General features: G+C 68.4%; 36 protein-coding genes, 1 tRNA gene and 1 pseudogene. 10 read left to right on the top strand and 28 right to left on the bottom strand.

All coding sequences use genetic code 11. The annotated features are described in order from the left end of the window. Positions 1-141 precede the first annotated feature (141 nt). From ASF17_RS09000 to ASF17_RS09010, 3 genes are all read left to right on the top strand, one after another. Positions 142-816 (top strand): GNAT family N-acetyltransferase, encoded by a 675-nt coding sequence (locus ASF17_RS09000; protein ID WP_082475184.1) that lies wholly within the window; start codon positions 142-144, stop codon positions 814-816. Continuing rightward, a complete protein-coding gene (locus ASF17_RS09005) occupies positions 816-1487 on the top strand; it encodes a hypothetical protein (RefSeq protein ID WP_055798035.1) in 672 nt (223 codons plus the stop codon). Before ASF17_RS09000 ends, ASF17_RS09005 begins: the two co-directional genes overlap by 1 nt. Positions 1488-1780: 293 nt before the next feature. After that, positions 1781-2335, top strand: coding sequence for a hypothetical protein (locus ASF17_RS09010; protein ID WP_055798037.1), 555 nt, complete (start codon positions 1781-1783; stop codon positions 2333-2335). 146 nt (positions 2336-2481) lie between these two features. Here the strand turns inward: ASF17_RS09010 and ASF17_RS09015 are convergent, their stop codons facing one another. Next, complete coding sequence (locus tag ASF17_RS09015; RefSeq protein WP_156357348.1) at positions 2482-3249, bottom strand: hypothetical protein; 768 nt, start codon at positions 3247-3249, stop codon at positions 2482-2484. A 159-nt stretch (positions 3250-3408) separates the two neighbouring features. On the opposite strand from ASF17_RS09015, the gene ASF17_RS09020 reads away from it, so the two are divergent. The 4 genes from ASF17_RS09020 (at position 3409) to ASF17_RS09035 (ending at position 10109) form a co-directional block, all read left to right on the top strand. Next, the gene (locus tag ASF17_RS09020; RefSeq protein WP_156357349.1) at positions 3409-5793 is read left to right on the top strand and encodes an AAA family ATPase; all 2385 of its coding nucleotides are present in this window, start codon (positions 3409-3411) and stop codon (positions 5791-5793) included. Next, a complete protein-coding gene (locus tag ASF17_RS09025; RefSeq protein ID WP_055798046.1) occupies positions 5790-6980 on the top strand; it encodes an McrC family protein in 1191 nt (396 codons plus the stop codon). Before ASF17_RS09020 ends, ASF17_RS09025 begins: the two co-directional genes overlap by 4 nt. A gap of 112 nt (positions 6981-7092) precedes the next feature. Next, positions 7093-8187 carry a type I restriction endonuclease gene (locus ASF17_RS09030; RefSeq protein WP_055798051.1) on the top strand — a complete coding sequence of 365 codons (1095 nt, stop codon included), beginning with the start codon at positions 7093-7095 and terminating at the stop codon, positions 8185-8187. A 128-nt stretch (positions 8188-8315) separates the two neighbouring features. Further along, entirely contained in the window at positions 8316-10109 is a 1794-nt protein-coding gene (locus tag ASF17_RS09035) for an alpha/beta hydrolase (RefSeq protein WP_235476466.1), read from the top strand. A gap of 1028 nt (positions 10110-11137) precedes the next feature. Here ASF17_RS09035 and ASF17_RS09040 read toward each other — a convergent pair. The 7 genes from ASF17_RS09040 to ASF17_RS09055 all read right to left on the bottom strand — a co-directional run bounded on the left by ASF17_RS09040 (position 11138) and on the right by ASF17_RS09055 (position 18318). Further along, positions 11138-11551: a very short patch repair endonuclease gene (locus ASF17_RS09040; protein ID WP_082475185.1), complete on the bottom strand. Its 414-nt coding sequence runs from the start codon at positions 11549-11551 to the stop codon at positions 11138-11140. Positions 11552-11717: 166 nt separating this feature from the next. Next, the gene (locus ASF17_RS09045; RefSeq protein WP_055798059.1) at positions 11718-13511 is read right to left on the bottom strand and encodes a DUF2075 domain-containing protein; all 1794 of its coding nucleotides are present in this window, start codon (positions 13509-13511) and stop codon (positions 11718-11720) included. Continuing rightward, positions 13498-13818: a nucleotide pyrophosphohydrolase gene (locus ASF17_RS09050; RefSeq protein WP_055798063.1), complete on the bottom strand. Its 321-nt coding sequence runs from the start codon at positions 13816-13818 to the stop codon at positions 13498-13500. The genes ASF17_RS09045 and ASF17_RS09050 overlap by 14 nt, the downstream gene beginning before the upstream one ends. An 865-nt stretch (positions 13819-14683) precedes the next feature. Continuing rightward, on the bottom strand, positions 14684-15694 hold the full coding sequence (locus tag ASF17_RS15540; RefSeq protein WP_156357350.1) for an HNH endonuclease: 1011 nt from the start codon (positions 15692-15694) through the stop codon (positions 14684-14686). A 54-nt stretch (positions 15695-15748) separates the two neighbouring features. After that, entirely contained in the window at positions 15749-16801 is a 1053-nt protein-coding gene (locus ASF17_RS15270) for a DNA cytosine methyltransferase (RefSeq protein WP_082475187.1), read from the bottom strand. After that, on the bottom strand, positions 16801-17919 hold the full coding sequence (locus tag ASF17_RS15275; protein WP_082475188.1) for a DNA cytosine methyltransferase: 1119 nt from the start codon (positions 17917-17919) through the stop codon (positions 16801-16803). Before ASF17_RS15275 ends, ASF17_RS15270 begins: the two co-directional genes overlap by 1 nt. Positions 17920-18241: 322 nt before the next feature. Beyond that, positions 18242-18318 (bottom strand) — tRNA-Pro (locus ASF17_RS09055). 262 nt (positions 18319-18580) lie between these two features. Between ASF17_RS09055 and ASF17_RS09060 the strand changes: the two genes are divergently transcribed. From ASF17_RS09060 to ASF17_RS09070, 3 genes are read left to right on the top strand one after another with little or no spacing between them, the layout of a single operon-like run. Beyond that, on the top strand, positions 18581-19519 hold the full coding sequence (locus ASF17_RS09060; RefSeq protein ID WP_082475189.1) for an ABC transporter ATP-binding protein: 939 nt from the start codon (positions 18581-18583) through the stop codon (positions 19517-19519). After that, the gene (locus ASF17_RS09065) at positions 19516-20592 is read left to right on the top strand and encodes an aliphatic sulfonate ABC transporter substrate-binding protein (RefSeq protein WP_055798064.1); all 1077 of its coding nucleotides are present in this window, start codon (positions 19516-19518) and stop codon (positions 20590-20592) included. Before ASF17_RS09060 ends, ASF17_RS09065 begins: the two co-directional genes overlap by 4 nt. Beyond that, positions 20589-21467: an ABC transporter permease gene (locus tag ASF17_RS09070; protein WP_055798067.1), complete on the top strand. Its 879-nt coding sequence runs from the start codon at positions 20589-20591 to the stop codon at positions 21465-21467. Before ASF17_RS09065 ends, ASF17_RS09070 begins: the two co-directional genes overlap by 4 nt. 19 nt (positions 21468-21486) lie before the next feature. Here ASF17_RS09070 and ASF17_RS09075 read toward each other — a convergent pair whose 3' ends face one another. The 20 genes and pseudogenes from ASF17_RS09075 to ASF17_RS09170 form a co-directional block, all read right to left on the bottom strand. Then, a complete protein-coding gene (locus ASF17_RS09075; protein ID WP_235476469.1) occupies positions 21487-22053 on the bottom strand; it encodes a hypothetical protein in 567 nt (188 codons plus the stop codon). A 94-nt stretch (positions 22054-22147) separates the two neighbouring features. Then, positions 22148-22597 (bottom strand): hypothetical protein, encoded by a 450-nt coding sequence (locus tag ASF17_RS09080; protein ID WP_156357351.1) that lies wholly within the window; start codon positions 22595-22597, stop codon positions 22148-22150. A gap of 71 nt (positions 22598-22668) precedes the next feature. Then, positions 22669-24414, bottom strand: coding sequence for a hypothetical protein (locus ASF17_RS09085; protein ID WP_055798073.1), 1746 nt, complete (start codon positions 24412-24414; stop codon positions 22669-22671). Further along, positions 24414-24761 (bottom strand): hypothetical protein, encoded by a 348-nt coding sequence (locus ASF17_RS09090; RefSeq protein ID WP_055798077.1) that lies wholly within the window; start codon positions 24759-24761, stop codon positions 24414-24416. The genes ASF17_RS09085 and ASF17_RS09090 overlap by 1 nt, the downstream gene beginning before the upstream one ends. A gap of 434 nt (positions 24762-25195) precedes the next feature. Continuing rightward, the gene (gene der / locus ASF17_RS09095; RefSeq protein ID WP_442855740.1) at positions 25196-26644 is read right to left on the bottom strand and encodes a ribosome biogenesis GTPase Der; all 1449 of its coding nucleotides are present in this window, start codon (positions 26642-26644) and stop codon (positions 25196-25198) included. Between the two features lie 72 nt (positions 26645-26716). Then, a complete protein-coding gene (gene cmk, locus ASF17_RS09100) occupies positions 26717-27520 on the bottom strand; it encodes a (d)CMP kinase (protein WP_082475190.1) in 804 nt (267 codons plus the stop codon). Beyond that, positions 27517-28593, bottom strand: coding sequence for a prephenate dehydrogenase (locus tag ASF17_RS09105; RefSeq protein ID WP_055798627.1), 1077 nt, complete (start codon positions 28591-28593; stop codon positions 27517-27519). The genes cmk and ASF17_RS09105 overlap by 4 nt, the downstream gene beginning before the upstream one ends. Before the next feature lie 1547 nt (positions 28594-30140). Next, a pseudogene (locus tag ASF17_RS15980) lies at positions 30141-30923 on the bottom strand (pseudouridine synthase); the annotation flags it as partial. After that, a complete protein-coding gene (scpB, locus tag ASF17_RS09115) occupies positions 30913-31461 on the bottom strand; it encodes an SMC-Scp complex subunit ScpB (protein ID WP_055798630.1) in 549 nt (182 codons plus the stop codon). The pseudogene ASF17_RS15980 and the gene scpB, both read right to left, overlap by 11 nt. Before the next feature lie 112 nt (positions 31462-31573). After that, positions 31574-32416, bottom strand: a complete 843-nt coding sequence (locus ASF17_RS09120) for a segregation and condensation protein A (protein ID WP_055798083.1) — start codon at positions 32414-32416, stop codon at positions 31574-31576. Next, complete coding sequence (locus ASF17_RS09125; RefSeq protein ID WP_055798087.1) at positions 32400-33311, bottom strand: ParA family protein; 912 nt, start codon at positions 33309-33311, stop codon at positions 32400-32402. Before ASF17_RS09125 ends, ASF17_RS09120 begins: the two co-directional genes overlap by 17 nt. A gap of 95 nt (positions 33312-33406) precedes the next feature. Continuing rightward, a complete protein-coding gene (xerD, locus tag ASF17_RS09130; protein ID WP_055798091.1) occupies positions 33407-34384 on the bottom strand; it encodes a site-specific tyrosine recombinase XerD in 978 nt (325 codons plus the stop codon). Positions 34385-34411: 27 nt separating this feature from the next. After that, positions 34412-35017 carry an NUDIX domain-containing protein gene (locus ASF17_RS09135; RefSeq protein WP_055798094.1) on the bottom strand — a complete coding sequence of 202 codons (606 nt, stop codon included), beginning with the start codon at positions 35015-35017 and terminating at the stop codon, positions 34412-34414. After that, positions 35014-36741: a CTP synthase gene (locus tag ASF17_RS09140; protein WP_156357372.1), complete on the bottom strand. Its 1728-nt coding sequence runs from the start codon at positions 36739-36741 to the stop codon at positions 35014-35016. The genes ASF17_RS09135 and ASF17_RS09140 overlap by 4 nt, the downstream gene beginning before the upstream one ends. Positions 36742-36870: 129 nt before the next feature. Further along, on the bottom strand, positions 36871-38577 hold the full coding sequence (recN, locus tag ASF17_RS09145) for a DNA repair protein RecN (protein ID WP_055798097.1): 1707 nt from the start codon (positions 38575-38577) through the stop codon (positions 36871-36873). After that, positions 38574-39494: an NAD kinase gene (locus ASF17_RS09150; RefSeq protein WP_235476507.1), complete on the bottom strand. Its 921-nt coding sequence runs from the start codon at positions 39492-39494 to the stop codon at positions 38574-38576. The genes recN and ASF17_RS09150 overlap by 4 nt, the downstream gene beginning before the upstream one ends. A gap of 5 nt (positions 39495-39499) precedes the next feature. Then, positions 39500-40327, bottom strand: coding sequence for a TlyA family RNA methyltransferase (locus ASF17_RS09155; RefSeq protein WP_235476473.1), 828 nt, complete (start codon positions 40325-40327; stop codon positions 39500-39502). Continuing rightward, positions 40324-40512: a hypothetical protein gene (locus ASF17_RS09160; protein ID WP_156357352.1), complete on the bottom strand. Its 189-nt coding sequence runs from the start codon at positions 40510-40512 to the stop codon at positions 40324-40326. Before ASF17_RS09160 ends, ASF17_RS09155 begins: the two co-directional genes overlap by 4 nt. Before the next feature lie 13 nt (positions 40513-40525). Beyond that, positions 40526-41530, bottom strand: a complete 1005-nt coding sequence (locus ASF17_RS09165; protein WP_235476475.1) for an HAD-IIA family hydrolase — start codon at positions 41528-41530, stop codon at positions 40526-40528. Further along, a complete protein-coding gene (locus ASF17_RS09170) occupies positions 41523-42527 on the bottom strand; it encodes a hypothetical protein (RefSeq protein ID WP_200913454.1) in 1005 nt (334 codons plus the stop codon). The genes ASF17_RS09165 and ASF17_RS09170 overlap by 8 nt, the downstream gene beginning before the upstream one ends. Between the last annotated feature and the right edge of the window lie 818 nt (positions 42528-43345).

Raw genomic sequence — 43345 nt, forward strand, 5'->3', positions numbered from 1 at the left:
AGGCCCTCGAGCCGACCAGGGGCGGGTCGTCCTGCTTCGAGCTATTACGCATGGGAACGTAAGAGCGATTCCGCGAAGCCGTTCCCCGGCTCAGCCCGACCCGGCCAACGGAACAGCACGGGCCACGGCAGAATCGCTGATGTGCCGCTCCGCCCCGTCTCCCCCGCCGATGTCGACGACCTCCGGGCGTTCCTCGTCGAGGCCGATCTGACGCTCGCCGGGCTCGACGACCCCGCCGTCCGCCTCTGGATCGAGCGGGATGCGGCCGGCACGATCGTCGGCTCGACCGGCTTCGAGCTGAGCGTCGACGGGGCGCACGCCCTCCTCCGCAGCGTCGCCGTCGCCCGGAGCCAGCGAACCGCCGGCGCGGGCACCCGTCTCGCCGGCCACGCCCTGAACGCGGCGACGAGCGCCGGGGCGACGCGGGCCTGGCTCTTCTCCCGCCGCTCCGGACCGTTCTGGCAGAGGCTCGGCTTCTCCCCCGCCGACCGCGACACCCTGGCCGCAGCGCTCGCGGACACGCATCAGCTCCGCCTCTTCGCCGCCACCGGCCAGCTCGCCCGCGAGGTCGCTTGGTCGCGCCCGCTCGACAGCCCTGCCACACCCGCGCCCGCGCCCCCGTCCACGGCCGCGCCCACGCCCCCGTCCACGCCCACGCCCGCGCCTCCGCCCCCGTCCACGCCGACGCCCACGCCCCCGTGCACGCCCGAAGCTCCGGCCACGACCACCAACCCGCCCGACTCTCCGATCAGCACCTCGCCGCCCCTGGCGCCGAACTCGGCCCGGCCCCCGACGCCCGCAGAAGGGCCCCGGTGATGCGCGACGACGCCGCCGCCCGAACCGGCCACACGCCCGACGCGCCCTTCGGAGCGTCACCGCACCCGCGCCTCCCTGTCTTCCAGGCTCCCGACGGCGAGTGGTACGTCGACCGCGACGGTCTGACGGCGACGACCGAGCGACGGTGGCGCCAGGCGTTCGAGCCGCGGACGATCCGGCGACGCGCGCGTCTGGCGTCGGTCGCGGGGCTGCTCCGAGCGGTGCTGCTCCTCGTCGGGTGCGCGGCGCTCGGAGCGGGCGTCGACATCGTCGTCGGCGGGTCGTCCGAGGCAGTGGTCGTCGGTGCCGCGATCGGTGCCCTCGTCGGAGTCTGGGTCGCCCTTCTGACGATGCTGTGGGCGCAGCGCGACTCGGCTCCCGGGCCGGTGGTGAGGGTGCCCGAGGAGGTGCTCCTCACCCAGGTCACCAGCCCCAGCCCGCGACGTGTCTGGCTCTGGAGCACGGCGCTCGACGCCGAGGCCCGAGCACGCGCCACGATCGGCTACGAGGTCGAGGTGGAGCGCCCAGCGCAGCTGGCGAGCGCCACGAAGGCGCGAGCACGCTACGCCGCGACCTATCGTGCCTACGCCGAGGCGGCGACCGATCTCGGGCTGCCGCTGCGAGCGCCGGCCGTCCCGCTCGAACCCCAGCCTTCTGCGGATGACCGGTAAGCGCCCTTCATCCGCTCCGGCCGGGCGACCTCCGACTCTCACGGGCTGGCCCGCTATCGCTCTCCATCCGCCGACGACGGGCACCTAGGGACCAGGGCGACAGCCGAACCCGCGCCGAGCTGCGCGATCCAGCGCGGAGTCGCGCGACGCCCTCACGACGTCCTCCCGTCCTGTTGACCGACACCGCGCCTCCTGCCGTGCCGTTCCGTCGGCACCGTGTTCCGTCCCTGAGGACGACCTCACTGCACCCTGCGGACGACGCCCCCACCGCCGGTTCTGCCTAGCGTCGAACCATGGCCCTGACCCACGCTCCCGCAGCCGCCGCCAGCACGCCCGCCCAGGCCGAGCCGCAGCGCCGTCGGTCGACGCTGCTGTCGCTGCTCCCCTGGACGACAGCCTGGGGAGGCGCGGCGGCCTTCTGCCTCGTGCCCATCGGCTTCGTGCTGGTCTCCGTGGTCGTGGAGCAGACGACGAACGGGATCGCCGCCCTCGCGATGGTCTTCCCGGTGATGCTCGGCGGAGCGGTGGCCCTCTGGCTCTACGGCCTCGTCGCGGGTCTGCTCGCCGGCCTCCCCGACTGGCTGCTGCGCCGGAGTCCCCGCCTGCGGCCGCTCGGGGCGGTACTCGCCGTCCTCATCCTCACCGTGCTGGTGGCGGTGCCGTGGGCGGTCGTGAACGTGCGGTTCCTAGACCTGCCGCTGATGGCGCCCTCGACGTTCGTCTCGACCCTGACGGTGGCGGGCGCGACGGCTGTGGCGACGACGATGGTCGTCTTGCTTCACGGCAGGCGCCAGCGGCGGCTCGAGCGTGGCGTGACTGGCCAGAGGCTGCCCTCGACGCGTACCTGAAGGCGAGTCTCTGCCGCTCGACGCGCGAGGTGCGTCCTGAAGACGAGCGGGCTGGCGTGCAGACGAAGAGCACACCGGCGGCGCTCGACGCGGTCCTGAGCGGGTCAGGCGGCCACGCGCAGCCGGCAGCCTCGTGGCTCGCTAGCTCAGGGGATCGGGACGACGACGTCCCAGCTCGCGGAGTACTCGAGCAGGAACATCGTGACCTCCCGGCCGGGCCGGAAGAGAGTGCTGACCCCGAACCGCAGCCCCTGCGCTGGCGGAAGGGAGGCGCTCACCGCGATCCGTTGAGAGTCGACGTCCGGACTGCCGGTCGGCTCGGCGGCGATCTTCTGCTGCAGTTCGCGCACGCTGTCCGTCGGCAGGCCGATCGCCTCGAGCGCTTCCTGATGCGCGGCGACGGCGGCGTCCGCCCCCTCGACGGCGGGAGCGTCGACGCGCAACCCGAAGGTGCGTCCTTTCGGCACGAGGACCTCGCCGGTCGTCTGGCTAATGACTCCGTCGGGCGAGTCGAGCAGTTCGAAAATCACCTCGTTCGCGCGCGCGTCGACGATCGTGCCTCCCGGCAGGAGGAATCGCACAGGGCGGCCACCGCCGCCCGAGGAGCTGTAGGCGCCCACCTCGATGTCCGAGATCGACTCGTCGCTCGTGTCGATGCCGAAGGCCTCAGCGCTGGGTGAGACGGTGAGGTCCCAGACCTCGACGCCGTCGTCGAGCGTCATGGCGGTGGGTGTCGGGCCGTCGTGGCTCACGGAGAACTGGCTGACATCGGGCTGGTCGGATGTGCCCTTTGGCGACTCGGCCCCGGGTGCGCACCCGGCGAGCAGTCCCACCGTCGTCGCGATGAGCACGGCGGCGACGAGGCCGCGGGTGCGGGTGCGGGTGCTGGTGCTGGTGCTGGTGCTGCGAGTCATCGCCATACGAAGTCCCCCGTGATCGACTGGTCAGAACATGCCCTTAGTCGACGCGCGAAGGACATCTTCTGACCACTCGATCCTCCCGCAAACAGACTCAGCAGACTCAGGCGCTTCATCGACTCGGGCAGAATCACCGAGACGATCAAAGGGGATGCCATGCAGTTCACCATCGACGGCTCGCAGTACGAGCTGACGCAAGAAAGTGTGCGCGCAGCTCTCGCTTCGCGCGAGCCCGGCGCGATCAACACCTACTCGATCGAAGTCGACGGCCGGGCCTTTCCCGTGAAGCAGGCCCTCGCGGCCGCGACGGGGCTCTCCAATCGTGCTTTCGACTCGGGTCGAGCACAAAGGATTATGAACGACCTCGGCTTCACCGTCAGCGGCACGAAGCCGGAGAAGCCACCAACATCCTCCCGCGCCCGTCGTCAGGCAACAGCCGACGCCGCCCGCCTCGTCCTCGAGGCTGGCCTCCACCGACGCCCGTCCATCTTCGACGGCACGACCGTCACCTGGGACGCCGCCACCGCCGCAGCGCTCCGCCGAGCCATTGAGACCTCCGACGTCGAGGGCACCTTCCGCGAGCGCCTCCTCACGCAACTGGCCGGCCAGCCCCGCGCCGTCGTCCTCCTGGCCGCCGAGCTCTGTTTCCTCCAGCGCCTCCCGCTCCTCAACGTCCGGGCCGAGACCAAGCGCAAGCTACTGCAAGACATCCTCGATGTCCTCCCCGACCACCCGCAGCTGCCCGCGGCGATCGTCGACGCCGTCGCGACGCCCGGAACCTTCCATGGTGGCCAGGGCTTTAACCAGCAGGTCCCCCAACACATCCAGTGGCTGGCGCACTTCGTCGAGCTCTGGGCACAGCTGCCCGACGAGACGCGTCTTGAGGCCATCGACGCTCCGTGGGCGTTACGCAGCCGCACTCTCGACGTCGAGCCCGACGCGGCGCCGATGCGCAACTCGCTCCTTGCTCTCCTCTGGCCCTCGACTTTCGAGAGCATCGTGTCCACCTCCGACAAGGAGGCCATCCGCGAGGCCTTCGCCGCGGCCTTGCCTGGCAGACGTGATGGCACCGAGCAACATGACGTCGACCGTGACCTCTTGGCGCTTCGCGACCGATTCGACGCCAACGGTGACCTGGACATCGATTGGTATCAGTCTCCCTGGCGGGACGAGTGGAGGGTGGCCGCGACGAGTCCCCACCGGCGAGGCTGGGTCATGGCGGAAGCGCGTCACGGAGAGGCGCTTTCTCTGCGTCGCCAGACGACCCGTCCCAACTTCTATTCCAGTCGGGGATCGATCCGAGAGGAGGTGCTCCGCACCTGGAACGGACAGCCCCCGATCACCGACCTCCTCGCCCAGATCGACGCCGCCACCGCTTATCTCGTCACGATGCAGCCACGGGACCAGATCTTCGTCCGCACGCCCGACGGCGTCCACGTCGGCGAAGTCGGCGGACTCACTTCTGACCTTGAGCGCCCAGTCACCTGGCGCGACCCCGTCTCCCCCGCCGCACTCCCCCACGCCGTTCTCGACATCCTCGACAGCAGCCCGACGATCGCCGAGGTCGACTTCCTCATGCCCACTCCAGAAACGCACCCGGTCTTGCCGACCCCGGTGCGCCTCCCTCGCGCCACTCCCGAGTTCGCCGAACGCCTGCATTACGAGAAGACTTGGCTCGACGACGCGATCGACCTGCTCGAAGAGCGTCGCCAGGTGATCTTCTTCGGCCCTCCCGGCACGGGCAAGACGTTCCTCGCGAGGGCGCTGGCCGACTTCATCGCCCCCGAGGGGGCGATGAAGATCGTGCAGTTCCACCCCTCCTATTCGTACGAGGACTTCTTCGAGGGCTTCCGTCCGACCGTCGACGAGAACGGCACGGCCACGTTTCGTCTCGCACCGGGCCCCGTGCGCCTGCTCGCGAAGGCCGCCGCCGAGAACCCCACGGTGCCGCACGTGCTCATCCTCGACGAGATCAATCGGGCCAACATCGCAAAGGTCTTCGGCGAGCTCTACCTGCTGCTCGAGTACCGTGATGCTGACGTCGCCTTGCAGTACTCGCCCGAAGAAGACTTCCGCCTCCCCGAGAACCTTTTCGTCATCGGCACGATGAACACCGCGGACCGCTCGATCTCGCTCGTCGACGCGGCCATCCGGCGTCGGTTCGCATTCGTCGAACTCCACCCCGGCGAAGAGCCCGTGCGAGGCCTCCTCGACCGGTGGTCTTCGGCGAACGGCCACGATGTGAGCCGTGGAGCACTCCTCCGTCAACTGAACGACCGCATCGGCGACCTCGACCGCGACTTCCAGATCGGCCCGTCGTACCTCATGGGTCGATCTGCCCGCACCTCGGCCGGCCTCGCACGCATCTGGGAGCACGACATCCTCCCCCTGCTCGACGAGCACTACTACGGCCGATTCACCCGGCAGGAGGTGCGGGTCAGGTTCGGCCTGACCGCTCTCGTCGCCGACACGGCCGGCGACCTCGACCCTCTCGACGACACGGGCCTCCTCCTCGAGCGGGACGACGCGGCCAGCGAGTGACACGACTCGAGCTGCGAGAGAACGGCGGGTGGACGGCTGCGCCGTTCGAACCGCTGACCATCGAGCGGGCCTGCGCGACGGGACTGCTCGAGTCTCGCATCGTGGCCGCAGGCCCTCAGGTCAAACCGCAGCTGAACCGCGTCGGCGCGGTGTCGATCGGCGACCACGAGTTCGTCGTCCAGCCGAAGGCGCCGTTCTCGTCGGTGCTGTTCATGCTCGGCTATGCCGCCGACCCGGGGTTCCGTCCCGACGAGGTGTCGGGAGAGGGCACCGAGATCTTCCCGGCCATCGCCGAGACGTTCGCCCGACTGCTGGAGCGGGCGCTGGGTCGTGGCGTGCTGCAGGGCTACCGTCGGCTCGACGAGACCGCCGTCGCGATCCGGGGGCGGATCCGCTTCTCCGACCAGATGTCGAGGCGCGGGGGTCAACTGCTGCCCGTCGAGCTGACGGTCGACGAGTACACGGTCGACATCACCGAGAACCAGATTCTTCGGGCGGCGCTCAGGATGCTGCTCGCGCTGCCTCGGGTGAGTTCCGACGCACGACGACGACTCGTGCATCTGGAGTCAAAGCTCGTCGGTGTCACGCCTGTGCGGCCCGGGCTGCCCCTGCCGTCGTGGCAACCCTCGAGGCTCAACGCGCGGTTCCACTCGTCGCTCCGATTCGCCGAACTGCTGCTCACCCGCCTGGCCCCCTCGACGACAGGTGACGGAGAGCGCATCGCGTCGTTCGTCGTCAACATGGCCGAGGCCTTCGAGGGTTTCGTGACGGCTGGCCTGACCGAGGCGTTCGCAGAGAGGTCGAGAGGGGTCAGCGTCGGCCAGTACCCGACCCAGCTCGACCAAGAACGGCGTCATCCCATCCGCCCCGATTTCGTCCACGTCGTGGGAGGACGACCGGCCGTGGTCGTCGACGCTAAGTACAAGACGGGTGCGCCGCGGGTCGAGGATCTTTATCAGATGCTCGCCTACTGCACTGTGTTCGGTCTCGGCGAGGGGACGCTCATCTACCTGGCAGGTGAGTCGCGTGCGACGCCGCGCGTCGCTCACATCGCTGGCTCGAGCGTCGCGGTCCAGACTTCTCGACTTGATGTGTCCCGGGCGCCGGCGTCGATGCTTCGAGAACTGCGCGAGATCGCTCACGGCCTATCGCCTCGGGAGCAAGCCGCGCGAGTCCCTTACCGCTGAGCGAAGCCTCTGTCACGTCACCAGAACTGGGACCCTCGATTGTGAGTATGTGTCAGGGCACTCCATGCGCATGAATTAGTGTCATGAGAAACCGTCACAAAAGGGGACAACGATGGAGTTTGCCGAGCGGCTCGCCGCACTCGCGCTGAAGGTCAAGAACCAGCGCGAGGCTATCCAGACAGAAGAGGCCACGAAGAACGCGTTCATCATGCCGTTCATCTCGACGATCCTCGGCTACGACGTCTTCAACCCGCTCGAGGTGGTGCCCGAGTTCACGGCCGATGTCGGCGTGAAGAAGGGCGAGAAGATCGACTACGCGATCATGCGTGACGGCGAGGTGCAGATCCTCATCGAGTGCAAGAAGTCGACTGAAGCACTTCGCATCGAGCACGCCTCGCAGCTGTACCGCTACTTCGCGGTCACCAACGCCCGTATCGCCGTTCTCACGAACGGCGAGAGCTATCACTTCTACACGGACCTCGACGCGCCGAACCGCATGGACGACAAGCCTTTCCTGGTGCTCGACCTGTCGGACATCGACGAGACGCTGCTGCCCGAGCTGAGCAAGCTCACGAAAGACGTCTTCGACCTCGACTCCGTCATCAGCGCCGCCGAGGAGCTCAAGTACGTCGGCCAGCTCAAGCGAGCCATTGCCGCACAGTTCCGCGAGCCGTCGGACGACTGGATCAAGTTCGTGACCACGCGGGTCTACGAGGGGTCGTTCACGCAGAAGGTGCGCGAGCAGTTCACGCCGCTCGTGACGAAGGCGTCGAAGCAGTTTCTGAACGACCAGGTCAACGATCGACTGAAGACGGCGCTCGGCTCGTCGAGCTTCCCGTCGATCCCCGCGGAGGCGCCCACCGGCGCGGTGACGAGCGAGGCTGTCGTCGAGGCGGACCTGGATCGTGACACGGAGACCGAGACCACGCTGGAGGAGCTCGAGGGCTACCAGATCGTCAAGGCGATCGCGTGTAGTGAGGTCAAGCCGCAGCGAGTCGTCCACCGCGATGCGAAGTCGTACTTCGCGGTGCTGCTCGACGACAATAACCGCAAGCCGATCGCTCGCCTGCACTTCAACGGCAAGAAGCAGAAGTACCTCGGCCTCTTCGACGCCGCCAAGGTCGAGACCAAGCACGCGATCGAGTCCCTCGACGAGATCTACTCCCACGCCGAGGCCATCCGCGAGTCCGTCAAGGCCTACGCCTGATCACCTTAACTGGGACAGGGCGAAGGCGCCCGCGGATTAAACGCCGCCCCGACCCGACCTCAGGCTTCCGCGCGCCGACGTGAACCTGCTCTTTCATCACACCCTTCACACCTGCAATGGAGCCCTACGTGACAACCGAAACCACCCTCGTCTTTCTGCACGGCGTCGGCAATGGTGATCAGGACGACAAGTGGAGGACGACGCTCTCGGCATCTTTGATCCGCCTCGGATATCCGGGTCTCGAATCAGCTCGAGTCGTGGCGCCTAAGTACGCCCACGCGCTGAAGGACTGGGATGTGAAGGAGGCGCTTCCCGAGCTGAACGGCAAGGTCCCGAGCCGTGACGCGGCGAGGACCAACCGTCGTGCGTTCGAGGGCCGGATGGGGGCGGTCGAATGGCGTCTGGGTAAGCATTCGCGGGGAGTCGGCAATGCAGGATTCGACGCGGTCGTGAGCGCGGCCGTGGCTTTTCCTTTCTTCGAGCAGGCCCGTAACTACCTGACCGACCCGCAGGTCCGCGCTCAAGTGCTGAACAGGATCCTGAGCGCTCTACCCTCGTCGGGTCGCATCGTCCTCATAGGCCACAGCCTCGGCTCGATCATCGCCGCCGATCTCCTGCGCCGCCTTCCTGCGGGCATCGAGGTGGTGGGGATGGTCACGATCGGCAGCCCTCTCGCCAACAGCGCCTTCAACGTCGACAAGCTGAAAGACGTCCTCAAAGAGCCGCCCGTGAACCTGGCCTGGTGGGTCAACTTCTGGAATGCGGCGGACCCCGTCGCGGCACACCGCGGCTTGTCCTCCATATTCCCGTGGATGGTGGACTTCCGTCTCGCCACGACGCCGTCACCCCTCCGAGGCCACCTCGCCGAGGAGTATCTCGGCTCAAACGCGATGGCGGCGGCGGTCGGCTACGCCCTGTTCGGCTCCTTGTCCACAGAACTCGAAGCAGTCGAGAAGGGTGTGGACATCCCGCTGGACCCGGCCGAGTCGATGGCTCTCATGGCCCTGCGGTACGCGCACCTCATGCGGCGACGGTTGAAGGGTGACGAGCTCGACCGCTTTACCGGCGCGCTCAGACGTGTTCAGACCGACGTCGTGACGGACATCGTCACACGGAACAAGAAAGAGGGCAGACACGTGCCCGCGAGCGTCACGCGGCTCCTCACCGACCCGTCGAGTCCCACGGGCTCCTTCATCGAACCGCAGCCCGGACGCTACCTGAACAAAGACGAGGCGGTCGTCCTGCTCACCGTGCTGGCGGCGGAGAACGTCCTGCGTCCTTTCGAGATCGATCTGCCGCGCGAGAAGTGGCTCGAGGCGATGAAGGAGCTCTCGGCCGAGATGGGACTCGGCACCCAGTACGGCATCGACGTCTTCGAGGCGGCGAAGCGTGCCCGCAGTGTCCTCAGCCCAGGCCGCGGTGCCGGCTGGATCAAGTGGGGCGCCCTCAGTGTCGGCGCGGCTGCGATCGTCGTAGCCACCGGGGGTCTGGCGCTGGCGGCCGCGCCGGGTCTCGCGGGAGCTGCGGCCATCACGAGCGCGTTGTCGACGTTCGGACCGGGCGGAATGATCGGTGGCCTTCTGACGGCCGGGACACTCGTCTCGGCAGGCGGCGGTGGCATCGCGTACGGTCTGGCCGGGCAGGGCACGACGGCCGAGACCCTCGAGGCCATCGTCGAGCGTCGCCTCGCCGCGACCATCCTGAGGCAGCTGCAGGGCCTCGAGCCTGACCCCGCGGCCTGGAGCGTGCTCGTGCAGATCGAGATCGAGGTCCGCCGCCAACACGAACGCATGGACGAGTTCAGCGACGAGTCCGCACCGGGCCTGAAAGACCTGAAGCGGAAGATCCTCACCGTCGAGAGAGCGCTGCGCTATCTGACGGAGAACGGCCTGGAGCCCGGAGGAGTCTCCGCACAGCAGTGACGGTGCCGCATCGATCTAGGAGTTCTGCCAGCTTCCGGGTGTGGGCAGGGATGCGTGCTTGAGACCAAGGGCCTGCTCTACGCCAGCCAGACTTTCTAGTAGACCGTCGCGAAGGGCCGTTAGTTCGTATTGCCAGCGCTCCGGCTCCAGCTCGACGGCCTCTTTGTATGCGACGCACAGGAAGACCATCTTTTGAAGCGGCTGGCGCAGCGACTCGTTGGGGTGGACTTCGTCTCGAATCTGAGAAATTCGGTCCTGTGCAGCTTGGACGCTCGATCGGCACCGCGAGGCCTCATCCTCGTGAGGACTCTCGCGTGGTCTGATTCTGGCCAACGCGCGTCGGGCGGATAGATCGTCAGCCAGGTTGCGAACGAGCTGTCTGTTGCGCCGTCGACGTTCGATGAGGAATGCACCCAGAGCCGCTGAGATTGCAAGGATCGACCCTAGAACAGTGCCGAGTATGTCGCCGAGAGTGATAGTTAGTTCCATGGCAGCATCCTCTCGCGCTCCCAAACGAGTCAGTTACCGAAACGAACAATCAGGCACGGTTCGGCGAATCGACTTGCGTTCTCCCCATCTGCAGAACTGCGTTCCAACTTCGACCCCCTTACAACAGATTCACGCGCGCACCGACTTCTCCATTTCCCTAGCCAGAATCCCTAGCGCCGTCGTCCTTCTGATCGCGACAGCCTGCCCGAGCATGGCCCATTTCTCGGGGCTCCGCTGCCGGCTGAGGGCGCGGCAATGGTCCGAAGGAGGAGCACCAGGTGCTGCACCTCGTACTGCTTGAGTCCGCCATGGAGCCCCTCGTACTCATTGGGCAACCTCGGCTGGCGGTGACAACCGGCAACTTCGCAGTCGCGCCTGCCGGCTCCTCAAGCTCGCAGATGGTTCCGAGACACAGATGGAGTCCTCTCGCTGGCACAAGCTGATGTTCCTGCTTGTGCCCAGCAGAGGCCGTCACCTCCGGGCAGGGTCAAGGCGTGCGCCTAGATCTACCCTGACCTGCTGCCGCCGGATAAGAGCAGCTACCCAGTTCGGGCTCTCCACGCCGCCGCGATCGCCTCCACGACGGCTTCGACCTCCTCGTGTTCCCAGAAGCGGAGCACCAGCCAACCGAGCGCTTCGAGTCTCGAAGTCGTCTCGAGGTCTCGCTCCACATTCCGCTCGAGCTTGGGACCCCAGTACCCGGAGTTCCTCTTCGGCGAGGTCGCGTGCACCGGACACCCGTGCCAGAAGCAGCCGTCGATGAAGACGGCGATCCTCTGTCTCGTGAAGACGATGTCGGCCCGGGTGCGCAGTTCGAGGCTCGGCCTGTGGTCGACGCGGTACCGGAAGCCTGCGGCATGCAGTGCCCGGCGGACCGCCAGCTCAGGCCCGGTGTCCCGGCGCTTGTTCGACAGCATCGCTCGCCGAGTCGCCTCGCTCGATGCCCACGACATCTCGTCAGCCTAGATCGCGTCGAGCGAGGATCGTTCTGGGGCGCAGCCGCGCCCACGATGGGTGGATCAGCAGAGCCTTGGGGAGGCGCCTCGAGATGCCGCTATGGAGGTCAGTGGCTCTCGCGATGACACAGACGGACGGCATGCCGTGACGTGATCGGACGAGTCACGCAGCTGCACCACCGTGTTCGAGAAACGGCTTCAAATAGGCGCGGAGCGCCGGGTCGACGACGTAGACGTAGGTCCCCCGGATCCCCCGAGTGAGCAGGACGCCGTAGATGTTGAGGACGAACTGCCGGACTTCGGCGTCGGTGTACCGCCGTCCGAGCTGCTTGTTGTTCTCGACGCCTTTGACGTCGAAGTACGAGCTCCGGTCGACGAACATCTGGCCCGTCGCCGCGTCGTAACGAAGATCGCCCCCGATGATGACGCCGGCATAGTTCAGGTCGTAGCCCTGAACCGTGTGGATGGAGCCGACCTCCTCGAGTGCGTTCTTCGACGAGATCCAGTCCTTCGTCGTCCCGTTCCAGCGCAGCCTGACGCCATCGATCTCGATGTCTGCAGCCGTGGGGTCCTTCTTCGACACCCACTTCCAGGCGTAACCGGCGACGAGGCGGGCCAGTCCACTCTCCGCGTCTCGCGCTCGGATCTCGCGATGCATCTCCCCCAGATCGTCGAACATGCGGAGGTCGTAGCCGTCGAACTGCTGAGGAGCAGGTGGGCCGACCTTCGGGGTCCGACCGTCGATACGCAGGACTCGTCGGACGTAACCCACGAAGTCGGCGCCCGCCTGCACCCGCATCTGCGTGGAAAGCCCGTAGTGACGTCCTTCAGAGCGAGCCGTGCGCAGGAGAGCTTCTACGGTCTCGTTCGAGAGGTCCGCCGGCCTCACGCTCTGAGCGACGTCCATCAGCAGGATCTGGTGGCGGCTCTTCGCGACGATCCAGTCCAGTTGCGTCTTGGACAGATCGTCGGCACCGAACAGTCGCGTGTTGATCTCGGGGAACTTCTTGTTCAGAACACCCGTGGACTGGTTCGCCCGCTGGTTCAGACGATGCGCCTCGTCGACGATGAGAAGATCCCACTCCTCGTCCGACTGCCCGACGTCGAACGGGGTCATCACCATGCTCGGGCTGAGGCCGGGGGTCTTGCGGAAGACCTTCTTGATCGAGTCCCGAAGCGACTGCTGCGGGATGACCATCCCGACGCGTAGACCGGCGAGCATCTCGGCGTAGTCCCCGAGGAAGAAGTCCGAGAACAGCGAGTCACCTTCGATCTCCTCAGCGGACGGATGCGCGACGATGTCCATGAGCAGCTTCAGCAGGTAGACGGCCACGACGGTCTTGCCGGTCCCAGGCTGACCTTCGATCACGAGGGTGGCCCCAGCCCCCTCGCGGATGTCGTCGAAGAGCCCTTCGAGGATGTCCTCGACGGCCGCCGCCTGATCCTGCGTCAGGGCCTTGAAAGGCGAGAGCTTGAAGAGGTCGCTGTTCTCGATCTCAGGGATGGGTCTCGTGAAGACACCGTCTGCGCGGAGGCGGGTGACGACGTCGTCGAAGACGGAACGGTAGCGAACCCGGTCGTAGTAGTTCGCGGCGGTGATGCCGTCATTGCGATTGAGAACGCTGTACGAGCCGTCGGCGGAGAGCAGCTGGATGAGGCGTGACTCCAGGTCGAGGCAGGCCGACTTGTTGAAGGTCTCATCGACGATGACGCGGATGCTGTCCAGCTGGCTCTTCTCGGGGTTGGCCAGATGCTGTCGGAGCCGTGCTACCGCGTTGCGGGTCTCCCCGACGTAGATGTCACGGAGTCGTTCTTCCGGGTGCCGACCCGACTTCGACGCACTCGCCTGATCGAGCACGTATACGACGGGCCAGTCCCGGTGCCTCGGGTCGAGAAGACCCCAGACATCCACCGACTCCTTGTCGAACGCCAGAGGCACGATCTCAGAGGGCGTCATATTTCTCGCTTCGTCCTCGGGCCTTCTCCACCGGGTACTTCCGCCGCGTCACCTCGAGCTTGTCGAGCACTATCTGATCCGGGTCCACCCCGAGCCGATCGGCCAGGAGGAGGCAGTACGTCAGGACGTCCGCCAGCTCACCCTGGACACGTGCGGGGTCGAAATCAGGCCCCCATTGGAAGCACTCGAGAAGCTCGCCCGCCTCGATGGCGATACTCCTCGAGAGATTGTCCTCCGAATGGAACTGGCCCCACTCACGCTCGCGCACGAATGCGCGGACTGCGTCTTGGGCCTTGGTAGATGCCATGACCGAACGCTAACAGCTGTCGTCGAACAGACGACCGACTCGTATGAAGACCTTTGTGGGCTCCGTCTACCAGCTGATGTGACCGAGCCGCCCCTGCAACATCGAGCCGGAACATGACCCATCCCGCCCCACCCGAGTAACTGAGGTCACGGCGCAAGCCGCGTGGGCCCGGGGCACGGGTCGTCTAAGAACGAGGACGACTTCACGGCTTAGGACTAAACAGGACCAAGACCTGCGTAAGTCATAGCCTGTCGATATATCTCCGCCATGTCCTCGAAAGCCTCGCGCCTCTGCTTCGGCGCAAAAATGAACGCTCTGTTGCTGGTGTGCCGCGTGTCCCAAATGTGGCTCCCCTGTGCCGCACGAAAACGCCCACGTATCGGGTCGATTGGAGCATCCGCACCGATCGATGAGCATCACCACCGTACGAGACGATGGACACCACATTCGGGCAGAGTTCGAGCAGGCGGTGCAGAGCGTGCACTCCCTCGTCGATGTAACCGACCGGAGCCAGTCCGGCATGCGGTCGTGTATGTACCAAGGGAAGGCGTTCCACGGCACGGAGGTCAGCAGGGGGCGCACCAGTAAGGGCATCTCGTACTGCTTGTCCGCGTTACGGAGCCATCCGGGTCCTGCAGAAACCATAGCTGGTGGTGCCAACGCACCGACTTCACAGTGGCGCCGGCCACCTTGCGGGTGCCTCAGGCCACGGTTCGGTTCCTCTCGGTCGCGCCGGCTGCATTGCCCGTGTATCCCGAATAAAGACCGCGACCCAGGGGAAGGTGAAGCAATGCACCATTACGACTAAGAATATACTTCCCAAGACTACGATGTCATAGCTAACGAATCAACGCTTCAGATCAGGCTACCAATTTCTTGCAATACGCCCAAGGGCGACATAACTGGCTAAAGGTCGATCACGAAATGCCTCAGGTAATTTGACGACAGCCAGACCTTCAAGCGCTTCGAGATCATCCGATCCTCCACTTCTCGCTCTTACATCAAATCGGTTTCGAATGGAATCTGCGACAAGAACATTCATATCGTCCGAAAAACTTATCAAGGCAGAATCATAAGCCTTGTGGTGATTGCGACAAAGCGCAATACCATTCGAAGTCTCGTCTGTACTGCCGGGCCAAGCAACAGGAACGATATGCGCAGCCTCAACCAGGCCAAGTTGGAGTCCGCATACGGCGCACATGTCACCGTAAGCCTCCAGAACGCGCACGCGGAAATCCCAAGCCCGGTAATTTGACCTAATAGTTCGGACTATTTGCTGACGATCATCTTGAGCCTCGTCAGCTTCTAGTGGCAGAGGGTTGAGCTCAGGGGCCTCTTGCGGAATCGCATTCAATGCTTCTACGAGCTCTCCCGATCCCTCCTGATGAAGCCTTTCAGCGTTCCAGAAGTAGACCGACAGGAAGTGAGGCGCAATGGCTACAACGATATCACCACTTTTTCTTTCCGCCACGGCAAAACCATGTACTTTCGCTGACTCCAAGGTCGCTTGACGAACTTGCAAAGAAGGCGAAGCCGACCCGCGATCTTTATGAATCGTCGCGTCCCAACCTACGAACACCTGAAACTTTTCGCTCCACCCTAGGACTACAGTCCGCTGTCCCGCGACTATTTCGGGGCGCGCACCAGTGAACTGCACGCGATATTCATCCGCGGCCCGCCGTTCACCGCCCCCGTGCGTCGCATTCCAAGCGTAAATGCGGAAGATTTCCGCCTGACCTTCAAGGGACTGACTCAGTGATATAATGTAAGGCTTTTCGCCAGCGGCCGAGAGTTGCAACACTTCATTACCAGTCCTCCGTAAGTTCTCGAGGACCTTGTCACGAAGGTGAATGGAGGTAAGTCTTTCGTTGGACACACTTCGGAATGTACGTCAGATCCGAGCCATCTAACACCCCCCGTAGTAGGGATATTACCTGTCGCCGACCAACTCCATAATTTGCTGAGCTAGAGACTTAGCTAGAAGCGGCGGAACAGCATTGCCAACCTGGCGCCACTGCCTTTCGACGTTGCCGTGGAGATACCATGTGTCCGGGAACGTCTGCAACCTCTTGACTTCCTCAATTCTAAGGATGCGATTGCGCCAGTGAAGTGGCCCCATATTATTTGATCGCCTGGCCTGGATTGTCCATGACGGCATTTCAGGACTCAATTTAAGAAGGAAAGACCAGTATCGACTTCGCCATTCGAATTTAGGGTCCGAATAGCCACGCTTGGCCGTCAAAAACAAATAGTTGTCCCCCGGTGGAATAAGCTCGAGAAGATCACGGTGCTTGCCCCCAGCGACATGTCCAATGTCGGCGGCATTCTCATCTGTGTCAAGATCACTTATGACCTCACCAGCTGAAACCCAGGGAATGCGGCCTGAATGCTCAAGCTCGGTAGGATTCACATGAGAAGGCTGAGGCCAATCAAACTCGCCTTCAAGTGTTCCAACAATGAAAAACCTTTGCCGCACCTGCGGAACGCCATAGTCCGCTGCGTTTAGGACCTTGAAGTCACAACTGTAGCCGAGGGATTCGGCGGTGGCGAGAATATAGTCAAGGGTCTCACGGTGCACTTTGAACGACATACCTGCAACGTTCTCCAGAAGAAAGACTCGGGGCTTGAGCCACTTTAGCGTTTCTAGGTACCCCCCAATGGTCACCTCACCGACAGGATCCGCCATGGCGCGAGGCATTTCTGTTCTATAGAAACGACTTTTGGAGAAAGGCGGGCACGGAGGACCCCCGATCAGAATGTCTATGTCCTTCACTACCTCATCGCCGATCATGGACACCGCCGATGACTCGGTGAAATCGGCTATACTACCGTGGAAAAAAGCTGCTCCAGGAAAGTTGCGTGCATGACTTGCTGCCGAAGCGGAGTCATTATCCACACCAAGAACGATTTCAAAGCCCGCTTGCTCGAAACCCAGATCCAGACCCCCGCAGCCGGAAAACAGGCTCAACACTTTTGGTCGCATCAAATTTTTCCAACTTCCGTATCGACAGATTTGAGAACTTCTCTCACCATTGCCGCTGCCATCACAGAAGGCACCGCATTGCCGATTTGTCTGACTTGCTCGCGACGCGGTCCAGCAAACTCGTAGCCAGTAGGAAAGGACTGCAAGGCTGCCAACTCTGCAATACGAAGTCTGCGACCATCCCAATGAAACGGCCCAGTCCACGGTCCAGGGCTTGCTGGAATGGTCCATGACGGACGATTCGGATCAAGTTTAAGAAGGAAGTTCCAATACCTAGTTTCGGTCTCAAATGTGGGCTCTGGATGACCAGCCCAGGCGGTGTGGAATTTGTAATTCATTCCCGGAGGCACATCACGCAGATGGTCAGCCCAGCGTCCTTTTATAACTTCATCTTCAGCGACGCTTGATTGATCAGGGAGTGAACTGAGGGCCTGCCCTGCCGTCACCCAGGGAATAAGAGAGTCTGCACCATCACGCGCATGTGTCGCGACTGGCAAACCCGGTTGTTGGCGACGAGAACCCAGGAGAAAAACACGTTGCCGCGCCTGCGGCGCTCCGTAGTCAGTCGCTGTGGCAACGACAGTGCGGGTGAGATAACCGGCGTCCTCAGCATCCTCTCGTAGTGCCTCAAAAATTGCCCTATTTCTTGGATGGAGGATACTTGGCACATTCTCAAATACGAATGCTGAAGCATCTGCCTCAAGAGTGAGTCGCAGGAATTCGCTTACTAGAGTCCGGCGACTATCCGGCCTCGCCTCGAGAGGCTCCGATACACGTTCGACCGCTTCCCCCCGGGCACGGGCACGACGAAACGCGGCCTCATCCCCTTTGTCGACCCAGTACGCCGCTTTACTAAACGGTTGGCACGGAGCACCTCCAACCACAATGAGATCGCTGGTGTCGTCGACCTTGGCGAAGTCCCTCAACTTGTTCCCATGCAGGGTGGTGACGTCGCCCTGTAAGACCAGTCCGCCGTGTAGCTTCGGGTTGGCTCGCATCGTGGCACACGAGTAAGCATCATTGTCAACTGACAGGCGCAGATCGCCACCTGCGGTCTTGGCACCGATCCCAAGACCGCCGGCGCCTGAAAACAAGTCAATTACTGGCACACCTGACATCAAGGGGTCTTCCTCACTGCTAATCCGAACATGCTCATCAACGTAGGGGCTGCCACCGACATTCCGCATTGGTGCGGCCGCGCTACCAGACCCTGATCGGCTTCCGAATGAAGCGCACGCCGTCCCGCACTTGATAGAGTCCGCGGTCAGGTGGCGGAATCTTGGCCTTAACGCTGATTGAACTATCCGTCTCGCACCTCGGGGCTGATTCTAATACGACACAGGGAAGACGATACGTTGCCCAAATGATGGTTCAAATTTGCCCGCGAGAGCATAATGGCCTGTCTAGCTCGGCAAGCCGTCCGGCGTTGTTGGCAATATATGGTCGGGCTGACAGGATTTGAACCTGCGACCCCTTGACCCCCAGTCAAGTGCGCTACCAAGCTGCGCCACAGCCCGAGAAAACTGTTGCTGAGCAACCGATTCCTTGGTGTTGCCCCGACCGAGGCAACCTGACCAGCATAGCGGATCGTCGAGGCGGTTCGCGCCACGCACGACACGAACGAGTCACAGCCGGCCGACCTGAGCCCGACGGACAGGCCCTGACCAAGTCGGCGCACCACAACCCGGCCCACGTCACCACACCGCCACCACACACCCCACGTTGCGCCGAGTTACGCCCACCAAGCGCCGACTCCCCCGTCGCACCTACCGTCAGGGCATGCCCACCACCGCGACCACCGCCTCCCGCGCCCTGCCGATCTCGGTCCGCGGTGTCGGGCGACGGTTCGCGCGCGACGTGCTGCGCGGGGTCGACCTCGAGGTCGCGGCCGGCGAGATCGTCGCCGTGCTCGGGCCGAGCGGCTGCGGCAAGTCGACGCTGCTGCGCCAGATCGGCGGTCTCGACGAACCCGACACCGGCACCGTCGTCATCGACGACTCCCCCAGCCGGCCCGCCGACCAGCGCTGCGCCATCGCCTTCCAGGAGCCGCGCCTCCTCCCCTGGCGCACCCTCCGCGACAACGTCGCCCTCGGCCTCCCGAACCGCACCGCCGACGGCAGCAAGCCCACCAAAGAGCAGAACCGCGCCCGCGTCACCGAGCTGCTCGACCTCGTCCAGCTCGGCGGAGTCGCCGGCCACCGCCCCCGCCAGGTCTCCGGAGGCATGGCCCAGCGCACCTCCCTCGCCCGCGCCCTCGCCCGCGAACCGACCATCCTGCTGCTCGACGAGCCGTTCGGAGCCCTCGACGCCCTCACCCGCCTCCGCATGCAAGACCTGTTGCTCGACGTGCACGACGCCCTGCCCACCACCGTCGTCCTCGTCACGCACGACGTCGACGAGGCCCTTTACCTCGCCGACCGCATCGTCCTCCTCGACGACCTCGCCGCGACCGACGCCCCCGCAGACCCGAGCCGAGGAGGCGCGGTGCCGGCCCCCGACACCGCCTTGCGCAGCAGCATCCGCCGCATCGTCGACGTCCCCGGAGCCGGCCTCGGCCGCCGCGACCGCGACGACCCCGCCCTCGCCGAACTCCGCCACGAGCTGCTCGCCGAGCTCGGCGTCTTCCGCTCCAGCGCGGCCACCACCGTCACCACCACCCTGACCGCCACCAGCACCCCCCACCGCAACGCCCCCGACAGCACGGAGACGACCCGATGACGAACCGCACCTCCCCCACCCGCCGCACCCGCACCTCCTGGGCCGGCGCCCTCGCCCTGACCGCCGCGACCGCGCTCACCCTCACCGGCTGCGTCGCCGGCGAGGACGCCCAGGGCAACGCGGCCGGCGCGGGAACGGGCTCCGACGACGCAGCCGCCGGCAGCAGCAGCGACTGGTCCACCGACACCCTGAACATCGACTTCGCGACCTACAACCCCCTCAGCCTGATCGTCAAAGACCAGGGCTTCATCGAGGAGGCGCTGGGTGACGACGTCGAGGTCACCTGGACCCAGTCGGCGGGCAGCAACAAGGCCAACGAGCTGCTGCGCGCCGGGGCCGTCGACGTCGGCTCCACCGCCGGGTCGGCCGCTCTGCTCGCCCGCTCGAACGGCTCGCCGATCCAGACCATCGACATCTACTCGCAGCCCGAATGGTCGGCGCTCGTCGTGCCCGAGCGCAGCGACATCACCGACGTCGCCGACCTCGAGGGCAAGACCATCGCCGCGACCACGGGCACCGACCCCTACTTCTTCCTGCTGCAGGCGCTCGACGAGGCCGGCCTCAGCCAGTCCGACGTCACCATCGAGAACCTCCAGCACGCCGACGGACGCGCCGCCCTCGAGAACGGCAGCGTCGACGCCTGGTCCGGGCTCGACCCGATCATGGCCGCCAGCGAGGCCGAGTCCGGCACGAAGCTGATCTACCGCAACGTCGACTTCAACTCGTACGGGTTCCTCAACGCGACCGAGTCGTTCATCAACGAGTCGCCCGACGTGGCCCAGGTCGTCGTGAACGCCTACGAGAAGGCCCGCGCCTGGGCGGAGGACAACCCCGACGAGACCGCGAGCATCCTCGCCGAGGTCGCCGCCATCGACTCCTCCGTCGCCACCACCGTGCTCGACCGCACCCACTTCGACGTCGACCCCGTGCCCGGAGCCGACCAGCAGGCCGTGCTCGAGATCGTCGCCCCCGTGCTCGTCGAGACCGGAGCCGTCCCCTCCCAGGATGATGTCGACACCGCCCTCGACTCCCTCTTCGAGCCCACCTTCGCCGAGGAGGCCGACCCGTCGTGACCGACCTCGTCACCGGCAGCACCCGCGAAGCCGACGCCCGTCAGGCCGTTCGCGACGCGTCCGTCCCTCCGACCGCAGCGGGAGCCGAGGAGGCGCGGCGCACCTCCTCGGGCACCCCGCGTCGCCGACGCCTCCCCCTGGCACTGCTCGGGGCGCTGGTCCCGGCGGCCGTGCTCGCCGCCTGGCTCCTCGCCACCGGCGTCGGAGGCGTGCCCAGCTACCGCGTGCCCTCGCCGCTCGACGTCTGGACGGCCGGCGTGCAGCTCGCCGAGACCGGCCAGCTCGGGCAGTACGTCGCGATCTCGGTGCAGCGGGTGCTCATCGGCTTCGCCGTCGGCTCGCTGATCGGGCTGGTGCTCGGCGCCGTCGTCGGGCTGTCGCGGGTGGGCGAGGCCGTGCTGGCGCCGTCGATCGCCGCGGTACGCGCCGTGCCGTCGCTCGCCTGGGTGCCGCTGCTGATCCTGTACCTCGGGATCGGCGAGGACTCCAAGGTGACCCTGATCGCGATCGGGGCGGCGTTCCCCGTCTTCACGACGGTCGCCGGGTCGCTGCGGCACGTCGACCCGCACCTCGTCGAGGCCGGGCGGGCGTACGGGCTGCGGCGCGTGTCGTTGTTCACGCGGGTGCAGCTGCCGGCCGTGATCCCGTCGCTCGTGTCGGGGCTGCGGTTGGCGCTGGCGCAGGCCTGGTTGTTCCTGGTCGCGGCCGAGCTGATCGCATCGTCGATGGGGCTCGGGTTCCTGCTGACCGAGTCGCAGTCGAACGGACGCGTCGACCGCATCTACCTGGCGATCCTGCTGCTGGCGCTGCTCGGGACGCTGAGCGACACCGTGCTCAACGTCGTGCAGCGCGTCGCCCTCCGCCGCTGGCGCTGACCGCGCCGCCCGACCCCGTTCAGCGCGTCGGGTCGGCCTCCGCCGCGCGCACGGGCTTCGGGAACGCGGCCCGCATGTGGTCGCTGGTCAGCAGGTCGCCGATGCCGATCATGAGCAGCGAGAAGACGATCTGCTCGACGACCATCCAGCCGGGGTAGAGCCCGGGGATGGTGGCGACGATGAGGGTGACGATCGGGAAGATGCGGCTGAAGAGCCGCAGCCGCGCGTAGGCCCAGTAGTAGCCGAGCTGTGCACGCCAGGCGAAGACGTAGAGCGACGCGGTGATGAACAGCACGACCGTCGAGCGGAACCACACGGCCCACGGCACGTGCTCGCCGCGGCTGGCCAGCACCGCGGCGATGAAGATGGCGGTGAGCCCGACGACGGTCTCGCCGAACAGCAGCCAGCGGATGCCCCCGAAGCTGCGGACCGTCCGCGGGTGCTCGCGCATGTCCTCGTGGATGACGTATCCGGCGTGCCGCCCGCCCGCGAACCGGTCGAGCTGCAGCCGCTGCCACACCCGATCGGCCGCAGCCGAGACCCCGGTCACCGAGGAGGCGCGGTGCCACAGCCCCGTGCCCGTCACGGTCGCACCTCGTCCACACGTCTCACGAGAGACCATGCTGCCCTACCCGAGCCCGCCCCACCGCCGACGACTCGGATACTCGGGCGGGTCGGGCTCAGTAGTTCGGCCCTCGGACCTCCCCCGGCTGGATGTCCGCGCTGGGCGACAGGGTGGCGATGTGCGCCGACCGACGGTCCAGGGCCATCGACAGGAGATAGACGGAGCCGCCCGGGCCGGTGATGACCAGCTGCGGAGACCCGTCGGACATCTCGTCGCGTTCGGCGCCCCAGCCCGCCCGGCCTCCCCAGTCGTCGACGGCCGTCTCGAAGTACGGCACGGCGTCGATCGGCCCGACGAAGGCGATGTCCAGATGCCCGGCCCAATGATGCGTGCCATCCCTCGAGGTGAGGATGCTGCCCTTCGGGTTCTGGACCACTGACTCGACCAGCGGCTGGGGAATGACCTTGGCCACCTCGAGGGTCGTCTCCTGAGTCTGTTCTTTGGCTTCCGCCAGGGCCATGCCCGAGGCCGGCTCCGTCATCTCCATCTCGTTCTCCGTCTCCATTTCCGCTGAGCATCCGCCGACGGTCAGTGCGACGGTGAGAGCGAGCGAAGCCGACAGCAGGGCTCTCCGCCTCATCGCGTCACCACCCGCTCGATGCGTTCGAGTGCCCGCAGATTGTCGACGTTGCTCTGCGCGATGAGCGAGTGATTCTCGGCGAGGATCTCCGCCTTGCGTTCGAGAGAGCTCGTCACGGCCAGTTCTCCGTCATCCGGACCCCGCAGGAGTCCATCGCTCTCGAAGGCCCAGTGGTTGCCGGGGTTCCTGCCGTCCCACACCTTCCCGGACCACTGCGCGACCTGCAGGAGGTCGAGGTACCGGTGGTCCGTGTACGTCGTCCCTTCACGCGGCTGCCAGGCGGGCGGCATGCCCGCCCCGGCGAGGGACACCACATGGTCGTACCGGGCACCCGCCACCTCGGACGACGCGACGTTCGCGAGACCCCAGCTGTGCCCCATCCCGACCTCGGTGACGACGCCGGGGTCGTACGACTGCCGGAGCCCCTCCTGGAAGCCGGCGAGGCGCTCGCCCGTCGGCTCCGCCACGACCGGCAGGTTCGCCTGGAGGAGCGTCTGGGGGAACCGGCCGTCCTTCGCGACGAAGACGACCGTCCGGGTGTCCCGCGTCGCGAACCAGTCGCCCACCTGCTGCACACCGCGGGGGTCCCGGTGGAACGACTCCATCGTCGTGCCCGTGCCCGGCACGTACGTGATGATCATCGACGTCTCCGGGCCGAAGGCGCCGATCATCTCGATGATGCGATCGGCCGCGGGGTCGAAGAGGTACAGCTGCACGGCCGGCGGTTCGGCCAGCGCACCCGCGAGGTAGTCGTCCTCCCGCTTCAACGCCGCGATCTCGTCGGAAGTGAACGACACCCCGGCTCGACCACCCGACGTCAGCAGCCGCGCGATCTCCTCCCGCCTGTCCCGTGCGTTCAGCCGGTTGGCCAGCACGCGGGCCGCCGGCGGCAGCCCGTCGAGAGCCCCGATCAGCACCGGCGCTCCCCCGACCAACGCGGCCTGCGCGGCGGTCAGCCCGTCGGCGTCCGGTGACCCGTTCCGACCCAGTTCGTCCCACCACGCCCGCACCCGCTCGGGGTCCGCCCGGAACGCCGTGTCCAGCAGCGCGGGGTGCTCACGCAGCAGCACCGCCAGGTCCGTCCGCGTCAAGCCGCCGAGCAGCGCCAGCAGCTGCTCGGGCGACCTCGTCGCCACCGCCGACTCGGTCATGGCGGGCAGGCGGCCGACGGCGACCGGATCCCCCAGCCCGACGATGCACCGACGATCGGCGTCGGCCCGTTCGATCGCCAGCTCATCATGGGCCAGGTCGACGACCAGCAGCTCGCGCCGGTCGTCGTCGACCCGTCGCTGGCAGCTCGACCTCTCGCCGGCCCGGTGGTCGGCCTCGGTCGCGAGACCGGTCGGATCGGCCGCCGCGACCTCAGCCGCCTCCCGGGTGATCGCCTCGACCCGCGCCTCCCCCAGCAGCAGCGACGTGCGCGCTCGAGTCCGCCGCGCCTCCAGCACCCGCTGCTCGCTCTGGATGCGCTCGACCGCAGCCGCGTAGGTCCGCAGCGTCGCCGCGTGGTGCTCGAGGCCGGCGGCGAGCGCGGCGAACTCCGCGGCGACATCGGCGGCCGACGACGCGAACTCCCGGCCGGACCGCCCCCGCCACGACGACTCCGCCCACCCGGCGACCCGGTGCAGCTCGGAAGCCGCCCGCTCCGCATCGTCCGCGGTCTCCGACCTGACCCGAGCCGCGCGGGAGATCTCGTCGACCGACCCGGCACCCGCATCGCCGCCGACATCCGCCCGGACCATCAGCGACGCCCGGACGATGTCGCGACCCCACCGGCACTCTCCGGGCCGCCCGCCCCGGCGCCGCCGTCCGCCGCCAGGCTGCTCACGAGCCCCGCCTCGGTACGCGACACCTCGTGCACGAACGCGTCAGGGAACCGGCCGAGTCGCTCGAGGACATCCCTCAGCAGCTCCACCCGCCGCGCGAACCGCTCGGTGACGCTGTCGAGCACCTCGGCCACCCGCACCGCGCCGACCGCGTCGAGCGAGCCCCGGGTGAGCGCCCGGTCCAGCCCCACCCGGGCATGCACCGCCGACACGGCCGACGCCACCGCCGCGATCTCCGACTCGTCGACCTCGAGATCCGCCACCCGCACCCTCGCCCTCGCTCCGCGACATAGCAATATCGCATGTGATTCGCATCACACTAGCAAGGGGAAAGCTCGGCGGGGAAGCACCGGTCAGAGCGTCGCCGCCCCGTCACCCCTGGGGAGGAAACGAGACCGACACCGCCCCCAGGAGGCGCGAGAGAGTCCCTCCACCCCTCCCGCAGCCGCCGCTCACCCCCAGGAGGCACGCACGAGCCGCCCCGCCCCCTCACACCGCCGCCGCTCGCCCCCATTCCGCCACCGAATCGACACGCCGCCACACGAGAAGGTGGCGGTATGTCGACGAGGTGGCGGCGAAGCGAGCAGCCGGCCGCCCGCACACCCCGCACCACCCCATGACGCCAGAAGGTGGACACGACGCCGGGTTCACACCTGGCGTCGTGTCCACCTCCTGGTGCACTGCGACCGAGCGACGACTACGCGCGCTTGCGCTTCTCGCGCACGCGCATGTTCACCGTGATCGGCGTGCCCTCGAAGCCGAAGATCTCGCGCAGGCGGCGCGTGATGAAGCGGCGGTACTGCGGGTCGAGGAACCCGGTCGTGAAGAGCACGAAGGTCGGCGGGCGGTTGGCCGCCTGGGTGCCGAACAGGATGCGGGGCTGCTTGCCCGAGCGCAGCGGGTGCGGGTGCTCGGCGACGAGCTCGGCGAGCAGGGCGTTGAACTTGCCGGTGGGGATGCGGGTGTCCCACGACTCGAGGGCGAGCTCGAGCGCGGGCACGAGCTTCTCGAGGTGACGACCGGTGCGGGCCGAGATGTTGACGCGCGGCGCCCACGACACGTGATCGAGGTCCTGCTCGATCTCGCGCTCGAGGTAGCGGCGACGGTCGTCGTCGAGGAGGTCCCACTTGTTGAAGGCGAGCACGAGCGCGCGGCCCGACTCGAGCACGAGGTCGATGATGCGCAGGTCCTGCGTCGAGATCGACTCGGTCACGTCGATGACGACGACGGCGACCTCGGCCTTCTCGAGCGCCGCCGAGGTGCGGAGCGAGGCGTAGAAGTCGGCGCCCTGCTGCAGGTGCACGCGCTTGCGGATTCCGGCGGTGTCGACGAAGGTCCACACGCGCCCGGCGATCTCGACCTGCTCGTCGACCGGGTCGCGGGTCGTGCCGGCCAGCTCGTTGACGACGACGCGCTCTTCACCCGCGGCCTTGTTCAGCAGCGAGCTCTTGCCGACGTTCGGGCGACCGAGGATCGCGACGCGGCGGGGTCCGCCGATCTCCTCCTTCGCGACCGTCGACACGGCGGGCAGCTTGGTCATGCAGAGGTCGAGCAGGTCGGCCACGTTGCGGCCGTGCAGCGCCGACGCGGGGAACGGCTCGCCGAGACCCAGCGACCACAGCGAGGCGGCCTCGAGGTCCTTGCGGGCGTCGTCGCTCTTGTTGGCGACGAGGATGACGGGCTTGTGCGAGGCGCGCAGCATGCGCACCACGGCCTCGTCGGTGGCGGTGGCCCCGACGTTGACGTCCACGACGAACAGCACGGCGTCGGCGAGGTCGACGGCGATCTCGGCCTGCATGGCGACGGACTTGTCGATGCCGATCGCGTCGGGCTCCCACCCGCCGGTGTCGACGAGGGTGAATCGGCGCCCGCCCCATTCGGCCTTGTACGAGACCCGGTCACGGGTGACGCCGGGCTTGTCTTCGACGACGGCCTCGCGCCTCCCGAGGATCCGGTTCACCATGGCGCTCTTGCCGACGTTCGGGCGCCCGACGATGGCGAGGACCGGCAGGGCCGGAGCGTAGGTGAGGGCGTCAGGGTCCCACTCGCCGCCCTCGAGGACGTCGACGTCCTCATCGTCGAGGTCGTAGTCGGCGAGACCCGCGCGCAGGGCACGAGCGCGCTGGTCGGCGTCTTCGTCGGGCATCGCCTGGATGCGGCCGACCATCTGCTCGTCGAGCTCGGGGTACTTGTCGTCGTCTGCCATGGTGATTCCTTATTAAGAGGGGGTGCTCGCTCGCACGAGCCCGACCACGGCGTTCACCGTCTGGTCGAAGTCGAGATGGGTGGAGTCGACGGTCGACACGCCGGGGGCGGCGGTCATGAAGTCGACGACCTTGCTGTCAAGCCGGTCACGGTTCGACAGCTGCCGAGCTGTCTCATCGGCACTCTGCCCGGTGACCTCGGCGGAACGCCTGGCCATTCTAGCCTCTTCGCTCGCCGTCAGCAGGATCCGCACCTGGGCGTCCGGTGCGACGACGGTCGTGATGTCGCGCCCCTCGGTGACGATGCCCGGCCGGTCGGTCGACGCGATGATGCGGCGGAACAGGTCGACCATGTACCGGCGGACCTCGGGGAGCTTGGCCACGTGGCTGACCGCGGTGGTGACGCGCGGGGTGCGGATCTCGTCGGTGACGTCGCGACCGTCGACCGTGACCGAGGAGGCGCGGGCCGGGTCGATCGTGATGTCGTACCGGAACGAGGGCAGCACCCCGACGATCGCGTCGGCGTCGTCGAGGTCGACGCCGGTGTCGAGCGCGTGGAGCGCGAACGCCCGGTAGGCGGCGCCGGTGTCCTGATACGCGAAGCCGAGGGCGGAGGCGGAGGCACGGCTCACGCTCGACTTGCCGCTGCCGGCCGGTCCGTCGACGGCCACCACGATGCGGCGGTGGACGGCTTCGGCGGTCTCGTCGCGGAGCTCGGCCGTGTGCGCCTCGCCGGCCGGTCCCCCCACGCCGTGCTCGCCGGGCGCGCGCTCGACGTCGACGGCGGGGTCGAAGCTCTGGTCACCCGCGGCGCTCATGCGAACGCTCCCGCGACGGTCCAGCCGCGCCGTTCGAGTTCGGCGACGAGTCGTTGTTCTTGGTCGGGCACGATGGCCACCTCCGCGAGTCCTACCGGGGCGCCGGGCGAGTGCTCCAGGCGCAGGTCTTCCAGGTTGACGCCGATCTCACCGATCTCGGTGAGCAGCCGGGCGAGCTGCCCGGGGGTGTCGTCGACGAGCACGATCACCGAGCTGAACTGGGCCGTCGATCCGTGCTTGCCGGGCAGGCGCGAGACTCCCCCGTTGCCGGAGCCGATGGCCTCGGCCACGGCACGCCGCGCTCCCGGGGCCTCGGGCTCGGCGAGCGCGTCGATGACCCCGTCGAGGTCGACCCGCAGGGCCCGCAGCACGTCGACGACGCGCGAGGCGTTCGCCCCGAGGATCTGCACCCACAGCGCGGGGTCGCTCGCGGCGATGCGCGTGACGTCGCGCACGCCCTGACCGGCGAGGTCGAGCGACGAGTCGGGTGCCTCCGCGAGTCGGCTGGCCATGAGGCTGGCGACGACCTGCGGCACGTGGCTGACGAGCGCGACGCCGGCGTCGTGCTCCTCCGGTGTCATCTCGATCGGGGTCGCGCCGAGGTCGAGCGCGAGATCCTCGACGGCCCCGGCGCGTCGGTAGGTGATGTCGTCGTGCCCGGCGATCACCCAGGGGCGGCCGATGAAGAGGTCGGCGCGGGCCGAGACGGCCCCGCCCCGTTCGCGACCGGCCATGGGGTGCGACCCGATGTAGCGCGAGACGTCGGCGCCGAGCGCCCGCAGCTCGACCAGCGGCGCGACCTTGACCGATGCGACGTCGGTGACGAGCGCCTCCGGGAACCTCTGCAGCTCGCTCGCGACGATGGTGGCGGTGACGTCGGGCGGCACCGCGACGACGACCAGCGTGGGCCGGTCGTCGTCGGAGGGGGCGCGCCCGGCGCCGTAGTCGATGGCCAGGCTGCGGGCGGCGGGCGAGACGTCGTCGAGGATGACGTCGACGCCGTGCTGCCGGAGGCGCAGCCCGATGCTCGTGCCGAGGAGGCCCGAGCCCACGATCCTCACCTGACCGACCAGCCGACGGCTGCCCTCGTCGAGGTCGTGGGCGACGAGACCGCCGGTGCGTCCGTCGGAGCCGACCGCGTCAGCCGAGGAGGCGCGGGTCGGCTCGGTCACGACCGGCCACCCCCGCGAGGACCACGCCCTCCGTCGTCGCCACGGGGCTTGTACGGACGGTCGCCGCCGCGCGAGCCGCCACGGCGGTCGTCGCCGCCGCGCGAGCCGCCACGGCGGTCGTCGCCGCCGCGGTCGTCACGAGCCGGTCCGCCGCGCGAGCCGCCCCGGTCGTCGCGCCCGGGGTAGCCGCCGCGGTCGCTCGACCGGTCGGGGCGACCCTGGTATCCGCCACGATCGGAACCGCGGTCGTCGCGACCCTGGTACCCGCCACGCTGACCACCGCGGTCGTCGCGACCCTGGTACCCGCCACGCTCGCCGCCACGGTCATCGCGACCCTGGTACCCGCCACGCTGACCGCCACGGTCATCGCGACCCTGGTAGCCGCCACGCTCGCCGCGGTCGGCACCGCGGTCGCCGCTGCGGTCTTCGCGACCGCCGCGACCGGGACCACCGGCGCGGACGCCGGAGGGGCGCCCGGTGCGCGGGTCGCGGTTCTGGTCGCGGTTCGGGTAGCCCGCGGCGCGCTCCTCCCCGGGGGTCAACGGTCGGTCGCCGCCGCGAGGGGCCGCGCCACGGTCGTCGCGCGACACGAAGCCTCCGCGGTCGGGGCGTCCACCGCGATCGTCGCGCGAGACGTATCCGCCGCGATCGGGTCGACCGGAACGGTCGTCACGGGCCGGACGAGCCCCACGGTCATCGCGACCCTGGTAGCCGCCACGGTCGTCACGACCCTGGTAGCCCCCGCGGTCGTCGCGCGCGGGACGAGCCCCGCGGTCGTCGCGCCCCTGGTAGCCACCCCGCGCGTCGCGGTCAGGGCGAGCCCCACGGTCGTCGCGACCCTGGTACCCACCACGGTCGTCACGGCCCTGATACCCACCCCGCGAGTCGCGGTCAGGACGAGCCCCACGGTCGTCGCGACCCTGGTACCCACCCCGAGAATCGCGGTCGGGTCGAGCCCCACGGTCATCGCGACCCTGGTACCCACCCCGAGAATCGCGGTCAGGACGAGCCCCACGGTCATCGCGACCCTGGTACCCACCCCGAGAATCGCGGTCGGGTCGAGCCCCACGGTCATCGCGACCCTGGTACCCACCACGCGAGTCACGGTCAGGACGAGCCCCACGGTCGTCGCGACCCTGGTACCCACCCCGGTCGTCGCGAGCCGGGCGGGCCGCTCCGGCGCCGCGGTCGTCGCGGTTCTCGCGGCGACCGGCCTGCTGGCGTCGCACCTCGGAGCGACGCGACGTCGCGGCGCCGGTGTCGCCCTTGAAACCCGACGGGCCCCGGCGGCGCTTGGCGTCGCGGGCGTCGGTGGCGGGGTCGAACTCCTCGTCGTCCTCGTCGTAGAACTCCTTCTCGACCTCGGTGTCGTCGAGCGCCACCTCGACCACGTCGGCCTCGACGACCGGCGCGTCGGCGCTCTCGGTCACGGGGGCGGCGTCGACCCGGGGCGAGGCGGTGGCGTCGCGGGCGATCGTCAGGATCGCTCCGAGCTCTGCCTTGTTCAGGGTGCGCATGTGACCGACCTTGAGCGTGCCGAGGTGCAACGGACCGAACGAGCGGCGCACGAGGTCGATGACCGGGTGGCCCACGGCCTCGAGCATGCGGCGGACGACGCGGTTGCGGCCGGAGTGCAGCGTGATCTCGATCAGCGACGAGTCGTTCGAGCGCGAGAGACCCGCCCCTCCGCCGACGAGCGCCGCCTTGTCGGCGGCGATGTGGCCGTCGTCGAGCTCGACGCCCGACAGCAGCTGAGCGATGACGTTCGGCGTGATGACGCCGCGCACCTTCGCGATGTAGGTCTTGGTGACGCCGAACGACGGGTGCGACAGCACGTGGGCGAGCTCGCCGTCGTTGGTCAGCAGCAGCAGACCCGAGGTCTCGACGTCGAGGCGGCCGACGTTGAACAGGCGCTCCTCGAACTCGTTCGCGAACTGCCGCAGGTCGGGTCGCTCGTTCTCGTCGCTCAGGGTGCTGACGACGCCGACGGGCTTGTTGAGCATCACGTAGCGGCGCGTGGTGTCGAGCTGGACGGCGCTGCCGTCGACGACGACCTTGTCCTTCTCGGGGTCGATGCGTCGACCGGCCTCGGTGACGACCTTGCCGTTCACCGTGACCCGGCCGGCGGCGATGAGGTCTTCGGAGACCCGACGCGAGGCGACGCCGGCGGCGGCCATGACCTTCTGCAGACGCTCGCCCGAGGGCAGATCGTTCTCGTTCTCAGGCGACATCGTCGAACCCTTCTTGACCGTCGGAGAGCAGCGGGGAGATGAGCGGCAGCTCATCGAGAGAATTGATGCCGAGATGGGTCAACAGGAGTTCCGTCGTTTCGTAGGTGATGGCTCCGGTCTCGGAGTCGGTGGACGACTCGGTGATGAGACCGCGCCCGAGCAGCGTGCGGACGACCGAGTCGACGTTCACCGCGCGGATCTGCGCGATGCTGCTGCGGGTGATGGGTTGCTTGTAGGCGATGACCGCCAGCGTCTCGAGAGCCGCCTGCGACAGTCTGGACGGGTTCTGCGTCAGCACGAAATCGCGGACGACCGGGTCGAACTCGGGTCGGACGTAGAAACGCCAGCCCCCGCCGACCTCCCGCAGCTCGAAGCCGCGGCGGGTGCCGCCGTCCGAGCCGTCGAAGTCGGCCACGAGCCCCTCGACCGCCTGCCGCACCGCGGCCGTCGGCGCACCGACCGCCGCCGCCAGAGACACGAGCGACTGCGGCTCGTCGGCCACCATGAGGATCGCCTCGAGCGAGCGGGCGATGGGCACCGCGGGGCCCTCGGCCCGCCCGTCGACGGCGGCGGCCCCCGACGACGTGTCGGTCGTCGAGGAGGCGCGGCGCCCCGAGGAGGCGCGGGTCGGCTCTCGCACGCCGGTCGCCTCAGTCGTCATAGTCGGCCCCCAGGCTCTCGAGCGCGTCGTCGTCCCAGTCGAGCGCCGTCCACCGGACGCTGAGCTCTCCGAGCGGCTCGATCTGCTCGAACGTGATGCTCGCGTGGCGATAGAGCTCGAGCAGGGCGAGGAATCGCGCGACGACGACGCCTCGCTCGCTCACGCCGGCGACCAGCTCGCGGAACGTCAGGCCGCCCTGGCTGCGCAGCATCGCGACGATGACGGCCGCCTGCTCGCGGATGCTCACGAGCGGGGCGTGCAGGTGGTCGAGCCCGACCGTGGGGACCTCGCGGGGGGTGAGGGCGAGGGTCGCGAGCGCCGCGAAGTCGGCGGGGCTCAGCGTCCACACGAGCTCGGGGGTGGTGACCCGGTACTTCTGCTCGAGGCGGACCGCTCGGGCGTGCCGGGCGGCCTCCGAGGCGCCGTGCTCGCCGAACCACTCGGCCGCCTGCTTGAAGGCCCGGTACTGCAGCAGCCGGGCGAAGAGCAGATCGCGCGCCTCGAGCAGTGCGACGTCCTCGGCGTCGACGAGCTCGCCCTGCGGCAGCAGACCCGCCACCTTGAGGTCGAGCAGGGTCGCGGCCACGACGATGAACTCGCTGGCCTTGTCGAGGTTCTCGCCCGTGTCGACCGTCTTGAGGTACGAGATGAACTCGTCGGTGACCGCGCTGAGGGCCACCTCGGTGACGTCCATCTCGCGTTTGCCGATCAGCGACAGCAGCAGGTCGAACGGGCCGCTGAAGTTGTCGAGGGTGACGGCGAACCCGGTGCCGGCGGCACCGGGGGCGGAGGACGCGTCGATCACGACGCCGGCGTCAGGCCGCGGCGCCACGCGCGATCAGCTCTCGGGCCAACTGCCGGTAGGCCTGGGCCGCCGGGTGCTCGGGGGCGAACTGGGTGATGGGCGTGCCGGCGACGGACGCGTCGGGGAACTTGACGGTGCGGCCGATGACGGTCTCGAGCACCTCGTCGCCGAAGGCCTCGACGACGCGCTCGAGCACCTCCCGGCTGTGCAGCGTGCGCGAGTCGAACATGGTCGGGAGGATGCCGTCGAGCGTGATGGCCGGGTTGAGCCTGTCGCGGACCTTCTCGATGGTCTCGACCAGCAGCGCGACGCCGCGCAGGGCGAAGAACTCGCACTCGAGCGGGATGAGCACGCCGTGGGCGGCGGTCAGGGCGTTGACGGTGAGCAGGCCGAGCGACGGCTGGCAGTCGATGAGGATGACGTCGTACTCGTCGCTGACCTGGCGGATGATGCGGGCGAGGATCTGCTCGCGGGCCACCTCGTTGACGAGATGCACCTCGGCGGCGGACAGATCGATGTTGGCCGGCATGACGTCGAGGTTCTCGACCCGGGTGGGCACGATCACGGCGTGCGCGTCGCGCTCCGAACCGATCATGAGGTCGTAGATCGTCGCCTGATCGTGAGCCTGGACCCCGAGCCCCGCGGTGAGGGCGCCCTGCGGGTCGAAGTCGATGGCGAGCACGCGGCGGCCGTACTCGGCGAACGAGGCGCCGAGGTTGATGGTCGTCGTGGTCTTGCCGACGCCGCCCTTCTGGTTGCAGAGGGTGATGATGCGGGCGGGGCCGTGCCCGTCGAGCGGCGCGGGGACGGGGAACTCGGTGCGAGGGCGACCGGTGGGGCCGTTGACGGGCCCGGTCGACGCCGGGGTCGACGGAGCGCTCTCGAAGAGGGCGGGGGTGCTCGATGTCGGCTTGGTGCTCACACGACGATGGTAACCGCGACCCCCGACGGGGGCGGGCTGCCGCGCCCGGCTCCCGACCGAAGAAGGTTCATGCCGTGGCTGAGGGTTTTGCCTGGTCAGGAGTGGGATGCCACGACCGTGCCCGACCCCGCGGCGCCGGGCCGCGGTGTCTTCCATCGAGCCCGGGGGTGCGCCTGCGAGTACATGTCGCGGAGGGCGTCGGCCGTCACGAGCGTGTAGATCTGCGTCGTCGCGACCGACGAGTGCCCGAGCAGCTCCTGCACCACCCGCACATCGGCTCCGCCCTCGAGGAGATGGGTGGCGAACGAGTGGCGGAACGTGTGCGGCGAGACGTCGACTCCGAGCTCGGCGCGCTCGGCCGCCGCCCGGATGACCAGCCAGGCGTTCTGACGCGACAGCCGGGCCCCCCGCGCCCCGAGGAACAGCGCGGGCGACGCCTCGCCCCGAGCCGAGAACACGGGCCGGGCTCGGACGAGATAGGCGTCGAGCGCTCGGCGAGCGAACCCGCCGAGGGGCACGATGCGCTGCTTGCCGCCCTTGCCGAACAGACGGACGACATCGCCCTCGACGACGTCGTCCACGTTCAGCGACACCGCCTCGCTCACCCGCGCCCCGGTCGCGTAGAGCACCTCGAGCAGGGCCTTGTCCCGCACGCGGACGGGGTCGTCGCCGTCCGTGGCCGCGAGAAGCGCCTCGACCTGCGCGACCGAGATCGCCTTCGGCAGCCGACTCGGCAGCTTGGGCGGTCGCGTCGTCGCGGCGACGTCCGCTTCGACGAGCCCCTCCTCGAGCAGGAAGCGATGCAGCCCCCTCACCGACGACAGCACCCGGGCGATGCTCGCCGCGCCGAGCGGCCTCTCGGGCCGCGTCGACAGCGCGACCGGGAACGCGGCCACGTCGGCGACGGTGACCTCCCTCGGGGAGGCGCGGTGCGCCCCCTCGAGATGCGCCTGCCACAGTGCCAGGTCTCGTCGATACGCCGCCACCGTGTTGACGGAGAGACCCCGCTCGACCGTGACGTGCCGCAGGTAACGGTCGACCGCCTGCGCGACCGTCAGCACGGGGCCGGTCATGCCGTCACGACTCGTCGACCGGGGTGGTCAGCGCGAGGCGTGGGCCGCGAGCGCCGCGATCGCGAGGATCGAGTTGCGGAGCCGACCGGCGAGCACACCCGACACGATGTCGTCGAGGGCGACCCAGCGCACCTCGATGTCGGCCTCCTCGGCCTCGCGGGCGAATGCCGTCTCGGTGGCCGAGACTCCGGTCGCCTGGAAGACGGTCACGGTCTCGTCGCTGCCGCCAGGGGTCGTCTTGAACACGACGAGCTCGCGCCAGTCGGTCGCGACGAGGTCGGCCTCCTCGGCCAGCTCACGCTGCGCGGCGGCCAGCTCGGGCTCGCCGTCGACGTCGAGCAGACCGGCGGGGAGCTCCCATTCGCGCGAGCGGATGGGGTGACGGTACTGGCGGATGACGAGCACCCGGCCCTCGTCGTCGACCGCGAGGATGGCCACCGCACCCGTGTGGGCGACGTACTCGCGGACGATCGTCGACCCGTCGTAGTCGAAGGCGTCACGACGGACGTTCCAGACGGCGCCCTCGAAGACGACGTCGGACGAGATGACGCGCGGCTCGAACGGCTCGTCCGCGAGGAGACCGGACGAGTCGCGCCCACCGGCCCCACCCGCCGAAGGTCGCGAGTCGCTCATGCCGTCGCCGTCTCGGTGAGGGCGCCGGTCGCGTCGTCCGCGTCGTCGGCGAACAGACGGCTCGAGTTCTGGCGGTCGAGCGACGCCTCGACGAGCCCGCTGAAGAGGGGGTGCGCGTGGTTCGGACGCGACCGCAGCTCGGGGTGCGCCTGCGTCCCGATGTAGAACGGGTGCTCGGCCCGGTCGAGCTCGACGTACTCGACGAGCGTGCCGTCGGGCGACGTGCCCGAGAAGCGCAGACCCGCGTCGGCGATCTGCTGGCGGTACTGGTTGTTGACCTCGTAACGGTGACGGTGGCGCTCGTCGACGAGCTCCGAGCCGTAGAGCTCGGCGGCCAGCGAACCGGGCGTCAGCGCCGCCGGGTAGAGACCGAGTCGCATGGTCCCGCCGAGGTCTCCCCCGGCGATGATGTCGACCTGCTCCGCCATCGTGGCGATCACGGGGAACTCGGTGTCGGGGTCGAACTCCGACGAGGAGGCGCCGGCCAGGTCGGCCTCGTTGCGCGCGTACTCGATGACCATGCACTGCAGACCGAGGCAGAGGCCGAGCGCCGGGATCCCGTTCTCGCGCGCGAAGCGGAGCGCGCCGAGCTTGCCCTCGATGCCGCGGATGCCGAAGCCGCCGGGGACGCAGATGCCGTCGACCTCGGAGAGGGCCTTCGCGGCGCCCTCGGGGGTCTCGCAGTCGTCGGAGGGGATCCAGACGAGCTTGGCCTTCGCCTGATGCGCGAACGCGCCGGCGCGGAGGGCCTCGGTGACCGACAGGTACGCGTCGGGCAGGTCGATGTACTTGCCGACGAGACCGATGGTGACCTCGTGCTTGGGCTCGTGCACGGCGTCGAGCACCGACTGCCATCCCGACCAGTCGACCTCGCCGGCCTTCTCGTCGAGACCGAGGTGGCGGATGATGTAGGCGTCGAGGCCCTGGTCGTTCAGCATCGTGGGGATGTCGTAGATGCTCGGCACGTCGATCGCGTTGACGACGGCGTCCTCGTCGACGTCGCACATGAGGGCGATCTTCCGCTTGTTGCCCTCGCTGACGGGGCGGTCGCTGCGGAGCACCAGGGCGTCGGGCTGGATGCCGATCGAGCGGAGAGCGGCGACCGAGTGCTGCGTCGGCTTGGTCTTCTGCTCGCCCGAGGCGCCCATGTAGGGCACGAGCGAGACATGCACGAAGAACACGTTCTTGCGGCCGAGCTCGTGACGCACCTGACGGGCGGACTCGATGAACGGCTGGCTCTCGATGTCGCCGACCGTGCCGCCGACCTCGGTGATGATGACGTCGGGCTTGAGGTCGCCCTCGGCCTGCTGACGCATGCGGCGCTTGATCTCGTCGGTGATGTGCGGGATCACCTGGACGGTGTCGCCGAGGTACTCGCCGCGGCGCTCCTTCGCGATGACGGTCGAGTAGATCTGGCCGGTGGTGACGTTCGCGGCCTGATCGAGGTTGATGTCCAGGAACCGCTCGTAGTGCCCGATGTCGAGGTCGGTCTCGGCTCCGTCGTCGGTGACGAACACCTCGCCGTGCTGGAACGGGTTCATCGTGCCCGGGTCGACGTTGAGGTACGGGTCGAGCTTCTGCATGACGACGCGCAGACCGCGGGCGGTGAGCAGATTGCCCAGGCTCGCTGCGGTGAGGCCCTTGCCGAGCGACGACACGACGCCGCCGGTGACGAAGATGTGCTTCGTGACGGTGGGCTGCGAGGCCCCCGTCGTGCGGTCGATGCTGTCGGACGAGGCGGCGTCAGAAGGGCCGCTCCCGTCGATCGAGGAGGAATCAAGGCCCGAGTTCTGTACGTTCACCACGGGATTCCATCCTATGTCACGCGAGGGGCCGAGACCAGCCACCGGGTGTTACGAACGTGTGTCGGCGCGGTCGCGGGCGAGATCGAGCAGCTCGCGCGCGTGATCGAGTCCGCTCGAGCTGTCGGGCAGTCCCGACAGCAGACGCGCCATCTCGGCGACGCGGTCGTCGCCCTCGAGCTGCTGGACGCTGCTCGCGGTGACCTCGCCCGAGGCGTCCTTCACGACGCGGAGGTGGTTCGTCGCGAACGCCGCCACCTGGGCGAGGTGCGTCACGACGATCACCTGGGCGCGTTCCGCGAGCGCGGCCAGCCGTCGCCCGATCTCGATCGCGGCCGATCCCCCGACCCCGGCGTCCACCTCGTCGAAGACGAAGGTGGGCACATCGCTCGACCCCGCCATGACCACCTCGAGGGCGAGCATGACGCGCGACAGCTCGCCGCCCGACGCACCCTTGCCGAGGGGCCGCGGCTCGCTGCCCGGGTGAGGGCGCAGCAGCAGCGAGACGACGTCGGCCCCCGAGGACCCGAGGTCGTCGCGCGGCGACACCTCGACGACGATCTCGGCCCCGGTCATCGCGAGGGCTCCGAGCTCGGCGCTCACCCGCTCCGAGAGATCCGCCCCGGAGGCGCGGCGCAGCTCGGTCAGCCTCCCCGCCCTGGCCTCGGCCTCGGTCCGGAACTCGCGCACCTCGTCGTCGAGCTGGGCCAGGCGGTCGTCGTCGCCGTCGAGCTCGAGCAGACGACGGCTGCCGTCGTCGAGGAGGCGGATGGCGTCGTCGAGCGTCGGCCCGTGCCGACGGACCAGGGCGGCCAGATCGGCCCGGCGGGTCTGCACGGCCTCGAGGTCGCCGGCGGCATCGCCGTCGAGTCCGCCCAGATAGCTCGACAGCCGTGACGACGTCTCGGAGACCTGCACGCTCATCTCGGCCAGGAGGTCCGCGATCGGGGCGAGAGCCGGGTCGTGCGGGGCGACGCGATCGATCTGGCGCCGCGCCTCCTCGACGAGACCCAGCACGTCGCGGGTGCCGTCGACGGCCTCCGTCGAGAGGATCTCGTGCGCGAGTCCGGCGGCGAGACGCAGGTCTTCGGCATTGCTGAGGCGCTCGGCGGACGCGTCGAGCTCGTCGAGCTCTCCGGCGACCGGGGCGACGCCCTCGATCTCGGCGATGGCGGCCCGGAGGTCGTCTGCCTCGGCGCGACGGGCGTCGCGGTCTCGCGTGATCTCGTCGAGCTCGGCGCGGGCGGCGAGCCAGGCCTCGTAGGCGACCCGGTACGACGTCGCGGCCTCGGCGAGCGGCGCTCCCCCGTGCGCGTCGACGGCGGCGCGCTGCGCGGAGGCGGACTTCAGGCGGATCTGCTCGGATTGGCCGTGCACGACCACGAGGTGGTCGGCGAGGTCGCCGAGGACGCCGATGGGAGCGGCGCGACCGCCCACGATGGCCCGGCTGCGACCCTCGGCCGACACGACGCGGCTGAGCAGCAGCTCGCCGTCGTCGACGTCGCCGCCGGCCTCGGTCACACGGTCGACGACCGGACCGTCGGCGGCGACGAGCCAGCGACCGTCGACGACGGCCTGCGCGCTGCCCGAGCGGACGATGCCGCTCTCGGCCCGTTGCCCGAGCAGGAGTCCGAGCGCGGTGACGACCATGGTCTTGCCCGCACCCGTCTCGCCCGTGACGGCGGTGAAGCCCGGTCCGAGCGGCAGGGTCGCGCGGCCGATGACGCCGAGATCGCGGATGGAGATCTCTTCGATCACGACGTAGCCGCCTGATCGGGGCCGCGCCAGCCCGTGACGGGCAGGTGGAACTTCGCGACGAGCCGGTCGGTGAACGGGCCGTGCCGCAGACGCGCCAGGCGAACGGGCTGGGTCGAGCGGGTGCACTCGACCCGGGCTCCCGGCGGGAGGTCGTGCTCGCGGCGACCATCGCACCAGAGGATGCCCTTCGCCTCGGTGCGGTTGAGCACCTCGACGGCGAGCACGGAGTCGGGGCCGACCACGAGGGGCCGGGCGAAGAGGGCGTGCGCGCTGAGCGGCACGAGCAGCAGGGCCTGCACCTCGGGCCAGACCACGGGGCCGCCGGCGGAGAACGAGTAGGCGGTCGAGCCGGTGGGGGTCGACATGACCACCCCGTCGCAGCCGAACGACGAGAGGGGTCGACCGTCGACCTCGATGACGACCTCGAGCATGCGCTCTCGCGAGGCCTTCTCGACCGTCGCCTCGTTCATCGCCCAGGTCTGGTACACGACCTCGGAGCCGCGGGTCACGGTCACGTCGAGCGCGAAGCGCTCCTCCACGTCGTAGTCGTGGGCGAGCACGCGGCGGACGGTGTCGGTCATCTCGTCGCGCTCGCTCTCGGCGAGGAACCCGACATGGCCGAGGTTGACTCCGACGATCGGAGCCGACGTGCCCCGGGTCAGCTCGGCGGCGCGGAGGATCGTGCCATCGCCGCCCAGCACGATGACGCACTCGAGGTCGTCGCAGCCGACGTCGTCGCCGAGGATGCCGACTCGCGCGAGCCCGGGCTCGGCGGCCTTGATGTCGTCGTACTCGTCGTGGGGCAGGACGGGCACGACGTCGGCCGCCGCGAGCAGCCCGCAGACCACGAGGGCGGCGTCGATCGAGTCGCGTCGCCCCGTGTGCGACACGACGAGGATGTGTCTCGTCGAAGTGATGTCTCTCACGCTCCCGTCAAGCTGTCGGCCGTGCTGAGCCATTCTGTCGGATTCGTCCCGGCGGAGGCCGAGAACCGGACGCAGTACTCCTGGTTGCCTGCGCCTCCCACGACCGGTGAGGGGATGAGCCCCACGGTTCCGAGCCCGAGGTCGTGCGCGGCCCACATCACGCTCGTGACCGCCTCGTTCCGGAGCCCCGAGTCGTGCACGACGCCCTCGCGGATGCCCTGACGACCGACCTCGAACTGCGGCTTGATCAGCAGCACGAAGTCGCTGTCCACACCCACGCTCTCGACGAGGGCCGGCAGCACCATCGTCAGCGAGATGAACGAGACGTCGGCCACGACCAGGTCGATCGAGGCGGACTCCGCCGACATGGCCCTCAGCTGCGGTCGCGTCAGGTACCGCGCGTTGACGCCCTCGACGGTCGTCACCCGCGGATCGGACCGCACCCCGGGCGACAGCTGGCCGTGCCCGACGTCGAGTGCCACGACGTGCCGGGCGCCGCGTTCCAGCAGCACCTGCGTGAACCCGCCGGTCGAGGCGCCCACGTCGAGCGCGACGCGTCCTCCCGGGTCGACGCCGAACCCGTCGAGCGCGGCGATGAGCTTGTGCGCGGCGCGGCTGACGTAGTGGTCGAGACCCGCCACGTCGATGCGGTCCGTCTCGGACACCCGCGCCGACGCCTTGACGACGCCCGAGCCGTTGATCGAGACGAGACCGTCGGCGACCAGTCGGGCGGCGTGCGTCCGCGAACGAGCCAGGCCCCGCCGTGCGAGGGCCGAGTCCAGGCGCTCCCCGTCGGCCCCCGGAGCCGTCGGCGCGTCGATCACGACGGCGCCGCGGTGTCGTCGCCGGCGCCCTCGAGCACGCGACGCAGGTCGTCGTGCAGCTCGCCGAACGCCGCGGCGCGCGAGACCAGCGGCTGCTGCTCGATGTCCCGGAGGCGCGCCTCCAGACCCTCGATGGCCTCCGTACCGTCCGTGGGCGCGTGAGTCATCTCGGGGTGGTCGTCCATGGTGGCGTCCACCCTAGTCAGCCGTGTGCAGGGCAGGGTCGACGTCGAGGCCGTAGATCGCCCGATTCGTCCCCCAGACCGCGGCGGTGCCCGCCCGGACGAGATCGGTCGGATCCGTGCCCGCGGACAGCACGCGGACGACGCTGCCGCGCACGGCGACGCTCGCATCGCGGACGCTGACGACGTGCACGTCGTCCTCGTCGTGCTCGACGATCTCGGGATAGGGCTGCTGCAGCTCGCGGAGGTCCCCGACGATGAAGTCGGGGCGCGAGGCGACCTCGGCCGACAGGAGCTGCTTGGAGCCGTCGATGCCGGTGAGGACGAGCACCGACACGAGACCCGCGCGGTTCGCGCCGATGATGTCGGTGTCGAGGCGGTCGCCGATGAACAGCGCCTTCGTCGCACCGAACCGCTCGACGGCCGCCGTGAAGATGGGCGTCTCGGGCTTGCCCGCGACCTCGGGCAGACGCCCGACCGCGGTGTGCACCGCCGACACGAGAGTGCCGTTCCCGGGCGCGATGCCGCGCTCCTGCGGGATGGTCCAGTCGGTGTTGGTCGCGATCCAGGGGATGCCGGTGTGCAGGGCGAACGACGCCTCGGCCAGCTGAGGCCAGCCCACCTCCGGGCTGAACCCCTGCATCACCGCGGCCGGCTCGTCGTCGGCGGATCGGGTCACGACGTAGCCGTTCTCCTCGAGAACGGACGTCAGCCCCTCTCCCCCGACCACCAGCACCGTCGACCCCGCAGGGACGGTCTCACCGAGGAGGCGCACGGCCGCCTGCGGGGACGTCACGACATCGTCGGCGGTCACGTTCAGACCGTAGGCGGCGAGCTGCTGGGCGACGGCCGCAGCCGTGCGCGACGCGTTGTTCGTGATGTAGCCGACGCGTCGAGTCTCGGCGATGGCCGTCAGCGACTCGACCGCGTGATCGATGGCCTGACTGCCCCGGTAGACGACGCCGTCGAGATCAGCCAGGACGGTGTCGACACCCTCGAGCGGTGTGGGCGCATCAGCCACGATCGTGCGCCTCCTCGGAGTCGTCCCCTTGGTGCGACTCGACGCCGACCTCGCCGTCCGCCTCGTCGTCACCGTCAGCCAGCTCGCCGCCGTCCGTGACCTCGGCCCCGCCGGCCTCGTCTTCGTCAACCGCGACCTCGTCAGCCACGTCGACTTCGTCAGCCTCGTCGGCTACTTCAGCCTCGTCGGCTACTTCAGCCTCGTCGGCTACTTCGGCCACGTCGCCTTCATCGACCCCGTCGGCTTCATAGAGCGCGTCAACCTCGTCGACCTCGTCGACCTCGTCGACCTCGTCGATGGACTCGAGCGGCAGCTCGGTCTCGTCGAACTCGAGCTCCTCCTCGACGATCTCGACGGTCTCGCCGTCGTCACCCTGCAGGTGCCGTTCGATCGCCGAGGAGGCGCGCTCCGAGAGGGCGCGCCACTCGTCAGCTTCGACCTCGCGGCCGAGGTCGTCGAGCACCGTCGCGTAGGCGTCGAACAGGTCGGGGCTGTACGAGAACGCCTTCGTCCGATCGAGCTGCGGGATCTCAAGCTCGCGAAGCGCGGCCTCGGCCTGCCCCAGGTCGAGTCGGGCGCCGGACATCGCGATCGCCAGCTGGACCCGCACAGGGACGTCGAGAGTGCCCGGGTCGACCGAGCGACCCAGCTCGAGTGCCCGTTCCGGGCGCTCCAGGCCGCGCTCGCTGTCGACCATCAGAGGGAGGTGGTCCTCGCGCCCCGAGATGCGTCGGTACGTCCGCAGCTCGCGCAACGCCATGGCGTAGTCACCCACGGTGTAGGCCGTGATCGCGATGGTCTCGCGCACGACGCCGATGCGCCCGGCACGACGACCCGCTGAGAGGGCGTGCTTGTGCGCCTCCTCCGGGTCCTCGTCGATGAGGCGCCCCGCCATGACCAGGTGCCGAGCGACCCAGTCGGCGTTGTCCTTGCTGAGCGTCTTCAGCTCCCCCCGGGCGACCTTGTCGAGATCGCGAGGCTCGACGTCGTCGGGCACGTGCGCGACGTCCTGAGGGGGACGCACGGACTTGAGGCCGAAGGGATCCCGGTCCTCAGGCGTCTCGCGAGGGCGGAACGGTTCGCGACCCGTGCGCGGACCCCCGCTCCGCGGCCCATTCGACGAACGGCGGTCGTCTCCTCCCGGACGCCCCGAGGAGGCGCGGTCCGGTCGAGGGGACCGCTCCCCGTAAGACGGACGGTCAGAACGCTGGGTGCGATCACCGTAGGACGGGCGATCCCCACGCTGCGGGCGGTCGCCCGACGAAGGACGGTCCGAACGCTGCGGACGATCACCGTAAGCCGGGCGATCCCCACGCTGCGGACGGTCGCCCGACGAAGGGCGATCCGATCGCTGCGGACGATCACCGTACGACGGGCGGTCCCCACGCTGGGGACGATCACCGGAAGGACGGTCGGAGCGTTGGGGACGATCACCGGAGAACGGACGATCGGAACGAGGTGCCCTGTCGTCTCGTGGAGGACGACCGTCACGAGACTGGTCTCGGCGAGGCCCGCGCCGATCGTCGGCGGGGCGACGGTCGGCAGCGGAACCGGAGTCGTCGGAGCGTCGGGGACGGTCTCTACGGTCGTCGTCGTCTCGGTCACTCACGGAGGTGCTCCTCAAAATCTCTGCCAGCTGTTGTGTTGTAGGGGTCGAGTCTACCTGCCGTCCCGTGGCTTGAGAGCGGCGATCCGAGACCGTCCTTAAACGCAGATGGGCCCCTTCCGAGGAAGGGGCCCATCTGGTGTTACTAAAAGGAGTCCGGCGGTGTCCTACTCTCCCACAAGGTCCCCCTTGCAGTACCATCGGCGCTG

It is taken from the genome of Frigoribacterium sp. Leaf263 (genome assembly GCF_001422285.1).
Classification (GTDB): domain Bacteria; phylum Actinomycetota; class Actinomycetes; order Actinomycetales; family Microbacteriaceae; genus Frigoribacterium.

Bases quoted from the DNA above. Each gene is read 5' to 3' on its own strand.
- ASF17_RS09030 (WP_055798051.1), top strand. From the start codon at position 7,093: ATGGAGTTTGCCGAGCGGCTCGCCGCACTCGCGCTGAAGGTCAAGAAC.
- ASF17_RS09160 (WP_156357352.1), bottom strand. From the start codon at position 40,512: ATGGACGACCACCCCGAGATGACTCACGCGCCCACGGACGGTACGGAG.
- ASF17_RS09050 (WP_055798063.1), bottom strand. From the start codon at position 13,818: ATGGCATCTACCAAGGCCCAAGACGCAGTCCGCGCATTCGTGCGCGAG.
- ASF17_RS09010 (WP_055798037.1), top strand. From the start codon at position 1,781: ATGGCCCTGACCCACGCTCCCGCAGCCGCCGCCAGCACGCCCGCCCAG.
- ASF17_RS15275 (WP_082475188.1), bottom strand. From the start codon at position 17,919: ATGTCAGGTGTGCCAGTAATTGACTTGTTTTCAGGCGCCGGCGGTCTT.
- xerD (WP_055798091.1), bottom strand. From the start codon at position 34,384: ATGACCGGCCCCGTGCTGACGGTCGCGCAGGCGGTCGACCGTTACCTG.
- ASF17_RS09005 (WP_055798035.1), top strand. From the start codon at position 816: ATGCGCGACGACGCCGCCGCCCGAACCGGCCACACGCCCGACGCGCCC.
- ASF17_RS09135 (WP_055798094.1), bottom strand. From the start codon at position 35,017: ATGAGCGACTCGCGACCTTCGGCGGGTGGGGCCGGTGGGCGCGACTCG.
- ASF17_RS09085 (WP_055798073.1), bottom strand. From the start codon at position 24,414: ATGGTCCGGGCGGATGTCGGCGGCGATGCGGGTGCCGGGTCGGTCGAC.
- ASF17_RS09060 (WP_082475189.1), top strand. From the start codon at position 18,581: ATGCCCACCACCGCGACCACCGCCTCCCGCGCCCTGCCGATCTCGGTC.
- ASF17_RS09065 (WP_055798064.1), top strand. From the start codon at position 19,516: ATGACGAACCGCACCTCCCCCACCCGCCGCACCCGCACCTCCTGGGCC.
- ASF17_RS09020 (WP_156357349.1), top strand. From the start codon at position 3,409: ATGCAGTTCACCATCGACGGCTCGCAGTACGAGCTGACGCAAGAAAGT.
- ASF17_RS09080 (WP_156357351.1), bottom strand. From the start codon at position 22,597: ATGGAGACGGAGAACGAGATGGAGATGACGGAGCCGGCCTCGGGCATG.
- ASF17_RS09015 (WP_156357348.1), bottom strand. From the start codon at position 3,249: ATGACTCGCAGCACCAGCACCAGCACCAGCACCCGCACCCGCACCCGC.
- ASF17_RS15270 (WP_082475187.1), bottom strand. From the start codon at position 16,801: ATGCGACCAAAAGTGTTGAGCCTGTTTTCCGGCTGCGGGGGTCTGGAT.
- ASF17_RS09045 (WP_055798059.1), bottom strand. From the start codon at position 13,511: ATGACGCCCTCTGAGATCGTGCCTCTGGCGTTCGACAAGGAGTCGGTG.
- ASF17_RS09040 (WP_082475185.1), bottom strand. From the start codon at position 11,551: ATGTCGTGGGCATCGAGCGAGGCGACTCGGCGAGCGATGCTGTCGAAC.
- der (WP_442855740.1), bottom strand. From the start codon at position 26,644: ATGCCCGACGAAGACGCCGACCAGCGCGCTCGTGCCCTGCGCGCGGGT.
- cmk (WP_082475190.1), bottom strand. From the start codon at position 27,520: ATGAGCGCCGCGGGTGACCAGAGCTTCGACCCCGCCGTCGACGTCGAG.